This window comes from Providencia sp. JGM181 (assembly GCF_018257375.1).
Classification (GTDB): Bacteria; Pseudomonadota; Gammaproteobacteria; order Enterobacterales; family Enterobacteriaceae; genus Providencia; species Providencia lanzhouensis.
Map to the genome: position 1 here is coordinate 1 of NZ_JAERJY010000006.1, position 57,671 is coordinate 57,671.

At 44.0% G+C, this 57,671-nt stretch carries 47 protein-coding genes and 1 pseudogene; 24 read left to right on the top strand and 24 right to left on the bottom strand.

All coding sequences use genetic code 11. The annotated features are described in order from the left end of the window. A pseudogene (locus JK188_RS02110) lies at positions 1-1,977 on the top strand (TcdA/TcdB pore-forming domain-containing protein); the annotation flags it as partial. 68 nt (positions 1,978-2,045) lie between these two features. Here the strand turns inward: JK188_RS02110 and JK188_RS02115 are convergent. Continuing rightward, on the bottom strand, positions 2,046-5,204 hold the full coding sequence (locus JK188_RS02115) for an efflux RND transporter permease subunit (protein ID WP_036952571.1): 3,159 nt from the start codon (positions 5,202-5,204) through the stop codon (positions 2,046-2,048). A gap of 15 nt (positions 5,205-5,219) precedes the next feature. Next, a complete protein-coding gene (locus JK188_RS02120) occupies positions 5,220-6,410 on the bottom strand; it encodes an efflux RND transporter periplasmic adaptor subunit (RefSeq protein ID WP_036952569.1) in 1,191 nt (396 codons plus the stop codon). Between the two features lie 134 nt (positions 6,411-6,544). Between JK188_RS02120 and acrR the strand changes: the two genes are divergently transcribed. From acrR to mscK, 3 genes are all read left to right on the top strand, one after another. Continuing rightward, positions 6,545-7,195 (top strand): multidrug efflux transporter transcriptional repressor AcrR, encoded by a 651-nt coding sequence (acrR, locus tag JK188_RS02125; RefSeq protein ID WP_036952567.1) that lies wholly within the window; start codon positions 6,545-6,547, stop codon positions 7,193-7,195. 12 nt (positions 7,196-7,207) lie between these two features. Next, the gene (locus JK188_RS02130) at positions 7,208-7,561 is read left to right on the top strand and encodes a DsrE/DsrF/TusD sulfur relay family protein (RefSeq protein ID WP_036952565.1); all 354 of its coding nucleotides are present in this window, start codon (positions 7,208-7,210) and stop codon (positions 7,559-7,561) included. Between the two features lie 157 nt (positions 7,562-7,718). Then, positions 7,719-11,108 (top strand): mechanosensitive channel MscK, encoded by a 3,390-nt coding sequence (gene mscK / locus JK188_RS02135; protein ID WP_211887783.1) that lies wholly within the window; start codon positions 7,719-7,721, stop codon positions 11,106-11,108. Between the two features lie 12 nt (positions 11,109-11,120). On the opposite strand, the gene JK188_RS02140 is transcribed toward mscK, so the two are convergent. Together JK188_RS02140 and priC are read right to left on the bottom strand one after the other, a co-directional pair. After that, positions 11,121-11,291 (bottom strand): DUF2496 domain-containing protein, encoded by a 171-nt coding sequence (locus tag JK188_RS02140; RefSeq protein ID WP_036952561.1) that lies wholly within the window; start codon positions 11,289-11,291, stop codon positions 11,121-11,123. Between the two features lie 10 nt (positions 11,292-11,301). Further along, a complete protein-coding gene (priC, locus tag JK188_RS02145) occupies positions 11,302-11,850 on the bottom strand; it encodes a primosomal replication protein PriC (RefSeq protein WP_211887784.1) in 549 nt (182 codons plus the stop codon). A gap of 143 nt (positions 11,851-11,993) precedes the next feature. Between priC and apt the strand changes: the two genes are divergently transcribed. The 9 genes from apt to JK188_RS02190 all read left to right on the top strand — a co-directional run bounded on the left by apt (position 11,994) and on the right by JK188_RS02190 (position 22,527). Then, positions 11,994-12,545, top strand: a complete 552-nt coding sequence (gene apt, locus JK188_RS02150; RefSeq protein ID WP_036952557.1) for an adenine phosphoribosyltransferase — start codon at positions 11,994-11,996, stop codon at positions 12,543-12,545. Between the two features lie 118 nt (positions 12,546-12,663). Continuing rightward, positions 12,664-14,610, top strand: a complete 1,947-nt coding sequence (gene dnaX / locus JK188_RS02155) for a DNA polymerase III subunit gamma/tau (protein ID WP_211887786.1) — start codon at positions 12,664-12,666, stop codon at positions 14,608-14,610. Positions 14,611-14,653: 43 nt separating this feature from the next. Then, positions 14,654-14,983, top strand: a complete 330-nt coding sequence (locus JK188_RS02160; RefSeq protein ID WP_006659291.1) for a YbaB/EbfC family nucleoid-associated protein — start codon at positions 14,654-14,656, stop codon at positions 14,981-14,983. Beyond that, positions 14,983-15,582, top strand: coding sequence for a recombination mediator RecR (gene recR / locus JK188_RS02165; protein WP_211887788.1), 600 nt, complete (start codon positions 14,983-14,985; stop codon positions 15,580-15,582). The genes JK188_RS02160 and recR overlap by 1 nt, the downstream gene beginning before the upstream one ends. 447 nt (positions 15,583-16,029) lie before the next feature. Further along, on the top strand, positions 16,030-17,904 hold the full coding sequence (htpG, locus tag JK188_RS02170; RefSeq protein WP_211887790.1) for a molecular chaperone HtpG: 1,875 nt from the start codon (positions 16,030-16,032) through the stop codon (positions 17,902-17,904). Positions 17,905-18,096: 192 nt separating this feature from the next. Further along, positions 18,097-18,741 carry an adenylate kinase gene (gene adk, locus JK188_RS02175; protein ID WP_036952549.1) on the top strand — a complete coding sequence of 215 codons (645 nt, stop codon included), beginning with the start codon at positions 18,097-18,099 and terminating at the stop codon, positions 18,739-18,741. Between the two features lie 150 nt (positions 18,742-18,891). Continuing rightward, complete coding sequence (hemH, locus tag JK188_RS02180; protein ID WP_211887791.1) at positions 18,892-19,869, top strand: ferrochelatase; 978 nt, start codon at positions 18,892-18,894, stop codon at positions 19,867-19,869. A 108-nt stretch (positions 19,870-19,977) separates the two neighbouring features. After that, complete coding sequence (gene wzz(fepE), locus JK188_RS02185) at positions 19,978-21,105, top strand: LPS O-antigen length regulator Wzz(fepE) (protein WP_211887792.1); 1,128 nt, start codon at positions 19,978-19,980, stop codon at positions 21,103-21,105. Between the two features lie 108 nt (positions 21,106-21,213). Then, complete coding sequence (locus JK188_RS02190) at positions 21,214-22,527, top strand: inosine/guanosine kinase (RefSeq protein ID WP_036952541.1); 1,314 nt, start codon at positions 21,214-21,216, stop codon at positions 22,525-22,527. Between the two features lie 73 nt (positions 22,528-22,600). On the opposite strand, the gene eutH is transcribed toward JK188_RS02190, so the two are convergent. Then, on the bottom strand, positions 22,601-23,851 hold the full coding sequence (gene eutH / locus JK188_RS02195) for an ethanolamine utilization protein EutH (protein ID WP_036952538.1): 1,251 nt from the start codon (positions 23,849-23,851) through the stop codon (positions 22,601-22,603). 35 nt (positions 23,852-23,886) lie between these two features. Beyond that, positions 23,887-25,326: an FGGY family carbohydrate kinase gene (locus tag JK188_RS02200; RefSeq protein WP_036952535.1), complete on the bottom strand. Its 1,440-nt coding sequence runs from the start codon at positions 25,324-25,326 to the stop codon at positions 23,887-23,889. A 242-nt stretch (positions 25,327-25,568) separates the two neighbouring features. On the opposite strand from JK188_RS02200, the gene JK188_RS02205 reads away from it, so the two are divergent. The 4 genes from JK188_RS02205 to JK188_RS02220 all read left to right on the top strand — a co-directional run bounded on the left by JK188_RS02205 (position 25,569) and on the right by JK188_RS02220 (position 29,475). Continuing rightward, complete coding sequence (locus JK188_RS02205) at positions 25,569-26,969, top strand: NAD(P)/FAD-dependent oxidoreductase (protein ID WP_211887793.1); 1,401 nt, start codon at positions 25,569-25,571, stop codon at positions 26,967-26,969. Next, positions 26,966-28,195 carry an NAD(P)/FAD-dependent oxidoreductase gene (locus JK188_RS02210; RefSeq protein WP_211887794.1) on the top strand — a complete coding sequence of 410 codons (1,230 nt, stop codon included), beginning with the start codon at positions 26,966-26,968 and terminating at the stop codon, positions 28,193-28,195. Before JK188_RS02205 ends, JK188_RS02210 begins: the two co-directional genes overlap by 4 nt. Positions 28,196-28,230: 35 nt before the next feature. Beyond that, positions 28,231-29,007 (top strand): DeoR/GlpR family DNA-binding transcription regulator, encoded by a 777-nt coding sequence (locus JK188_RS02215; RefSeq protein WP_051422679.1) that lies wholly within the window; start codon positions 28,231-28,233, stop codon positions 29,005-29,007. Between the two features lie 114 nt (positions 29,008-29,121). Then, positions 29,122-29,475, top strand: a complete 354-nt coding sequence (locus JK188_RS02220; protein ID WP_036952526.1) for a DUF1937 family protein — start codon at positions 29,122-29,124, stop codon at positions 29,473-29,475. A 74-nt stretch (positions 29,476-29,549) separates the two neighbouring features. Here the strand turns inward: JK188_RS02220 and ybaL are convergent, their stop codons facing one another. Both ybaL and JK188_RS02230 read right to left on the bottom strand, forming a co-directional pair. Continuing rightward, positions 29,550-31,298: a YbaL family putative K(+) efflux transporter gene (ybaL, locus tag JK188_RS02225; RefSeq protein WP_036952523.1), complete on the bottom strand. Its 1,749-nt coding sequence runs from the start codon at positions 31,296-31,298 to the stop codon at positions 29,550-29,552. A gap of 296 nt (positions 31,299-31,594) precedes the next feature. Then, a complete protein-coding gene (locus JK188_RS02230) occupies positions 31,595-32,809 on the bottom strand; it encodes an MFS transporter (RefSeq protein ID WP_249215531.1) in 1,215 nt (404 codons plus the stop codon). Between the two features lie 283 nt (positions 32,810-33,092). Between JK188_RS02230 and ushA the strand changes: the two genes are divergently transcribed. Further along, positions 33,093-34,763 (top strand): bifunctional UDP-sugar hydrolase/5'-nucleotidase UshA, encoded by a 1,671-nt coding sequence (gene ushA / locus JK188_RS02235; protein WP_036952517.1) that lies wholly within the window; start codon positions 33,093-33,095, stop codon positions 34,761-34,763. 46 nt (positions 34,764-34,809) lie between these two features. On the opposite strand, the gene ybaK is transcribed toward ushA, so the two are convergent. The 4 genes from ybaK to copA all read right to left on the bottom strand — a co-directional run bounded on the left by ybaK (position 34,810) and on the right by copA (position 39,751). Then, complete coding sequence (gene ybaK, locus JK188_RS02240; protein WP_036952167.1) at positions 34,810-35,289, bottom strand: Cys-tRNA(Pro)/Cys-tRNA(Cys) deacylase YbaK; 480 nt, start codon at positions 35,287-35,289, stop codon at positions 34,810-34,812. Positions 35,290-35,324: 35 nt separating this feature from the next. Beyond that, positions 35,325-36,131 carry a TraB/GumN family protein gene (locus tag JK188_RS02245; protein WP_211887795.1) on the bottom strand — a complete coding sequence of 269 codons (807 nt, stop codon included), beginning with the start codon at positions 36,129-36,131 and terminating at the stop codon, positions 35,325-35,327. 164 nt (positions 36,132-36,295) lie between these two features. After that, positions 36,296-36,868, bottom strand: a complete 573-nt coding sequence (locus JK188_RS02250) for an HdeD family acid-resistance protein (protein WP_036952163.1) — start codon at positions 36,866-36,868, stop codon at positions 36,296-36,298. A gap of 144 nt (positions 36,869-37,012) precedes the next feature. After that, positions 37,013-39,751, bottom strand: coding sequence for a copper-exporting P-type ATPase CopA (copA, locus tag JK188_RS02255; RefSeq protein WP_211887796.1), 2,739 nt, complete (start codon positions 39,749-39,751; stop codon positions 37,013-37,015). Positions 39,752-39,868: 117 nt separating this feature from the next. Here copA and cueR point away from each other — a divergent pair, with 117 nt between their 5' ends. Beyond that, positions 39,869-40,279, top strand: coding sequence for a Cu(I)-responsive transcriptional regulator (gene cueR / locus JK188_RS02260; RefSeq protein WP_036952159.1), 411 nt, complete (start codon positions 39,869-39,871; stop codon positions 40,277-40,279). On the opposite strand, the gene JK188_RS02265 is transcribed toward cueR, so the two are convergent. From JK188_RS02265 to tesA, 5 genes are all read right to left on the bottom strand, one after another. Then, positions 40,233-40,712, bottom strand: a complete 480-nt coding sequence (locus tag JK188_RS02265) for an NfeD family protein (RefSeq protein ID WP_132496721.1) — start codon at positions 40,710-40,712, stop codon at positions 40,233-40,235. The two genes, cueR and JK188_RS02265, sit on opposite strands and share 47 nt — an antisense overlap. After that, a complete protein-coding gene (locus tag JK188_RS02270) occupies positions 40,709-41,659 on the bottom strand; it encodes an SPFH domain-containing protein (protein ID WP_036952154.1) in 951 nt (316 codons plus the stop codon). Before JK188_RS02270 ends, JK188_RS02265 begins: the two co-directional genes overlap by 4 nt. Positions 41,660-41,672: 13 nt before the next feature. After that, positions 41,673-42,530: a co-chaperone YbbN gene (locus JK188_RS02275; RefSeq protein WP_036952152.1), complete on the bottom strand. Its 858-nt coding sequence runs from the start codon at positions 42,528-42,530 to the stop codon at positions 41,673-41,675. A gap of 63 nt (positions 42,531-42,593) precedes the next feature. Next, a complete protein-coding gene (locus JK188_RS02280; protein WP_211887797.1) occupies positions 42,594-43,379 on the bottom strand; it encodes an SDR family oxidoreductase in 786 nt (261 codons plus the stop codon). A gap of 121 nt (positions 43,380-43,500) precedes the next feature. Continuing rightward, positions 43,501-44,136, bottom strand: coding sequence for a multifunctional acyl-CoA thioesterase I/protease I/lysophospholipase L1 (gene tesA / locus JK188_RS02285; RefSeq protein WP_036952149.1), 636 nt, complete (start codon positions 44,134-44,136; stop codon positions 43,501-43,503). Between tesA and ybbA the strand changes: the two genes are divergently transcribed. The 3 genes from ybbA (at position 44,104) to JK188_RS02300 (ending at position 48,847) form a co-directional block, all read left to right on the top strand. Next, complete coding sequence (gene ybbA, locus JK188_RS02290; protein ID WP_036952147.1) at positions 44,104-44,790, top strand: putative ABC transporter ATP-binding protein YbbA; 687 nt, start codon at positions 44,104-44,106, stop codon at positions 44,788-44,790. The two genes, tesA and ybbA, sit on opposite strands and share 33 nt — an antisense overlap. Continuing rightward, positions 44,787-47,234 carry a putative ABC transporter permease subunit YbbP gene (gene ybbP / locus JK188_RS02295; protein ID WP_211887798.1) on the top strand — a complete coding sequence of 816 codons (2,448 nt, stop codon included), beginning with the start codon at positions 44,787-44,789 and terminating at the stop codon, positions 47,232-47,234. The genes ybbA and ybbP overlap by 4 nt, the downstream gene beginning before the upstream one ends. A gap of 233 nt (positions 47,235-47,467) precedes the next feature. Continuing rightward, entirely contained in the window at positions 47,468-48,847 is a 1,380-nt protein-coding gene (locus JK188_RS02300) for an esterase-like activity of phytase family protein (protein WP_211887799.1), read from the top strand. Positions 48,848-48,954: 107 nt separating this feature from the next. On the opposite strand, the gene JK188_RS02305 is transcribed toward JK188_RS02300, so the two are convergent. From JK188_RS02305 to ppiB, 5 genes are all read right to left on the bottom strand, one after another. Next, a complete protein-coding gene (locus JK188_RS02305) occupies positions 48,955-50,208 on the bottom strand; it encodes an MFS transporter (protein WP_211887800.1) in 1,254 nt (417 codons plus the stop codon). 120 nt (positions 50,209-50,328) lie between these two features. After that, positions 50,329-51,414, bottom strand: coding sequence for a 5-(carboxyamino)imidazole ribonucleotide synthase (gene purK / locus JK188_RS02310; RefSeq protein WP_211887801.1), 1,086 nt, complete (start codon positions 51,412-51,414; stop codon positions 50,329-50,331). Beyond that, positions 51,414-51,929: a 5-(carboxyamino)imidazole ribonucleotide mutase gene (purE, locus tag JK188_RS02315; protein WP_211887802.1), complete on the bottom strand. Its 516-nt coding sequence runs from the start codon at positions 51,927-51,929 to the stop codon at positions 51,414-51,416. The genes purK and purE overlap by 1 nt, the downstream gene beginning before the upstream one ends. Before the next feature lie 169 nt (positions 51,930-52,098). Continuing rightward, complete coding sequence (gene lpxH, locus JK188_RS02320) at positions 52,099-52,821, bottom strand: UDP-2,3-diacylglucosamine diphosphatase (RefSeq protein WP_211887803.1); 723 nt, start codon at positions 52,819-52,821, stop codon at positions 52,099-52,101. Positions 52,822-52,832: 11 nt separating this feature from the next. Further along, positions 52,833-53,327, bottom strand: coding sequence for a peptidylprolyl isomerase B (gene ppiB / locus JK188_RS02325; protein WP_006659258.1), 495 nt, complete (start codon positions 53,325-53,327; stop codon positions 52,833-52,835). 300 nt (positions 53,328-53,627) lie between these two features. On the opposite strand from ppiB, the gene cysS reads away from it, so the two are divergent. Beyond that, on the top strand, positions 53,628-55,016 hold the full coding sequence (gene cysS / locus JK188_RS02330) for a cysteine--tRNA ligase (protein WP_187129559.1): 1,389 nt from the start codon (positions 53,628-53,630) through the stop codon (positions 55,014-55,016). Positions 55,017-55,357: 341 nt separating this feature from the next. Next, positions 55,358-56,443: a protein-tyrosine phosphatase family protein gene (locus JK188_RS02335; RefSeq protein WP_211887804.1), complete on the top strand. Its 1,086-nt coding sequence runs from the start codon at positions 55,358-55,360 to the stop codon at positions 56,441-56,443. A gap of 62 nt (positions 56,444-56,505) precedes the next feature. Here the strand turns inward: JK188_RS02335 and ybcJ are convergent, their stop codons facing one another. Further along, entirely contained in the window at positions 56,506-56,718 is a 213-nt protein-coding gene (gene ybcJ, locus JK188_RS02340; protein ID WP_211887805.1) for a ribosome-associated protein YbcJ, read from the bottom strand. 17 nt (positions 56,719-56,735) lie between these two features. Beyond that, positions 56,736-57,593: a bifunctional methylenetetrahydrofolate dehydrogenase/methenyltetrahydrofolate cyclohydrolase FolD gene (folD, locus tag JK188_RS02345; protein WP_036952132.1), complete on the bottom strand. Its 858-nt coding sequence runs from the start codon at positions 57,591-57,593 to the stop codon at positions 56,736-56,738. Positions 57,594-57,671 lie beyond the last annotated feature (78 nt).

Genomic DNA, 57,671 nt, shown 5'->3' on the forward strand with positions numbered 1-57,671 from the left:
ATAAAAAACAATGTGATTATTGTTGAGTTAAAAAATAGAAGTAGACGAAGTGAAGTGAATGTGGTTTATCATTTAGTGGGTAATCAATTGGAATTAGTGAGTGTTTCTAATGACTTTATTTTAATGGAAAAACTAACAAAAATAAATCCAGTTCTGTCACCACAGCAGAAAAAATATTTTGTAAATCATGATTACTTAGTCAATGATAACTATATTAGAGCGAGTAAGGATGATAAAAATGCATCAAAAATAACATCGTTAATAACAGCTCCTGCACCAAACCTCGCTCCAACGGTGATGATAAAAGATACAAACTATTTAGGTTTCCAGTCTGTTTATTGGCTACGTACTTGTGACGGTGTATTAATAAAACCTAATTTAGCCAGGCCAAATGATTATGACCAAAAGGAAATCGCCAACATATATCAAGTAATGCAATGGTTTTCTACTAACCCTGACGAATTAGCTTATATGAATAGTAGGCTCGCAAATGGTGAACCTTTCAAGGATGTATTAGGTCCTGCTTATGCTGGTTTTACAAACAAATGGAGGCTGGCAGAAATTGAGAGTCAATTTAGGACGGCAAATACAGAGCCTACATTATTAAAAATAGCAGGCGCATATTTTTATAAGTTTGATCCAGTTACGGATACTTGGAACTGGAAACCACCAACCGATCTTACATTGGTAGGTAGTCTATTTGATGATAATGGAGACGAGGTCTTTTTCTTTTATAGCAAAGAGTCAGATACAATTTTTCGTCAAGAAGGGCTAGGGCAAAAGGATATTGATCTTAAGAATCCAACCGCTAAGCGATTAAGCTTTGATGAAATAGAAACAGTTTTTGATTGGCATGGTAATTTATTAGTCATCCAAAAAAGCGGAGTGGTGAAACAACTTAATGTTAATGGTAGTGCAGATACAATTGCAATAAATAAAAACTGGTTTGAAAATGAATCCTTTAATTGGGCTAATTTAAGCGGTTTTATTAATGAACCTCATCCAATCACACTGTTTGGTTTAAAAGGAAAAGATGGAAAACAATCTTTATCAGCGTGGTATTTCAAAGGAAAAGTGATTGTTAGTGAGTCTTTACCATCTGAAAATACATTACAGTTTTTGGGTTTTGACTTTCATAATGACAGTGGAATTATTTTTGATACACAAGCCAAAACATTATATCAACAAAAGGCAATCTCTAGTGTGCTGCTAGCGACTATGTTTGATGATGATAAATCTTTAAAACCTTCGGAACATTTACCAGAATATATTGAATTATATCCAGATGTCTCTCTTGAAAATGTTCAGAAAATAAATGGAGGGTTAATGTTATCTTCTCGAGAAGGCCAAATTATTTTTCATCCATTATCAAAAAGTGAACCATTAGGCTCATCCTTTATTATTAAAGGAACAAATCATGATGATATTCTTGCGCCAAGACAGTTAAATACAGTTAAGACATTAATATTGAGTGGTGGGGAAGGTAAAGATACTTATCACTTGAAAATAGAAGATTGGCAAAGCCATCAAACGATTGTTATTGATAATCAATCACAAGATAAGCAAATGGATTATCTTGTCGTACCAATAAACGCGAAGAGTAATGCAATTTTTGTTAATCGACTGAATAATGATTTAATTTTTACGGACTCTATTAATCAGACTTCATTAATTTTGCATAATATTTATGGTGATAATTCATCAAATAGCCGACATTTAATGGTTCATTTTGATGATGGCATTTTAAATGTCAGTGAACTTGCAGAAGTGGTTACCGATCATCGTGGCGCTATGTATTTATCAAGCTATTTTGAAGAGAAACCACGATGTAATGAAGAGCTGGCTTTTTTAGCTGAAAGTTGTAGTCAAATAACATTAAACAAAGATTTTAGTTATTTACAATATGACAATGTACAGATGCATACGCGAGGTCCAGAGATTTCTCCTATAGATATAATTCAATATAAAACACACTAAATCCTATTTATGGCAGTCATATAAATGAAAAGCCCCCAATTAAGGGGGCTTTTTTAACGCACTAGCGATTAATGAGCTGCTGGTGGCTGATTGTTATCAACGTGTTCTGGAGCCTTTGCAAAGCGGCGACGGATCACCACAAAGAATACCGGAACGAAGAAGATAGCCAATGATGTTGCTGCGAACATACCACCCAGTACACCTGTACCGACGGAGTTCTGTGCTGCAGAACCTGCACCATTACTGAATACCAGAGGGATAACACCCAGCATAAATGCCAGTGATGTCATCAGGATTGGTCTTAGACGCATTTTAACTGCATCTAATGTTGCTTCAATTAATCCTTTACCTTCTTTCTCCATCAAGTCTTTGGCGAATTCAACAATCAAGATTGCGTTCTTCGCCGATAACCCAATGGTGGTTAACAGACCTACTTTGAAGTAAACGTCGTTATCTAAGCCTCGGACTGAGGTGAAGAGTAACGCACCGATAACCCCAAGTGGAACCACTAACATAACCGAGAACGGTACAGACCAGCTTTCATACAGTGCAGCCAGACACAGGAATACAACAATCAGGGAAATCGCATACAGGGCAGGTGCCTGGTTACCAGACAAACGCTCTTGATACGACATACCTGTCCACTCATAACCGATACCCGCAGGTAGGTTTTCGGTGGTCAGTTTTTCCATCATCAACATTGCAGCACCGGTACTTTGACCTTCTGTTGCTTGACCTTGAATGTTCATCGCTGGAACACCGTTATAACGTTCTAAACGTGGTGAACCGTATTTCCAAGGATCTTTAGATGTATCTAAGAATGCCGAGAATGGCACCATTTTTCCTTGGTTATTACGAACATACAGGTTGCTGATATCTGACGGCAACATACGACTTTCCGCGTCACCTTGTACGTAAACTTTCTTCACACGACCACGGTCGATAAAGTCATTGACGTACGATCCACCAAACACGGAGCTGAGAGTTGCGTTGATATCGCTGATCGCAACGCCTTGCGCCTGTGCTTTTTGCTGGTCAATGTAGATTCGATACTGTGAGGTATCATCTTGACCATTCGGGCGTACACCTTGCAAAATTTCAGGGTGCTGAGCGGCTAGTCCAAGTAACTGATTACGTGCTTCCATCAGTTTTTCATGACCTAAACCTGCTTTATCTACCAACTCAAAGTCAAAACCGTTTGATGTTCCTAATTCGACGATTGCTGGTAAGTTAAAGGCATAAATGAAGGCGCCTTGTTTTTTGGATAGTGCTGCGTTTGCACGTGCAACAATCGCATCCACATGGTTTTCGTCACCTTTACGCTCATCCCAGTTTTTCAGAACGACGAACGCAAGACCCATGTTTTGCCCTGCACCTGCAAAGCTAAAGCCACCAACAGTAAATACAGACTCAACGTTTTTACCTTCATCTACTCTGAAGTAATTACTCACTTCATCCAAGATGACCTCGGTTTGCTCTTGAGTTGATCCTGGTGGTAACTGCACCATGGATAAGAACACCCCTTGGTCTTCTGCTGGTAAGAATGATGATGGCAGACGAACGAACATAAATGCCATACCCACTACCAGTAAAACGTAGATCACAAGGTAACGACCTGTACCATTCAACATACGGCTTACGCTGTCTGTGTAATGGTGAGCTTGCTTTTCAAATACGCGGTTAAACCATCCAAAGAACCCTTTTGTGGAACCATGGCTGCCTTTTTCAATTGGCTTCAACATAGTTGCACACAGTGCAGGGGTCAGGATCATCGCAACTAATACTGATAGCAGCATCGATGAAACGATGGTGATAGAGAACTGACGGTAAATTGCCCCTGTAGACCCGCCGAAGAAGGCCATTGGGATAAATACCGCAGACAGCACCATTGCAATACCGACCAGAGCACCTTGAATTTGCCCCATGGATTTTTTGGTCGCCTCTTTTGGTGGCAGACCTTCTTCTTGCATTACACGCTCAACGTTTTCAACCACAACGATAGCGTCATCCACGAGAAGACCGATGGCAAGTACCATCGCGAACATGGTTAAGGTGTTTATCGAGTAGCCAAAGGCTGACAAGATAGCAAAGGTACCTAACAGCACCACTGGTACCGCGATTGTTGGGATCAATGTTGCACGGATGTTCTGCAAGAACAGATACATAACCACAACAACCAACATAATTGCTTCGACCAGCGTTTTAACTACTTCGTTAATTGAAATCTTAACGAATGGCGTTGTATCGTACGGGTAAACAACTTCTAGTCCTTCAGGGAAGAACGGTTCCATATCAGCTAATGCTGCACGGACGTTATTTGCCGTATCCAGTGCGTTTGCGCCCGTTGCGAGTTTAATACCAATACCCGCAGCTGGCATGCCGTTAAAACGAGCAATTGTACTGTAGTTTTCCGCACCTAATTGAACAGTAGCGACATCTTTCAAACGAACTTGAGAACCATCTTGGTTCACGCGTAATAAGATGTTAGAAAACTCTTCAACGTTGCTTAAACGAGTTTGAGCAATAATTGATACGTTCAAACGCTGGCCGCCAACAGGAGGAGTTCCCCCTAATTGACCGGCTGCAACTTGGTTATTCTGTACACGAATCGCATTAATGACATCCGAAGTTGCCATGTTGTACTTAACAAGTTGCTCTGGTTTTAACCAAATACGCATTGCATATTGGGTACCAAACAGCTGGGTTTCACCAACACCATTAACACGACTAAGTGGGTCCTTAATATTCGAACCTACGTAGTCGGCAATGTCGTATTGACCCATTGAACCGTCTTTAGAAATAAAGCCTGCAACCATTAAGAATGAGCTGGTTGACTTATCCACACTAATACCTTGTTGCTGAACTTCTTGAGGTAAAAGAGGCATAGCCAATTGCAGCTTATTCTGTACCTGTACTTGGGCGATATCGCCATCAGTACCCGCTTCAAAAGTCAGCGTAATACTTGCTGAACCTGATGAATCACTGGTTGATGACATATACACCAAGTTATCGATACCGTTCATATTTTGTTCGATAACTTGGGTCACCGTATTTTGTACCGTTGACGCATCCGCCCCTGGGTAGTTAGCTGAAATGGAAACAGCCGGCGGTGCAATCGTCGGATACTGAGCGACAGGTAACTTGATAATTGCCAGCAGACCCGCAAGCATGGTGATAATCGCAATTACCCACGCAAAAATTGGTCTATCTATAAAAAACTTAGGCATTAATCAATCGCTCCCTTATTTAGACGCGGTTTCAGGTTTTGCCTGAGTGTCTACAATGGATTGGGTTTCTAAGTTTGCTTGCTTCGGCACAACAACCATACCTGGTTTGATTTTCTGTAAGCCAATCACAATGACACGGTCGCCATCTTTCATGCCTTCAGTTACTAACCAGTTGTTGCCAATCGCTTGTGCGACTTGTACTTTGCGTACTTCAACTTTGTTTTCAGCGCCAACAACCATCACTTGCGCATCACCTTGCGGAGTACGTGCAACACCTTGTTGTGGGACTAAAATCGCGTTTTCTTTCACACCATCTTCTAAAATAGCGCGAACAAACATACCCGGCATCAGCTCTTTGTTCGGGTTAGGGAATACTGCACGCATCGTGATGGAACCTGTGGTTTCATCGACAGTAACGTCAGAAAACTCTAATTGCCCTTTCTGCGCGTATTCTTGCCCGCCATTAATGACTAAGCTAACAGGCGCTTTACCCGGTTCTTTTTGCAGAGCACCATTTTCGATTTCAGCTTTTAAACGTAAGAAATCTTCGCTCGACTGAGTGACATCCACGTAGATAGGATCTAACTGTTGAACGCGCATCAGTTCAGTTGCTTGACCAGCTGAAACTAAAGCACCTTCAGTCACGTTGGATTTACCAGTACGTCCACTGATAGGGGCAGTGACTTTGGTGTAATTCAAATTAATACGTGCTGTTTCAACTGCCGCTTCAGCCGCTTTTACTGCAGCCAGTGATTGAGCATACGTTGAGTTCGCTTGATCGTATTCTTGTCGGCTAATGTAATTCGTGCCAAGCAGTGGCTTATAACGTTTAACAGTTAATGCGGCGAGATTAGCATTTGCTTGCGCTTTGGCTAATTCTGCTTTAGCACTATTGTAGGTTGCTTGGAAAGGTGCCGGGTCGATTTGATATAACGATACGCCAGCCTCAACATCGCTACCTTCTTTGTAGTTACGTTTTAGGATGATGCCACTTACTTGTGGGCGAACCTCTGCAATACGAAATGCAGATGTACGGCCTGGGAGTTCGGTCTTAATGGTCAGAGGTTCAGCTTTCAGCGTAACAATTCCTACATCAGGCGCCGGGCGTTCACCGCCACCTTTCTGTTCTTCGTTACAACCAGATAACGCTAAGCCGCCTGAAAGGACCAACAGAGCCAGAGGTAACACCCCTCTGTTTTTTCGCATAAGTTAACCTCAATTAATCGATATGAGTTCAAAACAAAATTAAGAAAAAAAGCAAATTATATGATTTATCACTATGCTATAGTACAAACATACACTAATGTATGTAAATCAGCTTTCGATAAAAACGAGCGTCAATGGCACGAAAAACTAAACAACAGGCTGAAGAAACCCGTCAGGAAATATTAGATGCAGCCATCAAAACATTTTCTGAACGAGGAGTAACAGCCACATCATTAGCCGATATAGCCAAAGCTGCGGGCGTTACCCGTGGAGCTATATATTGGCATTTTAAAAATAAGGTGGATCTGTTCCATCAAGCCTGCGAATTTAGCGATAATCAAATTACTCAAGCTGAGGATTATTATCGTTCGAAATATACCAATGATCCACTTTTAATACTAAGAGAATTGCTAATATATATTCTTACGGATTTTATTAGTACTCCTAAAAACCGCGCGTTAATGGAAATCTTTTTCTTAAAATGTGAGCTCGTCGGAGAAATGGCTTCTGTCGTTGATTTTAAACGTGAAAATTATCTGGCAAGCGAACAGCGGATTATTAAGAATTTACGTGACTGTGTGGATGCAGGGCAACTTCCTGCCGATTTAGATTTAGCGTGTAGTGCGGTTATGATCCGCGCACTGATGTCGGGCTTACTTGAAAACTGGTTATTACAGCCAGAGCGTTTTATTATAGACGCACATACAACGACGTTAGTTGATACTCTATTAGAAACGCTCAAAAATAGCGTTTCGCTGCGAGTCAAACCGACGCCAAACGAATAATCGGAGAAAACCATGTCATCCATTTTGATCATTGCGAATGGCGCGCCTTACGGAAGTGAAATGTTGTTTAACTCTCTGCGCTTAGCCATCACGATAAAAGAGCAACACCCTCAAACCGACCTGAAAATTTTCCTAATGTCCGATGCTGTCACTGCCGGGATCACCGCACAAAAACCGAAAGAAGGGTATAACCTTCAGCAAATGTTAGAGATTTTAACCGCGCAAAATGTCCCTGTTAAATTATGCAAAACTTGCACTGATGCCCGTGGTATCAGTGAGCTGCCATTAATTGATGGTGTCGAAATCGGTACATTAGTTGATTTGGCTGCGTGGACATTAGACGCTGAAAAAGTTCTCACCTTTTAATTTTATCGCCATTGATTAAAAAGATTTTTGAGAATTGAGCTGCGGCTTGTCAAAATTGCAGCTCAAAGCGCAAGTTAGAACCGAGTTTATTAGAAGCAAGCATATTAGCGTTAAACAATTTAAGTGCTAAATAATAGTAGGATCACAACGAGATATCATGGGCTCACTGATGCAACATAGAAAAGTGTGGTTATATTCAATCAGAATATTTTTGGCATTTGCCATCACTTTTTTCTCTTTTCAAATTTCCGCTGCAACAATTAATAACCTTCCCAGCAAAAACGAGATAAAAACAGAGCTCAATTCGCTAAATAAAAAAAATAATGCGGGGCAAGAAGATAAACTCGCTATTGCCGATTTGGAAAAGTCATTAAATTATTATGATGAACTGGAAAAACTTGATCAGCGCTCAGACGAACTGCAAAAAAAATTAAGTCACTCCGGTGAAGAGTCAAAAAAAGCGGTTCAGGGTTTATTACAAATAAAAAATCAGAATGAAAATCCTGATATTAACTTTCAGCACCAAATTGAAAATAGCAGCCTGCAACAATTAGAGTCCATGTTGGCAACCCATTTGGATAACCTGCAAGCGGAGCAAAATGATCTCGCCACATACAACAGTCAACTGATCGGTTTACAAACTCAACCTGAGCGCGCCCAAGCTATCATGTTGGACAATGCCAGACGATTGCAAGAGATCCGCAATGAACTTAACAGCACATTGACTGACTCCAACAAGCTGCGCACCACGCAATTGAATATGCTGCAACTCGAGCAATACCTTCTACAGCAGCAAAACGAATTTCAAAAGCGCGTTCTTCAAGCCAATACGCAACTCCAAGATGTTTTACAGAAACAGCGTGATTACACGGCGGCGTACATTGAGCAACTCGATGCTCGAATTCAGGTGATCCAAGAAGCGATTAGCAAAGAGCGTCTTAGTGATTCCCAATCGACAGTCCGTGAAGCACAAAACACCTCTACGGATGATGCCGTACAGCAAAATCCGATTATTCAAAAAGAGGTGGAGATCAATAACAAGCTGAGCAACCGCTTGATTGAAGTGACTCAAGACGGCAACAAAATGGTGCAAAATGGTATCCGAGTAAAAACTTGGTTAGAACGCGCCACACAGTCTGAACGAAACTTAAAAGAGCAAATCAACGTATTACGCGGAAGTTTGCTGCTATCGCGAATTCTTTTTCAGCAACAAATTGATTTACCCGCGGATATCCTAACCAAAAACTTACCTGTCACCATCGCTGACCTGCGTTTGGAGCAATTTGATATTAACCAGCAGCGTGATGCGTTATATCAACCTACGGATTACATTAATAATCTTGAGCATGAGCAAGCAGTTAAGGTCGGAGAGCAAGAAAATGCTCACTTGTTTACCCCTGAAGATAAAGCGGCACTGGTAAAAATCCTGGATGTTCGCCGTGAATTATTGGATGAATTGAATTTACAGCTAGGCGGGCAAATTTCCCAAGCCATTAATTTGCAACTGGATCAAAACCAATTATTGAGTGTAGTCAGTTCGCTTGAACATACCTTGGCTCAGCAGATTTTCTGGGTAAACAGTAATAAGCCGATGGATATTGAGTGGTTAAAAGCGTTCCCAGAAGCGGCCACAAATCAATTAACTCACCTCGATTTTGATTTTTCATTCTCTAGCCTGAAAAAAGGGCTGATTAGCTCGCTGTGGGTAACGATCCCTTTATTATTGGCAGCACTGATTTTTATCTGGTTGAATCGAAAAATTACTCAGCGTCTGCATGACATTGACCAGCGTTTATCCAGCCTGCGTAACGACAGCGTATTGAATACACCGCTGGCTCTGTTTCTCACGTTGCTGCAAACCATCCCAATCTCATTAGTGGTTATCGCCATTGGTTACTGGTTCTTAAAAACTGGTAACCTGCAAGGGGAGTTTATTTGGTCTTATTTCTTGCAACTCGCTATTTTCTGGGCGCTATTTGAACTAACGTTCAGGGTGTTAAAACCGCAAGGTATAGCCGAAAAACACTTTAACATTGAGCATGAAAATGCCCAGCGTATGCGTCGTCGAATGGTGCGTTTATCGGTACCGCTGATCCCGCTTATCTTCTTTTCCACCTACGGTATGATTAACCCACTGAAGGTATCTGAGGATGTGATTGGGCAGCTCGTGGTTTCTATCTGTTTATTATTATTGTGTATTTTTACCATTCCGTTCTGTAAACAGGTTTGGAAGGAAACGGGTAGCCACTTAACGCGCTCGATTTTGATCACGCTACTGACATTCTCACCGCTAATTTTAATCGGTTTGATGATTGCGGGTTACTATTACACCACCCTCCGTTTAGCCAACCGTTGGTTAGATAGCTTGTACCTGCTGGTGCTTTGGTACATCACGTATAATGTCTGCTTGCGAGGCTTAAGTTTAGGGGCGAGAAAACTGGCGTATAAGCGTGCGCTTGAGCGTCGAGCGCAGTCAAAACAGCAAGAAGAGACTGAAAACGAGCCTATCAAAGAGCCGCCAATGACCATTGAGTTGATTAGCCAGCAGTCGCTGCGCTTAACCACAATGGTGCTGTTTATTATCTTTGCATTTGCGTTTTACGCCATTTGGTCTGATTTTATTACGATTTTCTCCTTCCTCGATAGCGTCCAACTCTGGAGCTATACCGCAACATCAGCGGAAGGGGCGAATATCATGCAGCATGTGACTTTGGCCAACCTGATTTTAGCCGTAGTCATCGTGGTGGTAGCGTGGATCATGACGCGCAACTTACCTGGGTTATTGGAAGTATTGGTGTTATCGCGCCTCAAACTGCGCCAAGGTTCCACCTATGCCATCACCACCATGTTGACCTATGTGATTGTCAGCATCGGGGCAATAGCATCCCTTGGGATGATAGGGGTCACGTGGAATCAGTTGCAATGGTTAGCTGCAGCCTTAACCGTTGGTCTCGGTTTTGGTTTACAGGAAATTTTTGCGAACTTTGTTTCGGGGATTATTTTGCTGTTCGAAAGACCGATTCGTATTGGAGATACCGTCACCATCGGGACTTACTCAGGAACGATCAGTAAGATCCGTATTCGTGCCACCACGATTGTGGATTTCGATCGCAAAGAGGTGATCATCCCGAACAAAGCATTCGTTACGGAGCGCTTAATCAACTGGTCGCTCTCAGACACGGTCACGCGAATTACGGTCTCTTTAGGTGTTGCATATGGTTCCGATCTGGAAAAAGTGAAGCGCGTATTGCTGCAAGCGGCAGCTTCTAACAGTAAAGTGATGACGGATCCTGCGCCAGCGGCATACTTCTTAAGTTTTGGTGCCAGTACATTGGATCACGAATTACGTTTTTATGTGCGCCAAATCGGTGAGCGTACTATCACCAGTGATGAAGTGAACCGTGAAATTGATAGGTTATGTCGTGAAAACGATATCAATATCGCCTTCAATCAATTGGAAGTGCATTTGCATAACAATCAAGGGGATGAAGTGCAGGAAGTGACCAAGATTATCAAAGATAAAGATAATGATAAAAATGGCGATTAAAAATAACCTGCGTTAATTATCATTCTGACAGGCTGCTTCGGCGGCCTGTTTGTTGAGATAATCCTGCTTAACCATCTCTAATGCTTTTAGGACTGTGTTGGTATCAACTTCAGCCGATTCTAACAAGTAAATTAAATCTACTGCGAGCTGGGTTTCGAGTGGTGCAGTGTCCAGTGTTTCCATTCACGATCCTCTAATCAAAAAATTGGTTTTCTTGGTGCTCGATGGCTTTTTCAATTCGCATTAATGCTTGTCTACAACGGTATAAACGACCGGCTAACGCGGCGAGTTCTTTTTGGCATTGGTGCTGTAAATGTGAGTCAGTTAAGCCACTTAAATAGAGTTCTTTTTCGCTCACCATCGCCTGTAAACGGCGTTCATAATCTTGATGTTGTGATAAACGTTCATATAAATCAACCTGTTCCTTTTTCGTCCGAAAAGAATCTTCTTTTTCCCGTAGCCCTTGTGTAGACAGTTCTCGGGAGATAGCTTGCATTTGATGCACGATTTTTTCGGTTAAAAAATTCACTTGCTGGGCATGGTTCAGGGCAACGCTATTACACAATTGCTGATACAAGGTATTGAGCTCTTTTTGGCAATCACCCAGCTTGGTGGATTTATGGCTAAATAGCTGCATATCAAATCGGGAGTGTGAAAACTCATGGTCTTTGATGGGAGCGACACGCACCGCTAATTCATCAATCTGCTTTCTCAATGCCTCTAACAGAGCCTGTGTTTTCATTTTTTATTCTCAATAAATGTGAAAAGTGGCGGAATATTGATATCCAACAATAAAACTTACAGCAAATAGACGGCTTCTTATTGCATTTTGATGGTAGTTTGCATAGATTCTACCCTTTCGTATTTACTATATTGGTTTTTATTATGACCGCTAAAGAGCAACAACTGCAATTGATTAAAGAAAGTATCGCGACTATCCCTAACTATCCAAAAGAGGGTGTGCTGTTTCGCGATATTACCACACTGTTAAATGACCCGGCGGCTTATCAAGCGACAATCGATATGCTGGTTGAGCATTATCAAAACAAAGGTGTGACCAAAATTGTTGGTACTGAAGCCCGTGGTTTCCTGTTCGGCGCTCCTGTTGCATTACGCTTAGGCGTAGGTTTTGTGCCTGTGCGTAAAAAAGGCAAATTACCGCGTGAAGTTTTAAGTATGACGTATGATCTGGAATACGGCACCGACACACTGGAAATCCACAAAGACAGCATTACCGCACAAGACAACGTGCTGGTGGTGGATGACCTGCTAGCAACCGGCGGTACTGTCGAAGCGACCGTGAAAATGATCAAACAGCTAGGCGCAAAAGTGGTGGATGCTGCTTTCGTTATCGGACTGCCAGATTTAGGTGGTGTAGAGCGTTTAGCCAAAGAAGGCGTTACTTCCTATAGTCTTGTTGAGTTCCCTGGCCACTAATCTGCTCCGCACTCTTCTTACTATTTTTACTGCAGTCTCGCCCAATGGGTTGAGGCTGTGGTAGCATGGTACTATTATTATATTTATCAATGTCCCATGTTGAATAACAGTGGAATCCATGAGCTATCAGGTACTTGCCCGTAAGTGGCGCCCCCAAAAATTTTCAGACGTTGTTGGTCAGCAGCATGTGTTGACTGCACTTGCTAATGGGCTTGAGCACCAACGGCTTCATCACGCTTATCTTTTCTCAGGTACCCGCGGTGTCGGGAAAACCACGATCGCCCGTTTGTTTGCCAAAGGGTTAAACTGCGAAACGGGGATCACGGCAACACCTTGCGGAAAATGCGCCAACTGTTTGGAAATTGAGCAGGGGCGATTTGTTGACCTGATTGAGATTGATGCGGCATCACGCACTAAAGTCGAAGATACGCGAGAGTTACTGGATAACGTCCAGTACGCGCCAGCGCGTGGTCGCTTTAAAGTTTACCTCATTGACGAAGTTCACATGTTGTCGCGCCACAGTTTTAATGCACTGCTTAAAACACTGGAAGAGCCGCCGGAACACGTCAAATTTTTACTTGCCACGACTGATCCGCAAAAACTGCCTGTCACGATTTTATCCCGCTGCTTACAGTTTCACCTGAAAGCGCTGGATGTCCCACAAATCAGTGAACAGCTTGAGTTGATCCTAAATGCAGAAAATATTGAGCACGATACTCGTGCTCGTCAGTTGATTGCCCGCGCGGCAGACGGTAGTTTGCGTGATGCGTTGAGCTTGACTGACCAAGCGATTGCTATGGGGCAAGGTAAGGTCACTGCGGATATCGTGAGCCAAATGTTGGGTACGCTTGACGATGAACAGCCTCTTGCCATTATTGAAGCCCTCGTTCGTGCAGATGGTCTTGGCGTGATGGCTCAAGTGGAGCAAGCTGCTTCCCGTGGCGCTGATTGGGAAAACTTACTGATTGAAATTCTCTCTCAGCTTCATCGTATCGCGATGATCCAATTGCTGCCAGCGGAGCAAGAAACGGACCCTTCCTCTACGGAAGGGCGCCTAAGACAAGTAGCACGATTAATTTCCCCAGCGGATCTTCAACTTTTCTACCAAACCTTGCTGGTGGGGCGTAAAGAACTGACATTCGCACCAGAAAGACGCATGGGCGTGGAAATGGCGCTATTAAGAGCGTTAGCCTTCCACCCAAAGAGTATTATTGAAGAAGTGGAGTTGCCGCCGAAATTAGTTTCAAGAGCGCCAGCACCTGCTTTTCAGCCGGAGCCAGCACCATCAACGGTAAGGCACCCAGCCCCGCAACCGGCGAGCGCAGAGAACTTGCCGGAAAATAGCCCAACATTGCAGCTATTGAAAGCCAGACAGGCACTACAAACGCCACAAAGTGAGGATCCGAGTCCAAAAAAGACTCATCCGGTGACGTCCGAAAGGGCTAAGCCGGCGGTTTCAGCACTTGAACGGCTGGCCGCGGTAACCAGCAAACATCAGCAAAATGTGATGGAAAAAGCGTCACAGAAAACAAAGCCTGCGAAGCCGAAACCTTACCAGTGGAAGCCTCAAAATGGTGAGGTTCTCGACGCAAAAGACACAGTGACAACGCCAACTGAGATCAAAGAGGCGTTGGAATATGAAAAAACCCCTGAATTAGCAATCAAAATCACCGAAGAAGGGCGCAAGCGTGATAGTTGGTCGGGGGAAATCGCGCAATTAAATATTCCGAAGCTAGTTGAACAATTGGCTTTGAATTCATATAAAGAAGAATTGAACGAGTCGCAAATTGTATTGCACTTGCGCTCCGCTCAACGCCATCTTGATAAACCTAACGCCCTAAAAGCGTTGCAAGATGCGTTGAGTGAACATTATGGTCGCCCTGTTGAACTGAAAATCGTTCACGATGATAATACGGCGGTGAAAACGCCGCTGGAATGGCGTCAGGCGATTTATGAAGAGAAACTGGCGCAAGCCCGTCAGTCTATTATTGCGGATAAAACAATTCAAAAATTGCGCGCCATGTTTGATGCGCAGTTGGATGAAGAGAGTATTCGCCCCGTTTAACGCTACAGTTGCGAATCTGTAGCCTCAGTTGTGAGAGAAAACTATGTTTGGTAAAGGTGGATTGGGTAACCTGATGAAACAGGCCCAGCAAATGCAAGATAAAATGCAGAAAGTTCAGGAAGAAATCGCTCAACTCGAAGCTACTGGCGAATCTGGTGCTGGCTTAGTCAAAGTGACCATCAACGGTTCACATAACTGCCGTCGTGTTGAAATCGATCCTAGCCTGTTAGAAGACGATAAAGATATGCTGGAAGACTTGATTGCTGCGGCATTCAACGATGCTGCGCGTCGTATCGAAGAAACACAAAAAGAAAAAATGGCTAGCGTATCCAGCGGTATGCAACTGCCACCAGGCTTTAAGATGCCATTCTAATGCAAACGAGTCCGCTTCTTGAATCATTGATGGAAGCGCTGCGCTGTCTCCCCGGTGTGGGACCCAAGTCAGCGCAGCGAATGGCTTTCCAACTTCTGCAACGTGACCGTAGTGGCGGAATGCGTTTGGCTCAGTCGCTGACTCGTGCAATGTCCGAAATCGGGCATTGCCGCGACTGCCGCACATTTACTGAGCAAGACACCTGCAATATCTGCGATAACCCGCGCCGTCAGCAGAATGGGCTGATTTGCGTTGTGGAAAGTCCCGCAGATATCTACGCTATCGAGCAAACTGGTCAATTCTCGGGTCGTTATTTCGTACTCATGGGGCATTTGTCGCCATTAGACGGTATTGGACCTATGGATATCGGGCTGGATAGGCTCGAAGAGCGACTGGCATCGGAAAACATCTCTGAAGTGATTTTGGCGACCAACCCGACAGTAGAGGGGGAGGCGACGGCAAACTATATTGGGCAGATGTGTGCGCAGTATGGGGTGGCGGCGAGCCGGATTGCGCATGGGGTGCCTGTTGGCGGAGAGTTGGAAATGGTTGACGGAACCACTCTTTCTCACTCGTTGGCGGGGCGCCAACGGCTCTAAAGTCCTCGTCATACTTTGCGCCGTAGCGTTGTTGTCTTCATGCATCAACCCTAGTCACATACTTGTGTATGCTCCTAGGGATTGTTCTTATCCTCGTCATATTTCAAATTGTAGGGGTGTTGGCTGCACAACCTCACCCTAGTCACATACTTCAGTATGCTCCTAGGGATAAGCTTGCTTGCCGCCTACCTACAACTTTGAACTATTTAGAGGATGATGGTAGGGAGTAGGCTTTTAAAAATAAATTCAAAAGCAAAGTAAAACAAAATCCTTAATTCAAAAAAAACTGCCAAGAAAAAGCATCGTAGTTTTTGGTCATTTCCTTTCGTTCATATTAATTTGGCTGCTAATTTGTGGTTAGTGGTTGAATTCTATTTTTTTGTCCCCAAATTAGTTTCCATCGATAAGTCAAAACTAACTATTAGATTGATGATATAGAGGCGATTAATGAGTATGAAAGGACAAGAAACTCGTGGGTTTCAATCAGAAGTCAAACAACTGCTCCAGTTGATGATCCACTCTCTTTACTCAAACAAAGAAATTTTTCTGCGTGAGCTAATTTCCAACGCATCCGATGCGGCGGATAAACTGCGTTTTCGTGCATTATCTAAGCCTGAACTGTATGAAAATGACGGTGAACTGCGTGTGCGTATTAGCGCAGACAAAGACAAAGGTACTCTCACTATCAGTGATAACGGCATCGGTATGAGCCGTGAAGAAGTGATTGAAAACTTAGGGACCATCGCTAAATCAGGCACTAAATCATTTTTAGAATCATTAGGCAGCGACCAAGTCAAAGATAGCCAAATGATCGGCCAATTCGGTGTGGGTTTCTACTCCGCATTCATCGTTGCCGATAAAGTCACCGTACGCAGCCGTGCAGCGGGTGCTGATGCGAGCGAAGGGGTATTCTGGGAATCTGCTGGCGAAGGTGAATACACTATCGCAGATATCGAAAAAGCCGATCGCGGAACCGAAATTACCCTGCACTTACGTGATGACGAAAAAGAGTTTTTAGATAACTGGCGCTTACGTTCTGTTATCAGCAAGTATTCTGACCATATTGCACTGCCCGTTGAAATCGAAGAGAAAAACGAAGAAGACGGCACGGTTACTTGGGAAAAAATTAACCAAGCAAAAGCGCTGTGGACTCGCAGTAAATCTGAAATTTCGGATGAAGAATATGTGGAATTCTACAAGCATATCTCCCACGACTACGCAGACCCACTAACTTGGGCGCATAACCGTGTGGAAGGGAAGCAAGAATATACCAGCCTGCTGTATATTCCATCTCAAGCGCCATTTGATATGTGGAACCGCGACCAGCGCCATGGTTTAAAACTGTATGTTCAACGCGTCTTTATTATGGATGATGCTGAGCAATTTATGCCTAATTACCTGCGTTTCGTTCGTGGGGTATTGGATTCCAACGATTTACCGTTGAACGTTTCCCGTGAAATTCTGCAAGACAGCGCTCTGACGCGTAACTTGCGCAGCGCACTGACAAAACGTGTTCTGCAAACACTGGAAAAACTGGCGAAAAACGATGCAGAGAAATACCAAACTTTCTGGCAGCAATTCGGTCTGGTCATGAAAGAAGGTCCTGCGGAAGATATGGGGAACGGTGAAGCGATTGCAAAACTGCTGCGCTTTGCGACCACCCATAACGACAGTAGCGTACAAAATGTTTCGCTGGAAGACTACGTAAGCCGCATGGTGGAAGGTCAGGATAAGATTTACTTTATCACTGCCGATAGTTACGCCGCTGCGAAAAGCAGCCCGCATTTAGAGCTGTTCCGTAAGAAAGGCATCGAGGTTCTGCTGTTATCTGATCGCATTGACGAATGGATGATGAACTATCTCTCTGAGTTTGATGGTAAACAGTTCCAATCTGTGAGCAAAGCCGACGAGTCATTAGATAAGTTAGCGGATGAAAACAAAGCGGAACAAGAAGAAGCAGAGAAGCAGTTAGAGCCATTTGTTGAGCGCGTGAAAACCTTCTTGGGCGACCGTGTGAAAGAGGTTAAATTGACTCACCGTTTAACCGATACACCAGCCATTGTGACCACCGATGCGGATGAAATGAGCACTCAAATGGCGAAATTATTCGCTGCTGCGGGTCAAGCGGCGCCAGAAGTGAAATATAACTTCGAGCTGAACCCGAACCATGCATTGGTGAAAAAAGCCTCTGAAGTGGAAGATGAAAGCGTGTTTGCAGATTGGGTGGATGTACTACTCGATCAAGCTTTACTGGCAGAGCGCGGTACGCTGGAAGATCCAAACTTATTTATCAAAAAAATCAACGAATTACTTTTAAAGTAGTCCATTAAGGTATTTTCGTTTTCGAACATAAACCACGTAAAAAAGCAATTTTTTGCGTGGTTTTTTTCTTTTGCGAAAAAAGATAAATGGGAAAACGTTTACGTGTCTTCTTGAGTCAGATGGCATGCTAATGGTATGGTAGAGCGTTTTCTTTTCAAATTATAAAAAACTAAATAGCAAGGGGTTTACGCAATGCGTATCATTCTGCTTGGCGCTCCAGGCGCTGGTAAGGGCACTCAAGCTCAATTTATTATGGAGAAGTTTGGGATCCCTCAGATTTCAACCGGCGACATGCTACGTGCCGCGGTAAAATCAGGGAGCGAATTAGGTTTACAAGCTAAAGAGCTGATGGATAACGGCAAATTAGTGACTGATGAACTGGTTATCGCATTAGTGAAAGAGCGCATCAAACAAGATGACTGTCGCAATGGCTTCTTGTTGGATGGGTTCCCGCGTACCATTCCTCAAGCGGATGCAATGAAAGAAGCAGGCATCAACGTTGATTACGTTTTAGAATTTGATGTTCCTGACGAAATCATTGTTGAACGTATCATTGGTCGCCGTGTTCACGCACCTTCAGGTCGTGTTTATCACGTCACTTTCAACCCACCTAAAGTTGAAAACAAAGATGACGTAACTGGCGATGAATTAACTATCCGTAAAGACGACCAAGAAGACACGGTTCGTAAACGTTTAGTTGAATATCATGCACTGACTGCGCCATTAATCGCTTACTATCAAAATGAAGCGAAAGCGAGCAGCACTCAGTACTTCAAGTTAGACGGTACTCGTAAAGTGACTGAAGTGAGCGCAGAGTTAGCAAAAATTTTAGGCTAATTTTTCTTGGCGCGATCTAAATAGTTCTAAGTAGATCTCAATAAATAAGGCAGCGCAAAACGCTGCCTTTCTTTTTGTGCCACAAGTTGGCAAAATTAGTTATCAAAATCTGTTATTGTTGGGAATGATTATCAATTAGGAGCTGTTCTAATGTTAGAAAAAAAATATGGAATTCTATTGGTAAATTTGGGAACGCCCGATGCCCCAACAACAACAGCCGTTAAACGCTATTTAGCTGAATTCTTAACTGACCCGCGTGTTATTGATGTTTCCCCATTGATTTGGAAGCCTATTTTATATGGTGCTATTTTGCCAATCCGCGCTTCCAAAGTGGCAAAACTTTATGGCTCAATTTGGATGGATGAAGGCTCGCCATTATTAGTTTATTCACAGCGTCAAAAAGAAAAATTATCTGCATTTTTTCCTAATACACCGATTGAGCTGGGAATGACTTACGGCTCGCCGTCAATAAAGAGTGCTATCGACAGCTTGATTGAGCAAGATGTGACGGAATTAGTGGTTTTACCGCTGTATCCACAATATTCCTGCACCACGACGGCTGCCGTCTATGAGGCTATCACTCGCGCTTTTAAACCTATGCGGACTATCCCGTCGGTGCAATTTATCCGTAGTTACGCCACTCATCCCGCGTATATTCAAGCCTTAGCGGAATCCATCGAAGCCAGTTTTGCTAAACACGGTGAACCAGATAGGTTGATCCTCTCTTTCCACGGTATCCCGCAGCGTTACTGCGACTCAGGGGATATTTATGATAAAGAGTGTGAGCAAACCACCGAATTATTAAAGCAAGCCCTGAAATTCCCAAGTGACCGAGTGTTAATGACTTACCAATCTCGATTTGGGCGTGAACCGTGGTTAAGCCCATACACTGACCAGACGATGAAAAAGTTACCGTCAGAGGGTGTTAAGTCAGTGCAAGTGGTTTGCCCAGGGTTTTCGGTGGATTGTTTAGAAACATTAGAAGAAATTAGCGAGCAAAATAAAGAATTTTTCTTACATAATGGTGGTGAGCAATATCGTTATATTCCTGCACTGAATGACAGCGATATCAGCATTAATATGATTCAGTTAATTCTGAAAAATCACTTAGAAAGAGTGATTTCATAGGTAATTTCATAAAGAAGGTTAATGGTTATATCCAAAACTTAAATTTTGACTATAATTATGACCTCAATATTCAATGGTACAATTTAGAGTGCGTTGTTTGGAATTAACATGACTGAAAAAACCAATTTATCTCCAGAATTAAAAAAACAGCTAGAGCAAGATCCGCAATATAAATTGCAGCACAATGATGAAATAGATCTCATGGCGTTGATAGCGGTTCTGTTTAAGAATAAATTATTGATTATTATTGCAACAGTCATTGTTACCGCACTGAGTATTGGGGTTGTCAAAATGTTACCTCAGAAGTGGACGAGTGAAGCGGTTATTATCCCACCAACGTCTGAAGAGGTAAAAGAAGCTAATGAATTTTCAGCACGCTTAAATGCATTAGGCATGGAAGTTGACTTAGGTTCTCAGCGTATTTACAACGAATTTATTGTTCAATACCGCTCTAAAGTTAACCAAGAAGCTTTCGTTAAAAGCACCGACTATTTTAAAACACTACTTGATAAACTTGAGAATAAAAATGATCCGCTCGAGGTTCAACGTTTAGTGAATCGTATCATTGCGGATTCGATTAAACTGAAATACAACGGTAAAGAAAAAGACAGTGATGATAGCGACATCGTACTGTCATTTACCGCGCCAACAGCGGTTGAAGCGCAAGATTTAATGGATGGGTATATTCGTTATACGGCGAGTATTGTCCGTAAAAGAATGAAAACTGAAGTGGATAATGCGATTGCACGCCAACTGATTTATAGCGTTGAAGCATTAAAACAAGATACCACCAAAATCCAGATTTCTTATGACGTTAAAATTGAGCGTTTAAAACGTGCTATTACCATCGCGAAAGCCGCTGGAATTACACGTCCAATCGCAAGAGATTCAGTGGCAATTAATGATGACCCTGATTATCCAATTGCATTAGGTTCAGAAGCGTTAGAAGAAAAATTGGGGATTGAGTTAAAGAACCGCGACTTAGCGCTGATCAGTGAAAAACTGCAAAATGCAAAAGTCTATATTGAAAACTTAAACTCACTCACAACTAAAGAATTAGAGTTTGAGCCAGTGAGATTTATTCTGACTCCGGATTTACCGATTACTAAAGACTCACCTAAATCGATGCTTATCGTGGCATTAGGCGCTATTCTTGGCTTTATTATGAGCTGTGCGTTTGTGCTAGGTCGTGACCTATACCGTAACTATAATCAGCAAAATACTCGCCGTAAGTAATCACTCTAAAGCGTTATAAATACCTAACCGGCACCTTTTTATCGAAGGGTGCCGGTTTTGTTTTATCGTGTTAGAATACGGAAATGTTCCTTTTTTAATGTTCCCAATATGAAATTCCCCGGTCAACGCAAATCTAAACATTACTTTCCCGTCTCTCTCAGAGATCCTCTTTTACAACCGATGAAAGAGATGCTCTCTGACGATGAAAACTGCAAATCGTATATTGTGGGTATCGACCAAACGCTCGTCGATATTGAAGCCAAAATTGATGATGAATTTATTGAACGTTATCAATTAAGTAAAGGTCACTCTTTAGTTATCGAAGACGATGCGGCTGAAGCGCTCTACAAAGAGCTCACCGATAAGAAACTGATCACCCATGAGTTTGCAGGCGGCACAATAGGGAATACACTTCACAATTACTCTGTCTTAGCCGATGACCGCTCCGTCTTATTGGGCACGATGTGCAACAATATTCAGATTGGTAGTTATGCTTATCGCTACCTATGCCATACTTCAAGCCGTATGGATCTAAACTACCTACAAGGGGTAGATGGCCCTATCGGGCGTTGTTTTACGCTCGTGACTGATAACGGTGAACGTACGTTTGCTATTAGCCCGGGGCATATGAACCGCTTACACCCCGATAGCATTCCTGAAGAGATTATTGCAGGCGCATCAGCGCTGGTATTAACGGCTTATTTAGTGCGTTGTAAGCCGGGGGAAACCATGCCGGATGCGACGATGCAAGCTATCCATTATGCGAAAAAACATAATGTTCCCGTGGTACTGACATTGGGAACCAAGTTTGTTATCGCTCAAGACCCGCAATTCTGGCGTGATTTCCTTAAAGATCATGTCTCAGTAGTCGCCATGAACGAAGATGAAGCCTTGGAATTAACCGGTTTTAGTGATCCCCTATTGGCATCTAATATGGCGCTGGATTGGGTTGACCTTGTTCTGTGTACAGCAGGACCTTCAGGGCTGTATATGGCAGGCTTTACGGAAGAAGAATATAAACGTAAAACTCAGCACCCATTACTGCCGGGAGCAATTGCTGAATTTAACCTGTATGAATTTAGCCGCGCGATGCGCATGCAAGATTGCAAACAACCGCGTCGCATTTTCTCTCATATTGAACCTTATATGGGCGGTCCCGAAAAAATCATGAACACCAATGGTGCGGGTGATGGAGCTTTATCTGCGTTACTGCATGATATTACGGCGAACTCTTATCACCGTTCAAATGTGCCTAATTCCAGTAAGCACGAGCGTCAATATCTCACTTATTCCTCACTGGCACAGGTGTGTAAGTATGCGAACCGTGTAAGTTATCAAGTGCTTTCTCAGCATTCACCGCGCTTAACTCGCGGGCTACCAGAAAAAGAAGATAGCTTAGAAGAGTCCTATTGGGATCGCTAACTTGGAATAAGTAATGCTGAAATAAAAAAACACCTCGAATGAGGTGTTTTTGTTTTTATCATGATGCTAACTATTACGCTTCTTTGGCGATCCCCGCAGGGTGCTCAGCTTTAACCGCCTCAACCGCTTTCTCATCTTCTTGTTCATAGCGCATCGCTTGTGGAACAGAGATTTTAATCGCAATAAATACCGCTAAGAAACCGCCCACTAATTTACCTAACAGAATTGGTAGCACCAATGTGGGTTGGAAGTTTGCGGTAAAGGCTAAGTGGTCGCCAATCGTCGCTTGAGCACAGACCCCAAAGGCTACGCACAACACTTTATCCCTTGCACGCATTTCTTTGAATAAGTGGTAAGTTGCAATGATATTTGCCATCACCATGATGAAACCCAGAGAACCTGTATCGCTCAGTTTTAATCGGCGGCTGAGTGCGCTGACTAGTGGCTTGCAGTAACGTTGGAACAGGTAACAGATAGGGAATGTACCTGCGAGCATGATCCCGATATAACCTGCAATCTCGATCGCACGGAATAACTCATTTTGATCGGCAAATAGTGGATCGAATCCCCAAGCCCCAAAGACTTTACTAAATACGCCGGTAAAATGTTCCACAATGGAGAAGGCTAATACTAATTTCACGAATGCATCCATGATCTTACCGAAGATCAGAAAGCCCGTAACCATTAGCATTGGACGATATTTTAATCCCGCAGCCAGCAAGAAACAGAAAACGAATAGCGGCATTAAATATTGCAGCATCGTCAAGAAATCAAGGGTGAGTTGATGAGTGGCTGGGGAGTTAGTCGAAATAATATCGCGAACAGGGATATTATTCAGTGTGATCAACAGCAATGAAGCCAATACCCCGAATGGGATTGAGATCAATCCTGCCATTGCCCCTAAGGCTAAATATTTGTGATCTTTACGATTTAACATCGTTAAACCAACGGGGATCAGATAAACAATGGTTGCCCCAGAGGTATAACCGATCAACATCGCAGTGATCCACATATCGCGATTCGTCGTTAAGGCGTCTGCTAACTGATATCCGCCCATATCTACCGCGATAATGGATAGTGCTGCGATAGAAACATCAGAGCCAACAGAGCTAAATACTGGTCCTAAGATGTAAGATATCAATTGTGAAAGTAGCGGAACGGCAGCCATGATCCCTGCTTGAGCGAGAAACACGGGACCAATAGAAAAAATACCGTTTACAAACTCTTTTCCGAGGTCGCTGGCAGGTCTGACAATCGATGCAACAGCGCCAATCACGGCGCCGCACATGATTAAGTAGATAATATAGTTTCCGAATTCGGCCATAGTAGGGTTTCCTTTCTTTTTTATTGTTGGAAGAATTAATTTCTTAGCTGGCGAGAACGGGCAATAATGTCGCGATACTGTTCCATTACGCCTTGCATGTTGGTGCCGTCTGGGCGCGTGACACTGGTGTTGCGTCGTATCGCCATTTCATGGCTTATTCCCAAACCTTTACGAGCAAGCAAGGCAGCCCCGAGTGCTGTGACTTCACGATTTGCTGGTGCTTCAATATTTTTTTGTAATAAATTGGCTAAAAACTGCTTAAAGTACTGATTTGACGATAACCCTCCATCGACTGAAATGGACTGACCTAATGGAGAGATTTTCTCCATTGCGAAAATAACTTCGGCGGAGCGGGCGGCTATTCCTTCTAAGACCGACTGCATCATATCTTTCTTATCGGTATCTAATGAGAGTCCCGCCCATAAGCCGGCAGCGCTGCGATCCCAATAAGGACAGCCTAAGCCTGAAAGTGCAGGTACAAACGCTAAACCACGTTTAATCGCGGGTTCATCACGAAAATCTGAAAGTTCATCAAAATCCTCAAATAGGCCGATTTTACGTGCCCAGTTGATTGCTGAGGCGGCGTTATACACACCACCATCTAAACCGAAAACAGGGGCTTCACCTGGGAATTTCCAGCAAAGTGTGGGTAACAATCCGCTTTGATGAGTTTGTGGGATATCGCTCCCCGTCAAGGCTTGCAAGAAGGCGCCAGTACCAAAGGTAATCTTGGCATCTCCTTTTTGGCGGCAACCATGACCAAATGTTCCAGCAAATTGGTCGACAATAATGGCGGTCACTGGCGTGAGATGCCCGTCGAGATTGACAGCACCAAAGTCACCGATATTGTCACGCAGCGGTGGCAAACAGTGGATTGGCACCCCAAAAATTTCACACAGCTGTGGATCCCACTCGAGGGTATGAATGTTGAGTAAAGAGGTACGTGATGCGGAGTTATAATCCGTCACAAAAACATCGCATAAACGGTCAAGGAAAAATGCATCCATAGTGCCTATGCGTAGGCGGTTTTTATCCGCAAGGGATTTAGCCCCTACCACATTCTCCAGAATCCATCCCATTTTACTGGCTGAAAAATAAGGGTCTAAGGGTAGTCCCGATTTTGATTGGACAAGCGGCTCAAGCCCCGCATCTTTAAGCTGCTGGATGGTTTTTTCAGTACGCAGATCTTGCCAAACAATCGCGTTATAAAGGGGGCGCTTGGTCTGAGCATCCCACGCAACAATACTTTCGCCTTGATGACAAATACCAATAGCATCAACAACTTCACAACTATTTAGACACTTGATGATGTTCGTTAGGATCTCTTCAGGATCGTGCTCAACCCAACCACTGTTTAAGGTGATTTGCTTGTGTGGAATACTCATCGGGGAATGGTAATGGCCGCCTTCTTCAAAGACGACGACCCGGGTTCCCGTTGTTCCCTGATCGATAGCGGCATAACGTTGATTGAGCATCGCTGAATTTCCCAGTGTTATAAATGTTGTAAATAGGTTTGTTTTTTTGCTTACTATCGTTTAATCGGAAATAAAATCCACAAAAAACTCACAATAACTTCTGTGAATGTGAGAACTGTCACAATAAGATAACAATGTGAGAAGTTTTTGGAGTGTTATTGTGATTTGTGTTGTTTTATGTATTGAGGTTGTGGGAATTATGTGGTTTTATGTGTCCAAGTTTTATATTAAGGATTTCAGCCATGAATGCTAATAATAAAAAAATGTGGGATGTCATTGTCATCGGCGGGGGTGTCATTGGCTGTGCAGTGACCCGAAAATTCACATTGATGGGCGCTAAAACTCTGCTGTTAGAGCGTGGTGGCGATATTTTATCAGGAGCAAGTAAAGCAAATAGCGCGTTGTTACATACCGGTTTTGATGCCACACCAGGGACATTAGAATTGGAATGCATGCAAGATGGGTATCAGGAATTCATTGATATTAGAGAAAAAATGAATTTACCGTTACTCAAAACAGGCGCGTTAGTCGTGGCTTGGAACGAAGAGCAGCTCAATAAGCTGCCGGGTATTGTAGAGCAAGCACACACTAACAACGTCATGGATGTGGGAATAATAGATAAAGAAGAGCTTTATCGTCGAGAACCTCATTTAGCGGAGGGTGCGCTGGCAGCGGTTGAAGTTCCGGGTGAATCGGTAATTGATCCATGGAGCACGCCACTGGCGTATTTAACTCAAGCCGTAAAACACGGTGCAGAGTACCAATTTCATTGTGAAGTGACTGCGGGTGAGCTAAATGCGGGAATTTGGACATTATCCACATCAAAAGGTGAGTTTTCTGCCCGATTAGTGATTAACTGTGCCGGTATTAATGGGGATATCGTGGAATCTATCTGCCACCCATCACCATTTGAGATTAAACCGCGTAAAGGTCAATTTTTGGTATACGACAAAGCAGCAGCGGCAGATATCAATGCGATCATTTTGCCAGTACCCACCGCGATTACTAAAGGTGTTCTGTTATCGAAGACCATTTTCGGTAACTTATTGTTAGGCCCAACAGCGGAAGAACAGCAAGACCGCTGGAAAGCGGAAGTGAAGCAAGAGGTCTTGCAAGCTTTAATCGACCAAGGCTCACGCATGTTGCCATCACTGCATAATTACAGCGTGACGGCCACCTATGCCGGATTACGCCCCGCCACGGAAGAAAAATATTATCGAATTAATGATTATCCCGAAAAGCAGTGGATATGTGCTGGGGGAATTCGCTCAACGGGCTTAACGGCAGCGTTGGGGGTCGCCAATCACTTAGGGAAACTTTACCAAGAGAATTTTGACGCATTATTTGAGCTATCACCGCCAACTGAATTAATTTGGCCTAAGATGCCGATGCTCTCTGAATATGATGAACGTGATTACCAATGTAAAAATAATGGCGGCATTGTGTGCCATTGTGAATTAGTGACTCAACGAGAAATTGAAGCCGCGTTTGATTCTGACATTCCACCAGAATGTTTAGGCGCACTTCGTCGTCGAACTCGCGTCATGATGGGGCGTTGTAACGGTTTTTATTGTAGCAGTCAGGTCGCTGAAATTATTAACGGTCGCTTTGACAATACCTTAGCGGTGGAGGCAGTGAAATGAGCTTAAATTACGATGTGATCATTATTGGCTCAGGGCCGGCGGGTATCGCGGCAGCACAAACATTACGTCGCCGTGGTATTCATAATATTGCGATTTTAGAGCGTGAAGCCCATGCAGGTGGTGTTCCTCGTCATTGCCAACATCCCACTTTCGGTTTGTTAGTGTTTAAACGCCCAATGAAAGGCAACCTGTTTGCGGAAAAAATTGTTAATAATTTAGGGGATACACCAATACTAACGCGTTGTACTGTGACGCAATTACAACCTAATGGCACTTTAACAGTCACAACTCCTGATGGCGTGGTTGAGATGCGCGGTAAACGCATTTTGATTGCAACAGGCGTTCGCGAAACACCACGTCACCCACGCTTAGTTTCTGGCTTGCGCCCTCAAGGTATTTTAACTGCGGGTGCGCTACAACAATTTGTCTATTTAAAAGGGCAAAAACCGTGTTTGAACCCAGTGATCGTTGGCAGTGAGTTAGTCAGTTTCTCTGCATTATGGACATTAAAAAATGCGGGCGTAAAAGCGAAAGCCATGATTGAAAGTGGCGAACGAATTCTGGCATTCAAGCCGGCTTCATTGTTTGCTAAAGCCATGGGAACCCCAGTATATGTGAATAGCAAAATCACCGAAATTGGCGGTTTAGAAAGAGTCGAATATGTGATGGTGGAAACTGCAGGGCAAATACGCAAAATTGAGTGCGACTCTGTGATTTTTACCGGGGGCTTTGTGGGCGAAAATACGTTAATTCGTAAAAGCCACCTGAATTTTGAGGCTAGTACAGGCAAACCTGTTACTGACCAGCATAGCCGCTGTTCTGATGGTAGTTATTACGCGGCGGGTAACATGCTGCACCCTGCGGATATGGGGGATCAGTGCTACCAAGAAGGTGAGATCACCGGCGGGTATATTGCAGATGATTTATTAGCCAATCACCATCAAACGGATGTACAGCAAGGAAATAGATTGCCGATTCGATTTGCTGAGCCAATTCGTTTTACGGTACCTGCATGCATCAACATGTCCGAAAATACGGCGAAAAATGTGGATTTCAATATTCAAGTCAACATGGCGATAACGGGAACAATCCGTGTGATGGCAGGTAATACCGTGCTGTATGAAAAGCATCGTCGCTGCTTACCGACTCGTCGTATTTTGCTGAAAAATATCGATTTAACAAAAATCCAAGCGAGTGCTACTGAAATTACTGTCACTGTTGTATAGTGCTGGAAATGTTAAATGGTCAGAAGGATTAAACTATGTGTGAGGGACGCTCCTCAAAAGTACGACACCAAACCATCATTGAGATGTTATCGACTCAAGGTCAGGTGTATGTACAGGAGCTTGCAACGCATTTTAATGTGGCGCAAGAAACTATCCGCCGTGATCTGAGTAAGCTTGAAACTCAAAAATTATTAAAGAAAGTTCACGGTGGGGCTGTCAATATTCAGTCTAAATTTGAGCGTAATTTTACAGAACGAGCGCAAGCTGCGGTTGATGAAAAGAAAGCGATAGCAGCAAAAGCGGCGGAATTAATTAAGCCCGGAGACACACTGTTTATTGATTTTGGTACGACGACCTTTGAGTTTAGCCAACGCATTAAGTCGATTGATAATATAACGGTGATAACAAACTCACCGTTGTTAGCGAGTACATTGCAGGAAAACCCTACCATCGAAACGATTTTGATTGGTGGGCAATTTAATGCGGCACAAAATGCCTGCTTAGGCGCAATCGCATTAAAGAATATTACGGAATTTTTCGCAGATTATGCGGTTATCGGCGCTGGCGCTTTTCATCCTCAGCATGGTGTGATGGATCAACACGTTGATGAGGCTGCCATTGCACAAAAAATGCAGGAAAACAGTGATAAGCTGATGGTGTTAGCTGATGGAACAAAAGCCCATAAGCATGCGATTAACTTTGTGGCTGGGTGGGATAATATTGATTATCTCATTACTACCACTAAAGACTTTAAATTAGCTGAAAATAAAAAACGCCCGAAAACCAAAATTATTATTGCAGATATTCTGTAAGCCATAAAAATCAAAGCATTACCCATTTAATTTATACCCTATGGAAAATAATTCATGTATTTTTCATAGGATTACTTTGCTCAAAATTCGTTAAATACGACACTAGGAATTAAAATGAAACTTTATTTTATTGCGTGCCCATATTCTGATCCTGATAGCAATGTTGTGGAAATGCGTTTTCAAGCTTGTACCCAATATGCAGCGGAATTAGCGCTTAAAGGAATTGCAACCTATAGCCAAATTACCATGACTCACCCGATCAATCAGTACTTAGCTTCGCAAGGGCAAAAAGTGGCATGGTCAGCGATTGATATGGAATTTTTAAAGCGTTGCGATGGTTTGATTGTTCTGACGCTGGCGGGATGGGAAAAAAGTGGTGGTGTTGCCGCAGAAATTCAATTCTTCAAAGATAAAGGTTTACCTGTGTGGACTGACAGTGAATTTGCTGAACAAATGCTGAATTCATAATAAAAAAAGCCGTAACGTTAATCAGTTACGGCTTTTTTGTTTTCAATTAAAAATGAACTTAATTGACACTGAACTTAGTGGCTCGGTTTTAGATACTCATCCAAATTTTTGCCATCTGGGTTGTGATTATCTTTATCCTTATCATCTGGGATAGCACAACCAAATTCAGCCACATCATTGCACATTAACGTGGTGATAGATTTTGCAATCTCATGTTCACCAATAATAATGTGGTCTGCACCGCGTTCTCTAATAAAGCTGACTTCATCATCATAGTGGGCGCGTACGACCACGGTGATATTCGGATTCAGCTCTTTGGCGGTAGCCACAATTTCACCTGCTTCATAACCGTTTGGAATGGTTAGTAACAGGGATTTTGCACATTCAATACGGGCAAGGCTTAGGATATCTTTACTAGCACCATTACCTAAGATGGCACTGAAACCATTTTCAGCCAGCTCTTCAAAGCGTGCACGGGTATCTTCAACCACAACCAGTGGGATTTCACGACGACGCAGTTTATCAGCCAGCATGCCACCAACGCGACCGTAACCAACTATCACTGCATGACCACAAATATCCACTGGGATCTGAGTCTCTTCTTCCAGTGTTTCTTCCAGAAGCTGCTCTTCGATGGTCTCGGTTTTTTCCAGATATTTATCCAACAGGCTGAATAACACTGGGTTTAGCATGATAGAGACAATCGCACCGGCTAATACCAAGTTTTGAGCGTCTTTATCCATTACCCCGAGTGCCAGACCCATTCCCGCCAAAATAAAGGCAAACTCACCAATTTGAGCCAAGCTGACAGAAATGGTTAATGCGGTACGGCGTGAGTGCCCAAACATGCGTACGAGCACCAGCGCGGCGGCAGATTTACCAATAATAATGATACCGAGAACAGCGATGATCCCTAACGGTTGCTCAATGAGAACCACTGGGTCGAATAACATCCCGACAGACACGAAGAACAGTACTGCAAACGCATCGCGTAGCGGTAAAGTGTCCTGAGCCGCACGATGGCTCAGCTCTGATTCATTCAGCACCATGCCTGCGAAGAATGCGCCTAATGCGAAGGAAGCGTCAAAAATCGCGACAGCAGCATAGGCGATACCTAATGCAAGCGCTAAAACCGCAAGCGTAAACAGTTCACGAGAACCTGTTGATGCTGTGCGAGATAAAATCCATGGGATAACTTTTCGCCCGATGACAATCATAATGACGATAAAGGCAACGACTTTACCGATTGTCCATCCAAGGCTCATGGCTAATTCGCCAAAACTGGCTTCATTACTATCCATGATCCCTGCGGCAGCAGGTAACAGTACCAAGGCGAGAACCATGGCTAAATCTTCAACGATTAACCAGCCAATAGCGATTTGCCCGCGTTGACTTTCAATGAGTTGCCGCTCTTCAAGTGCACGTAGTAATACAACGGTACTTGCTGTTGACAGACAGAGACCAAAGACAATTCCCGTAAATACGCCCCAACCGAATAACATCGATAAGCCAAGACCTAATAAAGTCGCGACGGCTATTTGAGCGATGGCGCCGGGGATGGCAATTGCTTTTACGGCTAATAAATCTTTCAATGAGAAATGTAGACCAACACCAAACATCAAAAGAATAACCCCGATTTCAGCGAGTTCAGGGGCTAGGGTGGTGTCTGCAACAAAACCGGGGGTAAAAGGACCCGCTAATACACCCGCGGCAAGATAACCGACAAGTGGCGAAATTTTTAAGCGCTGCGCGAGCATGCCTAATATATATGCAAGGGCGAGACCACCAACAATGGTTGTAATTAAGGGCGTTGAATGCTCCATTAAGTCTCCTCTGGTTTGTTTATGAATAAAAAGGTGGGTACATGCCTTTGGCTTTCAAAATGTTGATGACGTTAATCACCATTTTGAAATACAAATTGCGTGTTTATCTATTTTAGCGGTTTTGAAAACAAATTTCTTTAAAAAATTGCCTAGTTTCTAAAAAAAAATCGAGCTGATAGGGCTAAATCGTTACAAGCTTTTTATTTTAGTCGTTTTTATGGAAGTCTTTTGTGAAATAAAGGAAGGGTTATCCATACTTATAAAAACATAAGTATGGATAAAATAAGGTAATAAGCCTATTTGTTGTTTATATTTGGTAACAATACAGTAAAAATACCCAATAATGGTAGAAAGGCACAATATTGATAAACTTGCTCAATGCTGGTTTGGTCAGCAATATGACCCAAGACAGCGGCACCAACGCCCCCCATACCAAAGGCTAAACCAAAGAATAGCCCTGAAACCATCCCTGTTTTACCTGGGATCAATTCTTGTGCGTATACCAAAATAGCCGAGAATGCTGAGGCTAAAATCATCCCGATAATCACCGTCAGGACGCCCGTCCAGAAGAGTGACGCGTGAGGTAAAATCAACGTAAATGGGGCAACGCCAAGGATAGAAAACCAGATAACATACTTACGCCCAATTTTATCGCCAACAGGACCACCAATCATGGTACCCGCCGCAACGGCGAATAAAAATACAAACAAGTGAATTTGAGCGTTTTGTACTGAAACACCAAACTTATCGATTAAATAGAAAGTGTAGTAGCTGCTAATGCTCGCTAAATAGAAATACTTTGAGAAAATTAAAACTAATAAAACGCTGAGCGAGCCAACCACGACTTTGCGAGGCAGTACTTTAACTTCTCCGTGAATAACAGGCTTTTTCTTTGCAGCGCGATGCTGCTGTTTATACCAACTGCTAACTTGCAAAAGAATAATAATGGCGAGTAGTGCCGCGAACGAGAACCAACCGATGTTGCCTTTACCATAAGGTTCAATGATCAGTGCGGCAAGTAGAGGACCTAATGATGCTCCGAGGTTGCCGCCCACTTGGAAAAAGGATTGGGCTAAACCATGGCGTCCACCAGATGCCATCCGTGCGACTCTTGATGATTCAGGATGGAAGACAGAAGAGCCAGTACCCACTAACGCAGCGGCTATCAAGATGGTTGGGAAGGTTTCTGCCATCGCTAATAGCAGTAAGCCCGACAAGGTAAAGCTCATGCCTATCGGTAAGGAATAGGGTTGAGGGTGTTTATCCGTGTAATAACCAATAATCGGCTGTAAAAGTGATGCCGTGACTTGGTAAGTGAGGGTGATCATCCCAATTTGAGCGAAGCTAAGGGAAAAATCAGATTGTAATAAGGGATAAATCGCTAATATTAGCGACTGGATCATGTCATTTAGTAAATGAGAGACACTGATTGCCGTCAGGATACTGAAAACGGTTTTCCCCGTTTTATTGGCGGGTTTGGCGCCGCCATTCGCTGCTGTTTGCTCACTCATGATCATCACTTTAGTTTGTTGCGTAATTGTAACCAATATAACTAATATAGAAATTATTTAAATGGCAATATGAGTGGCATGGGTAAATTGATGGAAAATATTAGTCGATCCAGATCTCATTTCTTTGTAACAGCGTTCTGTTTGTGCATAGCCGCTCAGATCTTGCCGTCATTTTTATGCTATAAGACTGAGTCTATTAACACATGGCTTATTAACTCATAAGCTTATTACGCATAAAAAACTACGTAATCGGTAGAGATTTCTATACCAGCAGGGAGAATGTATGAAACTGACATTTAAGGCATCCGCATGCGCATTAACTGTCTCGTTAGCGCTGTTACCCGCAGCGATGGCAAATGCGTGGGAAAAAGATAAAACCTACAACATCACTATTTTGCATACTAACGATCATCATGGTCATTTTTGGCACAATGAAAAAGGTGAGTATGGATTAGCGGCACAAAAAACCGTGGTTGATGAAATTCGTGACGAAGTGGCGAAGCAAGGCGGCAGTGTTTTATTACTCTCTGGTGGGGATATTAATACCGGTGTACCAGAGTCTGATTTGCAAGATGCTGAGCCTGATTTTAAAGGGATGAATTTGGTAGGCTACGATGCGATGGCACTTGGTAACCACGAATTTGATAACCCGCTAGAAGTCCTCAAGCAGCAAGAAAAATGGGCAACGTTCCCATTCTTATCTGCCAACATTTATCAAACCAGCACAGGTAAACGTCTGTTTAAACCTTATCAAGTCTTTGATAAGCAAGGTGTAAAAATTGCTGTTTTAGGCTTAACAACTGACGATACCGCGAAAATCGGTAACCCTGCGAACTTCCCTGATGTTGAATTCCGAGTCCCTGCCGCTGAAGCCAAAAAAGTGGTGGAAGAGCTACGCGCGACTGAGAAACCAGACATTATTATCGCGGCAACCCATATGGGGCACTACGATGATGGTAACCACGGTTCTAACGCACCGGGGGATGTGGAAATGGCGCGCAGCTTACCCGCGGGCTATTTAGATATGATAGTGGGTGGTCACTCACAAGACCCTGTTTGTATGTCTCAAGAGAACAAAAACTACAAGCAAGAAGACTATGTGCCAGGAACGCCATGTGCGCCAGACAACCAAAATGGCACCTGGATTGTTCAAGCCCATGAGTGGGGTAAATATGTAGGTCGTGCCGACTTTGAATTCAAAAACGGTAAATTCACCTTAAAACACTATCAGCTGATCCCAATTAACCTGAAGAAAAAAGTGAAGAAAGACGACGGTTCATCGGATTACGTCTACTACACACAGGAAATTGCGCATAACCCTGAAATGACAAAATTGCTAACCCCTTATCAAGATAAAGGCGACCAGCAATTAGGCGTGAAAGTCGGTTCAGTGGAAGGCAAGCTGGTGGGTGACCGTAATAAAGTGCGCTTTGAGCAAACCAATATGGGGCATTTACTACTGGCGGCTCAAAAAGAGCGTGCAGGGGCTGATTTTGCCATCATGAGCGGCGGCGGCGTGCGTGATTCCATCGAAAGCGGCGATATTACCTATAAAGATGTCCTGAAAGTTCAGCCATTTGCTAACGAATTAGTGTATGTGGACTTTAAAGGCGAAGAGGTTCTGCCATATCTGCAAGCGGTCGCTAACATGAAACCTGACTCAGGTGCTTACGGTCAGTTCTATAATGTGAGCCTGACTCTGAATGCCGATGGCACAATCAGCGACGTGAAGATTGATGGCAAACCCGTCGATAAGAACAAAACTTACCGTATGGCGACATTAAACTTCAACGCGATTGGCGGTGACGGTTATCCAGCTATCGATAATCATCCAAACTACGTCAACACCGGTTTTGTGGATGCGGAAGTGCTCAAAGGCTATATTGAGAAACATTCTCCATTAAAAGCTGCTGATTACGAGCCAAAAGGCGAGATTGTTTATAAAAATAAATAATCGGTGATAAGTATGAAAAAGCCCCTTTATTGGGGCTTTTTGTTTTTTACGATTCTTTCTTAATATCCGCAAAGCTGGCATTTAACACACTTGCCAGATCGCTTGGGGCGAGTTCTAAATCCAAACCGCGCTTGCCACCGGAAATAAACATAGTCGTAAATTCTTGAGCTTGGCTATCAATCACGGTCGGAAGGCGTTTTTTCTGACCTAATGGGCTGATCCCACCCAGCAAATATCCCGTGGTTTTTTGGGCAATTTGCGGATCGGCCATTTCCACTTTTTTGACTTTAAATACCTTGGCGACAGATTTGAGATCGAGCTGCCCAGAAACTGGGGTGACAGCCACCGCTAAGGTTTTTTGATCGCCATTAAGCGCGACTAATAAGGTTTTGAAGACTTGCTTGGCATCTAAGCCTAATTTTTGGACGGCTTCATCACCAAAATTACTCTCATTGGGATCGTGATCATAAGGGTGTAGCGTGAATTTAATTTTTTGTTTTTCCAGTAATTTTACTGCCGGAGTCATAATTATTCCTTTTCTTTTTTAATGACTGGATTTGATCAATTATCGCTTCGTAAATAATCAATTAAGCTCTGTTCACCAAACAAATGCAGTGCGCCTACAGCGACCACATAATTACCCGCAGGCAAGGTTTTCAGTTTTCTCGCCCATTCCTGATTGCGTTGAGTCATCAGCACATTATAAACCCCTTTGCTGAAGGTATTCGGTAATGTAACGCAATTTTCCGGTTGAAAATCCAACCACCAGCTAATCATGGTTTGCAAGGAGCGGGCATTGGCGCGCCAATGAATTAGGGTATCTTGCAATAATGGCAAACCATCATCGGGTAAATCGAGCAGTAATTGCACTTGGGAGTCTACACCTTCTAGCTCAATGATGGGCTTATTTTGGGCTAGTGCGTTATGGATCAGTTGGTAGTCAATTCCATAGTGACCTCGTAAACCCAATAACTGCGCTTGTGTGGCTTGCATCGTCAGGGCGACTTGCCAAGAGGGAAGATGGTCAAACTGAGTGGGGGATTGACGTATCTCTTGGCAGTATTGCGAAAACAGGGCAAATTCGGTGTCCGTTAATCGCTGGGAAATCGGCGCTATCAAGGCTGTAGACGTTGGGAAAGGTGAGTTTGCTTGCGTGATATCCGCCTCAACAATCAGCCCATCTGCGTGGTTGATTTTATCGAGCAAAGTGGCGGATAAGGGAAACATATTTTCGGTTCCCATATGAATACTGCCGACAATGTGCAGCTTTATATTATTAGGTAAGCGAACATCAACAGCAGGATAAGGATAATTCGGAGCCACTCCCCGGTGCAGCCAACTTTTTAAGTTTTCGAGTAGTTTTCCCATCTGATATTTATCCTGATTTAACGACTGAGATAAACAGAGTAAACAATCTTGTGGGAATTTGCGAATCACACCGCACGATACGGTCTATTACGAAGAATTGCAGATAAAAAATAGCGCCTCATCATCAGGCGCTATTCATTATATTGCGTGAGTCATTATGCAAATTAGTCTTTGCGCTTTAATAGGCTTAATAGAGAGAATAAACCAAATGCACTGAAAATTAATTCGATACCGATTAATGCGGTTAACAGCGCAATCGAGGTAATAGGACCATTGCCAATTAATAAGTAAGCAATAAAGAAGTCCAGAACCCCGATAATAATCTGCATCCAACCACCCGCAGATTTAATTTGTTGGATACCGGCATATAGGCGCATTACTCCGCCAATAATAAACAGCGCCGCAATCACCATTGCCATGGCGATTAAGCCCTGTAAAGGCTCTTTGATAAATGCATAACCGACGATGCAGTAAATAATCCCGATGACAAACCCAAAGAGGCGAGACCAGCCCGTATAGATAGTGGTGCTCAGGATGCTCACAATGGCACCGACACCACTTAAGATTAATAGCACGCCCACAATAGCACTGACGGCAATACCAGAGGCAACTGGATTAGCTAAACAGGCGATACCACCTAGCAGTAATAACACGGCGAGAACCGCCAAAATATTACGTTGCTTTTTCACGTCACCATTGGCTAAGTTGGTGAGCTTTTCGCGATTAATATTTAACATGGAACCCTCAAACAGTGAAAATAATTAGAATCACTTAATTATAGAGCAGGAATGATAAAGGCACTGAGGTATTCGGGCGATTTATTGCGTTGAGTCAAAATGTTGGAAAAGCCACCTTTAGGGTTTAAAGGTGGCTTGATAAGGCTATTTTTCAGGTTTGAAACGTAATAAACGGTTGGCGTTGCTGACCACGGTAATGGAAGAAAGCGCCATGGCGGCTCCTGCCACAACCGGGTTTAATAGTGTGCCAGTAATTGGGTATAAAATACCGGCGGCAATCGGAATACCTAACGAGTTATACACGAAGGCACCAAACAAGTTCTGTTTCATATTACGCAGCGTTCCTTTGGAGATAGACACTGCGTCGGCAACGCCGTGTAGGCTTTGGCGCATTAAGGTAATTGACGCAGTTTCAATCGCAATATCACTGCCGCCACCCATGGCAATCCCGACATCCGCACGAGCAAGAGCGGGAGCATCGTTGATACCATCACCCACCATTGCCACTTTATGACCTTTGGCTTGCAAAGCTTCAATCGCCGCAGATTTTCCGTCTGGCATCACACCCGCAATCACTTCGTCAATTCCCGCCTCTTTGGCGATTGCTTTGGCTGTGACTGGGTTATCCCCGGTTAGCATCACTAAGCGGAAGCCTTGTTTATGCAGACGGGCGAGGGCGCTGACACTATCTTCACGCAATGGGTCGCGAATAGACAGCAGTGCCGCAATCTGACCATCAACCGCCAATAGCACCGGCGTAACCCCAAGAGATGCTTGCTGATGGAGCGTTTCATCGATTTCACGGGTATCAATTTGGTTTTCAGTCAGCAGTTTTTGATTGCCAAGTAAAACGGTTTTGCCTTCAACAACCGCGGTGACACCTAATCCAGCCAAAGTTCTAAATTGCTGATTGGCAACAATATCCAGCCCTTTTGCACGGCTAACAATTGCACGAGCCAGCGGGTGGTTAGAACCACTTTCGAGGGACGCCGCAAATTGCAGAGCTTGTGACTCATTAAAACCGTTGAACAGGTGAATATCAGTAACTTGTGGCATGCCCTCAGTTAAGGTACCCGTTTTGTCAAAGACGATGGTATCGAGCTCGCTAGCTTGCTGTAAGGCATCGGCATCACGCACCAATACCCCAAACTCTGCGGCGCGACCGACACCGGATATAATCGACATCGGCGTTGCAAGACCTAAGGCACACGGACAGGCAATAATCAGTACCGTGGTCGTGATAACCAGCGCGTAGGTAATTTGTGGAGCGGGACCCACGAAATACCAAATTGCCCCTGAAATTACTGCAATAGCCACCACCACAGGGACAAACACTGCCGAAATTCGGTCAGCCAATTGCCCGATTTGCGGTTTACTGCTTTGCGCTTGGCGGACTAAGTGAATAATACGCGCTAACGTGGTTTGGCTACCCACTGCGGCGGCGCGGAATAACACGGTACCATCTTGCACAACGGTGCCTGCGTGCACTGCATCGCCACGGCTTTTTTGCTGCGGGATAGGCTCACCCGTTAGCATCGCTTCATCTAACCACACTTCGCCTTCAATAATTTCGCCATCGACAGGGACACGATCCCCTGTGGTTAAGCGTAACACCATGCCTTGTTTCACTTGGGCTAGGGGCATATCGACTTCCCCTTGTTCGGTAACAACGCGGGCCGTTGGTGGCGTTAAATCCAATAACCGCTCTAAGGCTTTGGAGGAACGCTGGCGTGCGCGTTGCTCAAGGGCATGACCTAAGTTAATCAGACCGATGATCATGGCGCTGGCTTCGTAATAAAGATGGCGAGCTTGTTCTGGGAACATCTCAGGCCAAATATTGACGACAATCGAATAGAGCCAAGCTGCCCCAGTACCTAAGGCAACCAAGGTATCCATGGTGGCGCTGCCATTTTTTAAGCTTTGCCATGCACTGCGATAAAAATGTCCACCTGCAAAAATCATTACCAGCAGCGTTAATACCCCGATAGTGAGCCAAATGTTGTGGTTATCAGCGCTTAACATCATGTTGTCGCCGATCATCCCCCAAATCATCACGGGCACACCTAAAGCAAGGGCTAGCGCAGATTGCCAACGGAAGCGGCGCATATTCGCTTGAGCCACCTCTTGCTGGCGTTCACGACGCTTAGCTTCATCTTGGATGATTTCAGCGCCATAACCTGCTTTTACGACCGCTTCAACGAGGTCATCGGGCTTAGCGGTTCCTGTGACTAACGCACTGCGTTCCGCTAAGTTCACTCGTGCGTTTTCCACGCCAGGTACGCTATTAAGTGCCTTTTGCACTTTACTGACGCAGCTGGCGCAGGTCATGCCATCGAGTAATAATTGAATACTGTCATCGGTCACTGCAATGTCAGGCTGTTCGCCAAGGTCAGACTCTTGTGCCGGAATATCACAAACTGCCGCTGAACCCGTTTCCGGCTGTTCAATTGATGTTTTCAACGGCTCAGTTTTTGGGGAGCTAGCACCTTCTTGGGCAAGTTCTGCGTGGAATCCTGCGCCTTCTACCGCGGCGATTAAATCAGCTGCAGAGGCAGTGCCATAAACTTTCGCCAGTTGAGTATCTACAACCGCGGCAGCAACGCCTTCAACAGCTTCTAATGCTTGCTGGGTTTTTCCTGCACATTTCATGCAGTTTAAGCCAGAGAGTTGCAATTCAACATTTGGCGCAGTTGCTTCAGTGGCTTCATAGCCTGCATCGACAATGGTTTGAATGAGGGATTCGACGCTAGCGCTGCTTTCAATCACCGCGTAATCAATCGTGACGTTGACTGATTCAACATCAGGGCGTGCTTGCAGTGCTTTTGTCACGGAGCCGACGCAATGCATGCAGCTCAAACCTTGTAAGGATAGAATTATTTTCATTTTTGATTCTCCGAGCCTTCTCATAACGAGGGGCTATAATTTGTACACAAAATCAGTCTATAATCCGCTATGTAGTTAAGGTTAAACCTTCCCACAAGGGGAAGGTCAAGGGGAATTATGAATATTAGTGAAATTGCCAAAAAAACCGGTCTGACTGCCAAAGCAATTCGCTTTTATGAAGATAAAGGGCTGATCACACCACCGGAACGCGGGGATAATAGTTATCGCTATTATCAAGCCAGACATCTCGATGAGCTGATGCTTTTAAAACAAGCTAAAGATGTGGGGTTTACGCTGGACGAGTGCGGGGAGTTGCTGGGATTGTTTCGTAATCCAAGCCGCCACAGTGCGGATGTGAAAAGTGCGACGATAGCGAAAATTGATGAAATTCAGCAGACGATTTTAAAGCTGTCGGCTATTCGGGATACGTTACAAGAATTAGTGGATGTCTGCCCCGGTGATGAAGGGGCAGACTGCCCGATTATTGACCATCTGGCGCGTGGCTGTTGTCACCATGGTAAGGCTTAACTTTTAGGGTGTTTCCGTCTACGGCGGTTACTTCCACTTCAGCTTCCGCTTTTAATGGGACGTCGCTGTATATGCGCCAACTGCCATCGGCGAGGCGCACGCGGCTAAACCCCTCTTCGGTATCAGTTAGCAAGCGTGCCCTAACACCAACCAGCTGGTGGCTGATTTGGTTGACATCATCGGCACGGCTGGCTTTGCGGTGGCTGAGCCATTTTCGCCATAAAATCGCAGAAACGACGGTAAATACCGCAAATAAGATACCTTGCCATTCCCAACTGAGGAATGGCAATGCAAAGGTGAGCACCCCAACGGTGACGGCGGCAATGCCGGACCAAAGTAGGTAGCCACCTGTACCAAGAAGTTCAGCAATCAGCAGTAATCCCCCAAGACATAGCCAAAACCAGACGGGTTGAGTGCTGATAAATTCTATCATTCTTTAGCCTGCTTTTTGCTTGCACCCATTTTTTTGCTTTCGCCAATGAGTTCAGTGATCCCACCAATCGCGCCCATTAAGTTGCTGGCTTCTAATGGCATCATGATCACTTTGCTATTTTCTGCCGAGCCAATGCTAGTAAGGGCGTCAGTGTATTTTTGTGCCACAAAGTAGTTGATAGCCTGCATATCACCGGCGGCGATCGCCTCAGAAACCATTTGAGTCGCTTTGGCTTCTGCTTCAGCCGCTCGCTCACGCGCTTCTGCTTGTAAGAAGGCAGATTGACGTTCACCTTCCGCTTTCAAAATTTGCGACTGCTTTTCACCTTCCGCTTTTAAGATAGCCGCTTGACGAATACCTTCCGCTTCCAGAATATCGGCACGTTTGGTTCGTTCTGCTTTCATCTGGGCGTTCATCGCACTGACCAGTTCTTTTGGCGGTTTGACATCACGAATTTCAATACGGGTGATTTTTACGCCCCACGGGTTGGTGGCTTCATCCACTACGTGCAGTAAGCGACCATTGATAGAATCACGCTGGGAGAGCATTTCATCCAGCTCCATCGCCCCAAGAACCGTACGGATGTTAGTCATGATCAGGTTCAGAACGGATAATTCTAAATTACTGACTTCATACGCCGCACGCACTGGGTCAATTACTTGAATAAAGCAGACTGCATCAATGGTCACGTTGGCATTATCACGAGAGATAACTTCTTGGGATGGAATATCAAGGACTTGCTCCATCATATTGATACGGCGACCAATTTTATCCATAAATGGCACTAAAAGGTGTAAACCCGGCTGTAAAGTGCGGGTATAACGCCCAAAGCGCTCAACTGTCCACTGGAAGCCTTGTGGTACCGTTTTTACGCAGGTGGTAACGATAACAACAGCAATAATGACAAGAATAACAACTGGTAGCGCACCAGACGCGAACAAATCCATAGGTAATCCTTAACTAGTAAAGTAATGAATAAACTTGGCGACGGAACTTGCTCGCAAGTGCATCACCTGTTCCCATTGCTGACATGATATCCATCATGGTTTTTTTGATTGCGCCATCCCCTGCGTTTAAGTCTTTGCGTAAGAAGGTGAGCAGCATGTCTAACGCTTCTTCATTGCGATTGACTTCGTGAAGCTTTAACGCCAGTTGAACGGCTAACGTAGTATTTTCTTGATCTTGATTGAATTCTTTTATCAGCTGCTGAATTTCTGGGGTATCCGCAGCTTGCTTGGTTAATTCGATTTGAGCCACTAATCCTTGATAACGGCTGTCTTTATCTTGCATTGGCACGGTAGCTAACAAGGCTTCTGCATCATCAATTAAATGTAGACCAATTTGCACTTCAGCTAATAAGAACGTGATATCGCTGTTTTTAGGCGCAAGTTGGTTGGCTTCTTTCAGTAATGGCAGAGCCTCTTGAAGTTTGCCTTCCGCCACTAATTCAGCGGCTTGCGCAGCTTTTAACTCTTCTGGGCTTGGTAATACGCGAGAGAGTATTTGCAGCACAGCTTCTTCAGGCTGTGGACCTTCGAAGCCATCAACTGGGCGACCATTTTGCAGCACATAAACCGTTGGAACGCCTTTTAAGCCAAACTGGCTGGCGATCATTTGTTCTTCATCGCAGTTAACTTTTGCGAGGATAAATAGCCCTGCGTAGTCTTGAGCAATACGCTCTAACATGCTGGTGAATTCTAAGCTTTGAGGGCTGCGTGGTGACCAAAAGTAGAACATGACAGGCATGTTCATGGATTGTTCGATGGTCTGGTGTAGGTTGGTCTCGTTAATATCAATAATTTGTGCGTTAGCTAGCATAAACAGTCTCTTTAAAATTCGTTATTAATCATGTCAATGAAATGGGGGCTTAGTTCTGTTTTTTCAATCTTTCTTGCCCTGACCCGCGAGGACTTTGTCCATTAGCTTATCGGGTAATACACGTTTTAGTATACGCACAAAAACCGTTAATAATGTGACAGAGTAGCGTACACGTGGACGCGGACTCTCTAATGCCAAAATCAATTTTTTGACCACATCTTCAGGATATAACGTAAATTTTGCGGCAATCCCCGGATTTTTAACTGGCTTATCTTGCTGAGTTTGCGCCACATTTTGGGTAAAGGCACTGTGGATGGGACCGGGCTCAATTAAGCTGACGTGAATACCAGAGCCTTGTAATTCCAAACGCAATGCATCTGACCAAGCTTCCAACGCGTATTTACTGGCGGCATAGGCTCCACGACCTGGCGTTGAGATAATGCCCATCACGGAGCTAGTTTGCACAATACGACCTTCATGGTGTGGCAGCATGGCGGGAAGCAGCAGGAAGGTCAATTGGTGAACTCCGAAAAAATTACTGGAGAATTGGGATTCCAATTGCTGGCGGCTCACGGTGTTCAATGGGCCATATACCCCGAATCCGGCGTTATTGAATAATCCGAAAAGTTTTCCATTACAGAGCGTCAGAACCTGCTGAGCAGCGGTCTCAACACTTACCGGGTCATCTAAATCTAACGTCACGGTTTCGAAGCCAAGTGATTGTAATCGTTCAATATCAGCCTGTTTTCGACAGGTGGCTATCACATGATAACCACGCTGTTTTAAAGTCTGCGCAGCGCTCAACCCTATGCCACTTGACGCCCCTGTCACTAATACCGTTTTTTGCATAACTTTACCTACTCTGGGCTAAATGTTCGCTATCATATTGGTTCATTATAATTTATTTACCCAACAAATTTATTTGGCTAATAACTTTATTATTGTTAATAAGGCTATTTGGTTAATAACATTATTTTGTTAACAAATAGGGCGATAGCTGTTTTTCCATAAAATCTGCAATCGTGGGCTGGGCTTGCTCAGTGGGATGAATACCATCAGGTTGGATCCATTCCGGTTTGGTGATCACGCTTTCCATAAAAAATGGGATCAGCGGAAGGTTATTTTTTTCAGCCAGCGTTGGGTACACTTTTTCAAAGCTGGATGTATAGCGTTTACCATAGTTTGGCGGGATACGAATTTGCATTAAGAGCGGTTTAGCACCATTTTGCTCTATTTGGTCGATAATCTGTTGTAATGTTATACCTAACTGTTCAACAGATAGCCCTTGCAAACCATCATTAGCTCCCAGCTCAATCAGCACCCAGTCAGGTTTGTGCTGGGCTAGAAGAGTGGGGAGACGTTCTAACCCTTGAGAGGCGGTATTTCCACTAATACTGCCATTAATAACTAAAATCGGTGGCGACTTTTTTTGCCAACGTTCGGCAAGTAATGTTGCCCAAGCTTGCTCGGCGGGTATTCGATAGCCTGCACTAAGACTATCGCCGAGGATCAATAGTTTCGTTGCCGCGAGCGTTTGTCCGCTGGCGGTAACTAACAGGAGAAAAACCAATATATGTCGGCGCAAAATATTCTTGAAGTTCATCATCTCATTAAACGTGTTGGTCAAGGTGAACATGAACTGACTATATTGCAAGGAGTCGAGCTAATTGTCGAGTCTGGTCAGACAATTGCTTTAATTGGTGAGTCAGGTTCAGGAAAGTCCACCTTATTAGGCATTATTGCTGGGTTGGATGATGGCTCTAGCGGCACCGTGAAGTTACTTGACCAAGACTTAACGACCATGGACGAAGAAGCTCGGGCGCGATTACGGGCGCAAAGTGTCGGCTTTGTTTTCCAATCTTTTATGTTAATTCCAACGCTGAACGCCCTTGAAAATGTCCAATTGCCTTCTTTACTGCGCGGTGAATCCGAAACCAAGAGTCATCAGCAGGCGGTGAGCTTACTGACGGATTTAGGGTTAGGAAATCGCTTAAAACATATGCCAGCTCAGCTTTCAGGCGGTGAGCAGCAGCGTGTGGCATTGGCTCGGGCGTTTAATGGTCAGCCTCAAATCTTATTTGCTGATGAACCTACAGGAAATCTTGACCGCCATACGGGAGATAAAATCGCCGATTTGTTATTTGCGATGAATAAAGAGCACGGTACTACGCTGATTTTGGTTACCCATGACAATGAGTTAGCCGCCCGCTGCCAACGTCGATTACGGTTAGTTGATGGGCAATTGAGGGAAGAGTCATGATTTGGCGCTGGTTTTGGCGTGAATGGAAAACGCCGTCTTTGTTGATTGTGTGGCTAGCATTAACCTTGGCAGTCGCCTGTGTGCTGGCGTTAGGGCGGATCAGCGATCGCATTGAAAATAGCATGAGCTATCAGAGCCAAGAGCTACTCGCGGGGGATTTGGTGCTGCGTTCTTCCCATCCGAGTGAGCCAGCATGGCTTGCCGCGGCGCAGCAAGCAGGCCTGACATTGAGCCAGCAAATTTCATTTTCAACTATGGCGTATTCTACCGCTGATGAAGAGGGGCGTCCGCAATTAGTGTTAGTTAAGGCGGCAGATGCGAGTTATCCACTATACGGTGACTTAGTGACCGAGCCTGCGGGGTTAAAACCCACTAAAGGGCATATTCTCGTCGCCCCGAGATTATTGGAATTACTGAACTTAAAGGTTGGCGAACAGATTGATATCGGCGATGGGACGTTTACGATTTCAGGGACGTTAATTCAGGAACCTGATAGTGGTTTTAACCCCTTTCAAATTGCGCCAAGGGTGTTGATCTCGATTGAGGATGCACCATTAACTGGGGCAATTCAAGTGGGAAGCCGTTTAACGTATCGCGATATGTTTGCGGGTTCTCGCCAAGCGATTGATGCATTCAAAGAGAAATATGATGCTCAATTACGTAGCGATCAGCGCTGGTATACCCTGGATGATGACAGCGGCGCGGTCGGGAAAACCTTTAAGCGTGCTCAGCAGTTTTTGCTGCTATCGGTGTTGCTAACGCTGTTATTGGCGATCGCGGCGGTAGTGGTGTCGATGACCCATTATTGTCGAAGCCGTCACCAGCTTATTGCGGTTTTGAAGACCTTAGGGGCAGGCCGAGGTGCATTACGTAAGTGGATCATTGGTCAGTGGTTAGTGATTTTAGTGGCAGCGGCATTATTAGGGTCTTTGCTGGGGCTGGCTTTTGAAGACATTTTAATGCAGATATTGTCGGCTATGTTACCTAAAGCCTTGCCGAGCGCCAGTTTTTGGCCGTGGATATGGGCAGTGGCAACGCTGTTTATTATCGCGATTATTGTGGGGATCCGTCCTTACTATCAATTGATGGGAACCCAGCCTTCTCGTGTATTACGGGAAGATGCCAAATCACCAATTTGGCCACTGTATTATTATCTGCCTGTGGTTACGTTGATTGTGGTCGGCGGGTTATTCCTGTTTGCGGGGGTAAACCCACTGTTATGGTCAATCTTACTGGGGATTGTCGTAGTAGCAGTGCTTCTGGCATTGATTGGTTGGCTAGGGTTGTGGTTGCTGAGAAAAGTGCAGTTTCGCCAGCTAAGCCTGCGTTTATCAGTAAGTCGCTTATTGCGTCAGCCACTGCAAACTATCACGCAGATGAGCGCATTTTCACTGTCATTTATGCTATTGGCGTTGTTGATTTTGGTTCGAGGGGATCTTTTAGATCGCTGGCAGCAGCAGCTACCCGCGGATAGCCCGAATTATTTTCTGATCAATATGACGCAGTCTCAGCTTGATCCTGTTACGCAGCTTTTAAAGCAGTACGAGGTCACACCAACGGAGTTTAATCCGGTTGTGTTAGCGCGTTTATCGGAAATTAATGACCAGTCTGCGATGGAGTGGGCGGATGCGCGTGATCCCAACAATAACACGGTTAGGCGAGAGCTAAGCTTAACGTGGCAATCAACATTGCCGCCTGCAAACGAGTTAGAGCAAGGAACTTGGCCACCAAAAGCGGGGGAAGTTTCCATTGAGCAAACTGTTGTTAAAGAGTTAGGACTAAAAATCGGCGATAAATTGACGTTCAATGCGGGATCGCAGATCTTCACAGCAAAAGTTAGCAGTATTCGTAAAGTGGACTGGGAAAGTTTGCGCCCAAATTTCTACTTTATTTTTGCGGAAGAAACGTTATCGCCAATGCCAGAAACATGGTTGAGTAGCTTCCATTATGATGGCGATGGGCAGTTGTTAACCCAGCTGAGTCATCAGTACCCAACTATTAATGTGTTGGATACTGGCGCTATCATCACGCAAATTCAGCAGATTTTACAGCAGGTCAGCCAAGCTTTAGAAGTGATGGTGGTTTTGGTGATTTTCTGTGGCTTATTATTGTTGCTCGCACAGATTCAAGTGGGTATGAGCCAACGAGAGCGTGAGCTGGTGGTGTATCGTACTCTTGGTGCGAGCAAAAAATTGATGCGCCGTACTTTATGGAGTGAATTTGCTTTACTCGGCGCAATGGCGGGGCTTGCCGCGGCATTTGGAGCTGAAGTGGCACTATGGTTACTGCAAACTAAGGTCTTTGATTTCCCGTGGCAGCCAGAATGGCGCCTGTGGGTGTTATTGCCGCTCTGTGCTGGGTTCTTGTTATCAGTGTGTGGCGGTTGGTTGGGGCTGCGATTACTCGGCACTGGCAATCAGCATCGCCGATTATCGAACGGTTAATGGGATAAAAAAATAGAATAGCCACGAAGGTGGCTATTCTATTTAAAAATGAAAATCGGATGCTTGAGCTTCGCTGTATAGATTTTTTAAGTTGATGTATCCGACATCAAATAAATATTATTTTGTTAGTGTGATTGGTTAAACGAACTGTCTCTAATCCTTCACAAAACCTTCATTCGCCACGGTTATGATTCCGCCATCAATTATTGATGGTATGAAATAGGAAAATAACAATGGTTCGCCTTACACCAATAACTTTCAAACTAACATCCCTTTCTTTATTAATTGGTTTACTCTCATTTAGCACCGCAGGGGTTGCTCAACAAATTTCACAGAAACAAGTGCCAGCCACACTTGCTGGGCATGCCATTTTATCGGTGGATGCGACAGTACCAACGCCGGAAAATGCACCTTCGGATATGCAACATAGTGGCAAATACACTACAGGAACCCGCGTTGATACACTGAATAAAGTGGAGGGAAAATCCGATGGGCGCCCAACAGGTAAGTTTGTTCCAATCAAGGGGCAACCGTTACAAGGTCATTCAGGTATCAAGCGTATGGCTGATGGTACCTACTGGGTTCTCACAGATAACGGCTTTGGGAATAAAATGAATTCCCCTGACTCTATGCTGTATTTAACTCAGTATGATATTGATTTTAAAACGGGGAAAGCCAACCCGTTGAAAACAATTTTCTTCCACGATCCCAACAAAATTATTCCTTTTCATATTATTAACGAAAGCAGTGAAAAGCGTTATTTGACGGGAAGTGACTTTGATCCAGAAAGTTTTCAATTTGCCGATGGTTCCTTATGGGTGGGTGATGAATTTGGGCCTTATCTCATCAAAATGGATTTAAATGGCAAGGTGTTGGCGCTATTTGAAACGCAAGTTGAAGGCAAGAAAGTCATTTCCCCTGACCACTACACACTGACAACACCGGGCAAACCTGCGGATAAAGTGACTTTCCAAGTCAATCGCTCAAAAGGTTTTGAAGGAATGGCATCATCACCGGATGGAACCAAACTTTATCCGATGTTGGAAGGGGCTTTGTGGCAAGAAGATAAACAAGACTATGAGAATGTGAACGGCAAAAAAGCGGCGCGTATTCTTGAATTTGATGTGAAAAAGCAAGATTGGACTGGGCGCAGTTGGTTATATGTTTTTGAAGATAATCAAAATGCCATCGGTGATTTTAACCTGATTGATGACACTCACGGTTTGATTATCGAACGTGATAATGGGGAAGGCACTGCGGATAAAGCGTGCGCTGAAGGCGAAAAAAACAAAGAAAACTGCTTTAGCAACTTAGCAAAATTCAAACGTGTTTATCGCATTGAATTTTCAGATAAAAATGTAGGTGATACAGTGGATAAACAAGCCTATGTTGACTTAATGAACATCCAAGACCCTAACAAGCTAGCCAGGAAACCACTAAATGATGGGGTATTTACCTTCCCATTCTTCACGATTGAAAATGTGGATGTGGTGGATAATGAACATATTATCGTCGGTAACGATAATAACTACCCGTTCTCTTCCAGTCGTGAACCCAATCAAGCGGATGATAATGAATTTATCTTGCTGAAAGTACCAGAGTTATTGAAGTAATTTGTAATCGGTTATGCCGGTAAGAAGTAGAACGTGTAAATGGATCCTTGTTTTCCCTTGGTTTGATAATTTGCTCGGGTTGCCCCGAGCTTTTTTCTTTTTGCGGGCTAATCTTTTTTTACTTCTAAAGCAGGGGGCTTCATCATTAAAGTAAAGAATAGGATCACGATAACAGGAGCTGCGATGGTTAAAAATGCAGGGGTAAAACTGCCTGTAATATCCTTAATTGCGCCTGCGATAAATGGCGCTAAACAGGCAATAGTTGAGATTAAATTGACGACCGAGAACAACTCTAAATAAGGTCCGCGACCAAAATAATTGGACAGTAAAACACTGGACGCTAAGAAGGTCATACCGTAGCCAACACCCACGCAAATCACGAACAAAATCAGCGAGAACCATGATGTGGAGATACTCAATGCCACTACGCCAAGCACCATAATAATTAGGCTACCAATCAGTAAACGTTTCGGCTCCAACCATTCACCCGCCGCACCGCCTAAGAAGCGCGAAAATGCATTCACAAACGCCATGGTACTTAACAGAGAAACCGCGATAGTCATACCAAATCCACGCTCTTCAATGTGCGCCACTGCAAAACTGTTTACTGTAATACCGCACCATAAAAAAGAGGTGTAAGTCGCGGCGATTAAATAGAACTGCCAAGTGCGTAATGCGCGGCGAACTGTCCAAATCTCTGCGGTGCGATAAATAGGCTTATTCGCATGACTAACTTGTTTTTGCATTACTTTTTTGGCGTGATCTTGTTCTTTTTTCCCTTCACGTAATGCCAAGATAGTGATGATTGTGACAATGCTAAGATAAACTGCACATAATACCCAGTGCATTCGCCAAGAGCCTAATTGATTCGATGCGTAGAAGTAAATCCAAGGACCTGCAACGCCACCCAATCCACCAATCGTGAAATACAATCCAAATGCCAGAGATTGTTTTTCAAATAGGCGAGAAAGTACATAGGTACCGGGAACGGTCGCTAATAGTGTAAACCCAATACCAATCAAGGCAGTGCCTAAGAAATAGGTGCTGATCGCTTCGGTGGAATAGAGGCTATAAAAGCCAGAACAGAAAACGAGCATGCCTAAAAGCAGTGTAAGACGAACACCGACTTTACGTATCAGCAATGAGGGTAAAAAGCTCGCTAAACCGCAGGTTAAACCAAGTAAAGTAAAACCAAAGCCTGCCTCAGTCCAACTCCATTTTAATTCGCCGATCATGCTCGGTAATACTACGCCTAATGAGGTAAATGTGGTGGCGGTAGCAAGGAAATAAACCAGTCCGAGGAGAATAAGAATTGACCATTGGTATAACGGACTAAACGGTGAGGCTTGTGTTTCTGGCATATGTACTCCAGTGGTGCCCTAGTGAGTTAGTCATCACTCACAAGTAATCACTATAAAAGTAGGGCAAAAATAGCACAATGCCCGAAATATTACTCTCGGGCACGAATAGCGCTATTTTCCCTATTTTTGGCGAGAGTACCAGCCTAATTTTGTTTTTGCCCACTCAATGCCACTTTTATACTCATTTGGCAGCATTGGGATCAAACTATCGAGGGTATTTTCGAGTTGATGAATATCGCTATGAGTCAGATTTAAGTGACCCACTTTACGTACTGGGCGCACTTCTTTCTCATACCAATGTAAATGGACTAAAGACAGATTCAACCATTCTTGGTTAACATCAGTGCCAATTAAATTGACCATTACCGCAGGGCTGAAAACTTCTGGTGTCGGCATCGGTAAATTTAAAATCGCGCGTAAATGAAGCTCAAATTGGCTAATGGAAGCGCCGTTTTGAGTCCAATGCCCACTATTATGAACGCGAGGGGCGATTTCGTTGATCAGCAGTTTATCGCCAACCACAAAACACTCCATTGCCATCACACCGATATACCCTAACTCATCCATCACGGCACTGAGCATCGTCTGTGCTTGTTGCTGCTGGACAGGGTTTGCATCAGGAAAAGCCACACTGGTGCGTAAAATCCCTTCTTGGTGAAGATTATGGGTGATTGGGTAGAACACTGATTCACCGGATTGGCTACGGGCACCAATTACGGAGACTTCAGCATCAAATGGGATCCCTTGTTCGACGATGCATTCACCGTAAATTTCCGCAGGGAGCGTTTGCTCATCACCGGGGCGAACACGCCATTGGCCACGACCGTCGTAGCCACCGGTTCTGCGTTTCACTATCAAAAAATCACCCAGAGTGGCAAACAATTCTGGCCATTGGTCTGGCGATTCTAATAGTGCCCAAGGCGCTGTCGATAAATTTAACGAGTCGAACAGGCTTTTTTGTGGGAAGCGGTCAGCTAGACGTGGAAATATATCACGGTTAATAAACGCATTATGACGCGCTAACTCTTTGGTTAATGGGGTTTCTGGCCAACGTTCAATTTCAGCGGTGATCACACTTTGTTGATAAGGTACCGCTTCAGGCTCGGCATCTAACCCAACAGGAAAGACAGAAATACCTAGCGGTTCGCCTGCTTGGCGCAGCATGCGACCTAATTGACCGTTACCAAGGACACAAACCGGTTTCATTACGCATCCCTCGGATCTGGGTTATTTAATACGTCGTTGGTTTGTGCTTCACGCCATGCGGATAAGCGATTGAATAGCTCGCTGTCATGATTGGCTAAAATTTGTGCTGCTAGCAGTGCGGCGTTAGCTGAGCCCGCTTTCCCAATGGCAAGTGTGCCAACGGGAATGCCTTTTGGCATCTGAACGATAGAATACAGGCTATCGACACCACTTAATGCAGCGCTCTGTACAGGGACACCAAGGACGGGAACCAACGTTTTTGCGGCTAACATTCCCGGCAAATGGGCGGCACCACCGGCACCCGCGATAATCACATCAAAACCATTTTGTTTGGCATTTTCAGCAAAGGAAAATAGTTTGTCTGGCGTGCGATGTGCGGAAACAATCTCAACATGGAAAGGCAGTTGCAGTTCGGTCAGCACGTCAGCGGCATGCTGCATGGTTGTCCAATCACTTTTAGAACCCATAACAATGGCGATTTTTGCCGCAGATTGAGCAGGAACTTGGGCAGTCATTTGGTGTGATCCCTGTATTGAAAAATATCACCCTAAGGGTGGGAATGTGAATTGCCCCGATCATATCACGGTAATTAGGTAAGGAAAACGTTTGCGTGATTATAAAATAAGCAAACAGTCATACTGACAACCAACAATTTATCTGCGTGTCTTTATCAAGATAGGAATGTTAAAAAGGAAAGAAAATAAGCTCAACGCCGTTTTCGTTGATCACAAAGGCGGAGCCTTCGCTGTGCCATGCGCCTAAAACGCCACGAAAATGAAGTTGACCACCGAGATTAATCTCGTGGATAGCAGGGCGATGCGTATGTCCGTGGATAATCCATTGTGCTTGATGTCGGTTTAAGGCATCAATCACCGCGTCGGGATTGACGTCCATAATGGCTTCGGATTTCATACTGCTGGCATATTGGCTATTGCGACGCATTTTTTGTGCGATGCGGCGGCGAATAAAGAGCGGTAGCAGTAAAAATACCCGTTGGATCCAAGGAGTATGGACCTTTTTACGGTAGTTCTGATAAGCAGCATCGTCGGTGCATAAGGTATCACCGTGCATAATTAAAATACGCTTATCATATAGTTCAAGTAGGGTTTCTTGGGGCAAAATGGTCATGCCGCACTGTTTTGCATAACGTTGACCCAATAAAAAATCGCGATTGCCATGAATGAAATAGCAAGGGATACCGCGTTCACTCAGCTGTTTTAGGGCTTGAGCCACTTGCTGATGCAAGAGGGTATTATCATCGTCGCCAATCCAATAATTGAAAAAGTCACCGAGAATATACAGGCTGTCGGCGTGTATGGCTTGCTGTTCAATAAATGTAAGAAAACCGGCGGTGATCGCCGGTTCATCTTCACTTAAATGCAAATCTGCAATGATATAAGTGGACATAAATTCAGGAATTACTCGCTGACAGTCACTTTTTCAATCACTACGTCTTCGCGAGGTACGTCTTGGTGGAAACCACTACGACCAGTAGAAACGCCTTTGATTTTGTCAACAACGTCCATACCTTCAACCACTTCAGCAAATACGCAGTAACCCCAACCATCTGGGCGCTCTGAACGGAAGTTTAAGAAGTCATTGTCAGCGACGTTGATGAAGAATTGTGCTGTTGCTGAGTGTGGGTCGTTAGTACGAGCCATTGCTAATGTACCGCGGCTGTTTTTCAGTCCGTTATTAGCTTCGTTCTTGATAGGCGCTTTAGTGTCTTTTTGGTTCATGCCTGGCTCAAAACCACCGCCTTGGATCATGAAGCCGTTAATAACACGGTGGAAAATGGTATTATTGTAGAAACCTTCGCGGCAGTAAGTTAAAAAGTTTTCGACAGTGACAGGTGCTTTGTCTGCGAAAGTTTTGATAACGATGTCACCGTGATTGGTATGAAATGTAACCATAATAGCTATCCTGAATAATTGTTTTTTATGCGCTAACTTGCGAAAGCGTTGAGATCAGCAAGTTTATATCACAGATAAAACCTGACTTGAAGCGACAGTGTGTTTGCAAAATAGGTTATCCCATAACAATGACCTAATAAATAAGGCGATAAAGTCAGGCGCTAACCTTGCTTTCTTCGGATGATCGCGATTCAATACCGTGCTATTTTCGTAAGGTTGAATTTGGATATTTTATCCTCAACATTGCGATAATCTGATGTATGATAGATATACACGTACTAATAAAATGGAAATAAAAAGATGCTGCAGATTTTCAATACACTGAGTCGTCAAAAAGAAGAATTTAAACCCATCCATGCTGGAAAGATTGGGATGTACGTGTGTGGCATCACCATTTACGATTTGTGTCATATTGGTCACGGTCGTACCTTTGTGGCTTTCGATGCAATTAGCCGCTATTTACGCTATTTAGGCTATGACCTGAATTATGTGCGTAATGTAACGGATATTGATGACAAAATCATTAAACGTGCAGCTGAAAATAATGAAAGCGTGGAAGAGTTAACCACTCGCATGTTAGCGGAAATGCACAAAGATTTTGATGCATTAAATATTCTACGTCCAGACAGTGAACCACGCGCCACTCGCCATATTCATGAAATCATTGAGCTAACTGAAAGCTTGATTGAGCGTGGTCATGCTTATGTTGCAGATAATGGTGATGTGATGTTTGAAGTTAAAACTGATCCAAACTACGGCTTATTATCTCGCCAAGACTTAGACCAACTACAAGCGGGTGCCCGTGTTGAAGTGGCTGATGTAAAACGTAATCCAATGGACTTCGTGTTATGGAAAATGTCCAAAGAGGGTGAACCAAGCTGGGAATCACCGTGGGGATTAGGTCGCCCAGGCTGGCATATCGAATGTTCGGCAATGAATAGTAAAACATTAGGTAACCATTTTGATATTCATGGCGGCGGCTCTGACTTAATGTTCCCGCATCATGAAAATGAAATTGCGCAATCTACCTGCGCCCATGATGGTCCTTATGTTAATTACTGGATGCATTCTGGTATGGTGATGGTTGATAGAGAAAAAATGTCTAAATCTCTCAACAACTTCTTTACCATCCGTGATGTATTAGAGTACTACGATGCGGAAACTGTACGCTACTTCCTACTTTCGGGTCACTATCGTAGCCAACTGAACTATACCGAAGAGAACTTAAAACAAGCGCGTACCGCATTAGAACGCCTGTATACAGCGCTGCGCGGCACGGATAAATCGGCTGTACCAGCAGGCGGTGAAGAGTATAAGAGTCGTTTCTGTGAAGCGATGAATGACGACTTCAATACACCAGAAGCTTATTCAGCGTTGTTTGATATGGCGCGTGAATTAAACCGCCTGAAAACTGAAAATATGGATGCAGCAAACGGCATGGCGGCTCAATTACGTGAGCTAGCAAAAGTGCTGGGACTGTTAGAGCAAGATCCTGAAACCTTCCTGCAAGGTGGCGCACAAGGCGAAGATGATGCGGAAGTCGCAAAAATCGAAGCGCTGATTAAACAGCGTAACGATGCGCGTCAAAGTAAGGATTGGGCTCTGGCGGATCAGGCGCGTGATGCGTTAGCGGCGATGGGGGTTGTTTTAGAAGACTCGTCAGCTGGCACCTCATGGCGTCGCAAATAATTCTCGTCATTCTTCGAACCGTAGCTGTGTTGCCGGCACTCGCTAACCCTAGTCACATACTTGTGTATGCTCCTAGGGATTAGCTCCTTTGGCGCCTTGCTACAATTCGAATAATTTAGAGAATCTAGCTTAACTAGCTTAACTAGCTTAACAAATAAGAATAAAACCCACTAAAAAGGATCTATTTTTGGTGGGTTTTTTTATGGCTGTTGCGGCTAAATTTGCAAGCGTGGTGTGGGGCGGTTATCGATAATGTTAAGTGAAATATAGACAGTGGAGTTTAACATTGGGGCACCGAAACGGTGAATTCACTCACAATGAAAACATAGATAAGGATAAATATGTTTCCAATAAATAATAATCGACCAACCGCATCACAATCGACAGAATTTCCAACATCATCAAATACAAGCCATCTCCCTGAACGTATTAAATCTATCCAAAATATCTCCGAACTTAGCCCGAATTTGGCTGAAACAAAACTCGTTAAAAGAAATAGACCAAAGTTAAAATTAGATATTGGAGCCACTATTCAGCGCTCTGTATTTGATAAATTGTTAGAGAAAACAAATGCACTTATCGAAGAGAAAAACATTCAATACGATCAGGAGGATAGAGGTCAGCGTTATCAGGATATTGGTAGTGCGAAACATACGCAAATATCAATACGGGGCGCTGATAAACCCATTGTGACTCTCGCTGCAAACCGACTCCAAGTGGGGGGCGAAAATTTAGCCATCCGCTGCCAATATCCCAAAGATAATGACCAAGCCATTGAAAATCATTTATCTATGCTTATGGCAAACAAAACTCCGATATTAGTCGTCTTAGCATCAAAACAAGAGATTGATAATTCTATCTTTCAAGGAGAGAAGCTCCCGCCTTACTTTATGAGTAATCAAAAATATGGCGCCGTTGAAGTCACTTTTGAACAAGAAAAAAAGAACTATAAAGTAGAACCTAAAAAAGCAAACACAGGGGCGAACCCGTTGGAATTTAGCCAATATAAAATGGAGATTTCTAATGGTCATAAAAAGCATTCAATCCCAGTGCTCCACGTGACTAATTGGAATGATGGGGGAACGGTGACAACGGAGGAGTTAGTTAAATTAAACCAGCTTATTAGAGTCATCAATGAAGGTAGCTTATTTGAACTCTATAAAAATCAAGGTGTAGATATAGGAGGAAGAAATAAACCGCTTCCCGTTATTCATTGCAAAGCTGGTATTGGTCGAACAGGGGTATTAGCGGCATGCATGCAGTGGAGAAAGGCAGGAAATAAACTATCGATGGAAGATATCGTATTAGCATTGCGGGAGACAGGAAGTCCGAATATGGTTCAAAATGAAGCGCAATATCGGCAATTACAAGAATTCACAAATGTGCCATTATCCCCAACAAGAACAATCGGTAAGTGGGCTTTTTGATTGAATAACAAAAGGTAAGCTGAATAGGGCTCAGCTTACCTCTATCAAGGATGTAGTGGGAACTACTCTTGAACTGTGATTTGTTCGCTTCCCATAGAAACGACTTTGCCAGCGACAATTTTACAGCGTTTACGTGTTTCAACAACGCCATCAACTTGCACTAAGCCATCAGCAATCATTGATTTTGCCATCGCACCACTTTCTGCCCAACCTTCAATTTTTAGCAGGTCGCATAACTCGATATGGGGATGACCATCAAGATGAAAAATATCCATTGTGACTCCAAATTACATTAAATATCGTGGTACTCTTCGCACGCCTGTAACGTGTTTTGAATCAGTGTAGCCACGGTCATTGGCCCAACACCGCCCGGTACTGGCGTGATCCATGCAGCGCGTTTTGACGCTTCATCGAAATCAACATCTCCAGTTACTTTGCCATTTTCTAAGCGGTTAATACCCACATCGATAACGATAGCGCCCGGTTTGATCCATTCGCCTGGAATAAAGTTAGGTTTACCCACAGCCACGACCAGTAAATCCGCATTACGGACATGCTGTTCGAGATCTTTGGTAAAGCGATGAGTAACGGTGGTGGTGCAGCCCGCTAATAATAATTCAAGGCTCATCGGACGACCAACAATATTTGATGCACCAATGATAACGGCGTTTAAACCGTAGGTATTAATGTCATAACGCTCAAGTAAGGTAACAATCCCTCTTGGGGTACAAGGACGCAGGCGAGGCGCACGTTGGCATAAACGACCGACGTTATAAGGGTGGAAACCATCGACGTCTTTATCGGGATGAATGCGTTCAATCACTTTGACGTTATCAATGCCAGCAGGTAATGGTAACTGAACTAAGATGCCATCAATTTCATTATCTTGGTTAAGGTCATCAATCAGTTTGAGCAGTTCAGCTTCAGTTGTCGTGTCTGGTAAATCATAGGAGCGAGAAATAAAGCCAACTTCTTCGCAAGCACGTCGCTTACTGCCAACATAAATTTGAGAAGCGGGATTAGCGCCTACGAGAATAACGGCAAGCCCGGGGGCTCGTTTACCATTGGCAATACGAGTTTGTACTTTTTGAGCAACTTCCTGTCTAATTGCTTGCGCAATCGTTTTCCCATCAATAATTTTTGCTAACATCTGTAACTTAATCCATATATGAGACACGGGGGATGCCTCTATTTTGTCAGAACTTGCTAGTAATGTCAGGTCTATCTG

What these genes read in the sequence shown, in the direction of transcription:
- JK188_RS02115 (WP_036952571.1), bottom strand. Translation starts at nt 5,204, where the DNA reads ATGCCTAAGTTTTTTATAGATAGACCAATTTTTGCGTGGGTAATTGCG.
- JK188_RS02120 (WP_036952569.1), bottom strand. Translation starts at nt 6,410, where the DNA reads ATGCGAAAAAACAGAGGGGTGTTACCTCTGGCTCTGTTGGTCCTTTCA.
- acrR (WP_036952567.1), top strand. Translation starts at nt 6,545, where the DNA reads ATGGCACGAAAAACTAAACAACAGGCTGAAGAAACCCGTCAGGAAATA.
- JK188_RS02130 (WP_036952565.1), top strand. Translation starts at nt 7,208, where the DNA reads ATGTCATCCATTTTGATCATTGCGAATGGCGCGCCTTACGGAAGTGAA.
- mscK (WP_211887783.1), top strand. Translation starts at nt 7,719, where the DNA reads ATGGGCTCACTGATGCAACATAGAAAAGTGTGGTTATATTCAATCAGA.
- JK188_RS02140 (WP_036952561.1), bottom strand. Translation starts at nt 11,291, where the DNA reads ATGGAAACACTGGACACTGCACCACTCGAAACCCAGCTCGCAGTAGAT.
- priC (WP_211887784.1), bottom strand. Translation starts at nt 11,850, where the DNA reads ATGAAAACACAGGCTCTGTTAGAGGCATTGAGAAAGCAGATTGATGAA.
- apt (WP_036952557.1), top strand. Translation starts at nt 11,994, where the DNA reads ATGACCGCTAAAGAGCAACAACTGCAATTGATTAAAGAAAGTATCGCG.
- dnaX (WP_211887786.1), top strand. Translation starts at nt 12,664, where the DNA reads ATGAGCTATCAGGTACTTGCCCGTAAGTGGCGCCCCCAAAAATTTTCA.
- JK188_RS02160 (WP_006659291.1), top strand. Translation starts at nt 14,654, where the DNA reads ATGTTTGGTAAAGGTGGATTGGGTAACCTGATGAAACAGGCCCAGCAA.
- recR (WP_211887788.1), top strand. Translation starts at nt 14,983, where the DNA reads ATGCAAACGAGTCCGCTTCTTGAATCATTGATGGAAGCGCTGCGCTGT.
- htpG (WP_211887790.1), top strand. Translation starts at nt 16,030, where the DNA reads ATGAGTATGAAAGGACAAGAAACTCGTGGGTTTCAATCAGAAGTCAAA.
- adk (WP_036952549.1), top strand. Translation starts at nt 18,097, where the DNA reads ATGCGTATCATTCTGCTTGGCGCTCCAGGCGCTGGTAAGGGCACTCAA.
- hemH (WP_211887791.1), top strand. Translation starts at nt 18,892, where the DNA reads ATGTTAGAAAAAAAATATGGAATTCTATTGGTAAATTTGGGAACGCCC.
- JK188_RS02190 (WP_036952541.1), top strand. Translation starts at nt 21,214, where the DNA reads ATGAAATTCCCCGGTCAACGCAAATCTAAACATTACTTTCCCGTCTCT.
- eutH (WP_036952538.1), bottom strand. Translation starts at nt 23,851, where the DNA reads ATGGCCGAATTCGGAAACTATATTATCTACTTAATCATGTGCGGCGCC.
- JK188_RS02200 (WP_036952535.1), bottom strand. Translation starts at nt 25,326, where the DNA reads ATGCTCAATCAACGTTATGCCGCTATCGATCAGGGAACAACGGGAACC.
- JK188_RS02205 (WP_211887793.1), top strand. Translation starts at nt 25,569, where the DNA reads ATGAATGCTAATAATAAAAAAATGTGGGATGTCATTGTCATCGGCGGG.
- JK188_RS02210 (WP_211887794.1), top strand. Translation starts at nt 26,966, where the DNA reads ATGAGCTTAAATTACGATGTGATCATTATTGGCTCAGGGCCGGCGGGT.
- JK188_RS02215 (WP_051422679.1), top strand. Translation starts at nt 28,231, where the DNA reads ATGTGTGAGGGACGCTCCTCAAAAGTACGACACCAAACCATCATTGAG.
- JK188_RS02220 (WP_036952526.1), top strand. Translation starts at nt 29,122, where the DNA reads ATGAAACTTTATTTTATTGCGTGCCCATATTCTGATCCTGATAGCAAT.
- ybaL (WP_036952523.1), bottom strand. Translation starts at nt 31,298, where the DNA reads ATGGAGCATTCAACGCCCTTAATTACAACCATTGTTGGTGGTCTCGCC.
- JK188_RS02230 (WP_249215531.1), bottom strand. Translation starts at nt 32,809, where the DNA reads ATGAGTGAGCAAACAGCAGCGAATGGCGGCGCCAAACCCGCCAATAAA.
- ushA (WP_036952517.1), top strand. Translation starts at nt 33,093, where the DNA reads ATGAAACTGACATTTAAGGCATCCGCATGCGCATTAACTGTCTCGTTA.
- ybaK (WP_036952167.1), bottom strand. Translation starts at nt 35,289, where the DNA reads ATGACTCCGGCAGTAAAATTACTGGAAAAACAAAAAATTAAATTCACG.
- JK188_RS02245 (WP_211887795.1), bottom strand. Translation starts at nt 36,131, where the DNA reads ATGGGAAAACTACTCGAAAACTTAAAAAGTTGGCTGCACCGGGGAGTG.
- JK188_RS02250 (WP_036952163.1), bottom strand. Translation starts at nt 36,868, where the DNA reads ATGTTAAATATTAATCGCGAAAAGCTCACCAACTTAGCCAATGGTGAC.
- copA (WP_211887796.1), bottom strand. Translation starts at nt 39,751, where the DNA reads ATGAAAATAATTCTATCCTTACAAGGTTTGAGCTGCATGCATTGCGTC.
- cueR (WP_036952159.1), top strand. Translation starts at nt 39,869, where the DNA reads ATGAATATTAGTGAAATTGCCAAAAAAACCGGTCTGACTGCCAAAGCA.
- JK188_RS02265 (WP_132496721.1), bottom strand. Translation starts at nt 40,712, where the DNA reads ATGATAGAATTTATCAGCACTCAACCCGTCTGGTTTTGGCTATGTCTT.
- JK188_RS02270 (WP_036952154.1), bottom strand. Translation starts at nt 41,659, where the DNA reads ATGGATTTGTTCGCGTCTGGTGCGCTACCAGTTGTTATTCTTGTCATT.
- JK188_RS02275 (WP_036952152.1), bottom strand. Translation starts at nt 42,530, where the DNA reads ATGCTAGCTAACGCACAAATTATTGATATTAACGAGACCAACCTACAC.
- JK188_RS02280 (WP_211887797.1), bottom strand. Translation starts at nt 43,379, where the DNA reads ATGCAAAAAACGGTATTAGTGACAGGGGCGTCAAGTGGCATAGGGTTG.
- ybbA (WP_036952147.1), top strand. Translation starts at nt 44,104, where the DNA reads ATGTCGGCGCAAAATATTCTTGAAGTTCATCATCTCATTAAACGTGTT.
- tesA (WP_036952149.1), bottom strand. Translation starts at nt 44,136, where the DNA reads ATGATGAACTTCAAGAATATTTTGCGCCGACATATATTGGTTTTTCTC.
- ybbP (WP_211887798.1), top strand. Translation starts at nt 44,787, where the DNA reads ATGATTTGGCGCTGGTTTTGGCGTGAATGGAAAACGCCGTCTTTGTTG.
- JK188_RS02300 (WP_211887799.1), top strand. Translation starts at nt 47,468, where the DNA reads ATGGTTCGCCTTACACCAATAACTTTCAAACTAACATCCCTTTCTTTA.
- JK188_RS02305 (WP_211887800.1), bottom strand. Translation starts at nt 50,208, where the DNA reads ATGCCAGAAACACAAGCCTCACCGTTTAGTCCGTTATACCAATGGTCA.
- purK (WP_211887801.1), bottom strand. Translation starts at nt 51,414, where the DNA reads ATGAAACCGGTTTGTGTCCTTGGTAACGGTCAATTAGGTCGCATGCTG.
- purE (WP_211887802.1), bottom strand. Translation starts at nt 51,929, where the DNA reads ATGACTGCCCAAGTTCCTGCTCAATCTGCGGCAAAAATCGCCATTGTT.
- lpxH (WP_211887803.1), bottom strand. Translation starts at nt 52,821, where the DNA reads ATGTCCACTTATATCATTGCAGATTTGCATTTAAGTGAAGATGAACCG.
- ppiB (WP_006659258.1), bottom strand. Translation starts at nt 53,327, where the DNA reads ATGGTTACATTTCATACCAATCACGGTGACATCGTTATCAAAACTTTC.
- cysS (WP_187129559.1), top strand. Translation starts at nt 53,628, where the DNA reads ATGCTGCAGATTTTCAATACACTGAGTCGTCAAAAAGAAGAATTTAAA.
- JK188_RS02335 (WP_211887804.1), top strand. Translation starts at nt 55,358, where the DNA reads ATGTTTCCAATAAATAATAATCGACCAACCGCATCACAATCGACAGAA.
- ybcJ (WP_211887805.1), bottom strand. Translation starts at nt 56,718, where the DNA reads ATGGATATTTTTCATCTTGATGGTCATCCCCATATCGAGTTATGCGAC.
- folD (WP_036952132.1), bottom strand. Translation starts at nt 57,593, where the DNA reads ATGTTAGCAAAAATTATTGATGGGAAAACGATTGCGCAAGCAATTAGA.